47 protein-coding genes and 1 pseudogene (2 of these 48 cut by a window edge) are annotated in these 57,098 nt (G+C 70.1%); 18 read left to right on the top strand and 30 right to left on the bottom strand.

The genetic code is table 11. The features are described from left to right. Positions 1-1,490 (bottom strand): annotated as a pseudogene (locus ACQP09_RS10755) (acyltransferase family protein); its annotated part reaches 715 nt to the left of the window's first position; the annotation flags it as partial. Between the two features lie 20 nt (positions 1,491-1,510). Then, complete coding sequence (locus ACQP09_RS10750; RefSeq protein WP_433397937.1) at positions 1,511-3,262, bottom strand: glycosyltransferase family 2 protein; 1,752 nt, start codon at positions 3,260-3,262, stop codon at positions 1,511-1,513. Between the two features lie 317 nt (positions 3,263-3,579). Between ACQP09_RS10750 and ACQP09_RS10745 the strand changes: the two genes are divergently transcribed. Both ACQP09_RS10745 and ACQP09_RS10740 read left to right on the top strand, forming a co-directional pair. After that, positions 3,580-4,407, top strand: a complete 828-nt coding sequence (locus ACQP09_RS10745) for a phosphatase (RefSeq protein WP_433397935.1) — start codon at positions 3,580-3,582, stop codon at positions 4,405-4,407. Between the two features lie 125 nt (positions 4,408-4,532). Then, positions 4,533-4,967: a YdeI/OmpD-associated family protein gene (locus ACQP09_RS10740; RefSeq protein ID WP_433397933.1), complete on the top strand. Its 435-nt coding sequence runs from the start codon at positions 4,533-4,535 to the stop codon at positions 4,965-4,967. Positions 4,968-4,970: 3 nt separating this feature from the next. On the opposite strand, the gene ACQP09_RS10735 is transcribed toward ACQP09_RS10740, so the two are convergent. The 4 genes from ACQP09_RS10735 to ACQP09_RS10720 all read right to left on the bottom strand — a co-directional run bounded on the left by ACQP09_RS10735 (position 4,971) and on the right by ACQP09_RS10720 (position 8,828). Continuing rightward, entirely contained in the window at positions 4,971-5,951 is a 981-nt protein-coding gene (locus ACQP09_RS10735; RefSeq protein ID WP_433406545.1) for a cation diffusion facilitator family transporter, read from the bottom strand. A gap of 47 nt (positions 5,952-5,998) precedes the next feature. After that, positions 5,999-6,886, bottom strand: a complete 888-nt coding sequence (locus ACQP09_RS10730; RefSeq protein WP_433397931.1) for an acyl-CoA thioesterase — start codon at positions 6,884-6,886, stop codon at positions 5,999-6,001. 46 nt (positions 6,887-6,932) lie between these two features. Then, the gene (locus ACQP09_RS10725; protein ID WP_356836139.1) at positions 6,933-8,090 is read right to left on the bottom strand and encodes an acyl-CoA dehydrogenase family protein; all 1,158 of its coding nucleotides are present in this window, start codon (positions 8,088-8,090) and stop codon (positions 6,933-6,935) included. 144 nt (positions 8,091-8,234) lie between these two features. Next, positions 8,235-8,828, bottom strand: a complete 594-nt coding sequence (locus ACQP09_RS10720; RefSeq protein ID WP_433397928.1) for a MarR family winged helix-turn-helix transcriptional regulator — start codon at positions 8,826-8,828, stop codon at positions 8,235-8,237. A gap of 353 nt (positions 8,829-9,181) precedes the next feature. Here ACQP09_RS10720 and ACQP09_RS10715 point away from each other — a divergent pair, with 353 nt between their 5' ends. After that, entirely contained in the window at positions 9,182-9,535 is a 354-nt protein-coding gene (locus ACQP09_RS10715) for a PRC-barrel domain-containing protein (protein WP_432149059.1), read from the top strand. A gap of 233 nt (positions 9,536-9,768) precedes the next feature. On the opposite strand, the gene ACQP09_RS10710 is transcribed toward ACQP09_RS10715, so the two are convergent. After that, a complete protein-coding gene (locus ACQP09_RS10710; RefSeq protein ID WP_433397926.1) occupies positions 9,769-11,973 on the bottom strand; it encodes an acyltransferase family protein in 2,205 nt (734 codons plus the stop codon). 746 nt (positions 11,974-12,719) lie between these two features. Between ACQP09_RS10710 and ACQP09_RS10705 the strand changes: the two genes are divergently transcribed. Then, the gene (locus tag ACQP09_RS10705; protein WP_433397924.1) at positions 12,720-13,283 is read left to right on the top strand and encodes a hypothetical protein; all 564 of its coding nucleotides are present in this window, start codon (positions 12,720-12,722) and stop codon (positions 13,281-13,283) included. A gap of 44 nt (positions 13,284-13,327) precedes the next feature. Here ACQP09_RS10705 and ACQP09_RS10700 read toward each other — a convergent pair whose 3' ends face one another. Then, positions 13,328-13,723 carry a hypothetical protein gene (locus tag ACQP09_RS10700; protein WP_433397922.1) on the bottom strand — a complete coding sequence of 132 codons (396 nt, stop codon included), beginning with the start codon at positions 13,721-13,723 and terminating at the stop codon, positions 13,328-13,330. 17 nt (positions 13,724-13,740) lie between these two features. Here ACQP09_RS10700 and ACQP09_RS10695 point away from each other — a divergent pair, with 17 nt between their 5' ends. Further along, positions 13,741-14,226 (top strand): SUKH-3 domain-containing protein, encoded by a 486-nt coding sequence (locus ACQP09_RS10695; RefSeq protein WP_433397920.1) that lies wholly within the window; start codon positions 13,741-13,743, stop codon positions 14,224-14,226. A gap of 69 nt (positions 14,227-14,295) precedes the next feature. Here the strand turns inward: ACQP09_RS10695 and ACQP09_RS10690 are convergent, their stop codons facing one another. From ACQP09_RS10690 to ACQP09_RS10630, 13 genes are all read right to left on the bottom strand, one after another. Further along, complete coding sequence (locus ACQP09_RS10690; RefSeq protein WP_433397918.1) at positions 14,296-15,159, bottom strand: immunity 49 family protein; 864 nt, start codon at positions 15,157-15,159, stop codon at positions 14,296-14,298. Further along, positions 15,156-15,716 carry a hypothetical protein gene (locus ACQP09_RS10685; protein ID WP_433397916.1) on the bottom strand — a complete coding sequence of 187 codons (561 nt, stop codon included), beginning with the start codon at positions 15,714-15,716 and terminating at the stop codon, positions 15,156-15,158. Before ACQP09_RS10685 ends, ACQP09_RS10690 begins: the two co-directional genes overlap by 4 nt. A 216-nt stretch (positions 15,717-15,932) precedes the next feature. Further along, a complete protein-coding gene (locus ACQP09_RS10680; RefSeq protein ID WP_433397914.1) occupies positions 15,933-16,787 on the bottom strand; it encodes an immunity 49 family protein in 855 nt (284 codons plus the stop codon). Beyond that, on the bottom strand, positions 16,784-19,879 hold the full coding sequence (locus ACQP09_RS10675; protein WP_433397912.1) for a hypothetical protein: 3,096 nt from the start codon (positions 19,877-19,879) through the stop codon (positions 16,784-16,786). The genes ACQP09_RS10680 and ACQP09_RS10675 overlap by 4 nt, the downstream gene beginning before the upstream one ends. Further along, the gene (locus tag ACQP09_RS10670; RefSeq protein ID WP_433397910.1) at positions 19,876-20,301 is read right to left on the bottom strand and encodes a DUF6507 family protein; all 426 of its coding nucleotides are present in this window, start codon (positions 20,299-20,301) and stop codon (positions 19,876-19,878) included. The genes ACQP09_RS10675 and ACQP09_RS10670 overlap by 4 nt, the downstream gene beginning before the upstream one ends. A 79-nt stretch (positions 20,302-20,380) precedes the next feature. Continuing rightward, the gene (locus ACQP09_RS10665; protein WP_432149066.1) at positions 20,381-20,689 is read right to left on the bottom strand and encodes a pore-forming ESAT-6 family protein; all 309 of its coding nucleotides are present in this window, start codon (positions 20,687-20,689) and stop codon (positions 20,381-20,383) included. A gap of 60 nt (positions 20,690-20,749) precedes the next feature. Then, positions 20,750-21,082: a hypothetical protein gene (locus ACQP09_RS10660; protein ID WP_432149067.1), complete on the bottom strand. Its 333-nt coding sequence runs from the start codon at positions 21,080-21,082 to the stop codon at positions 20,750-20,752. A 131-nt stretch (positions 21,083-21,213) separates the two neighbouring features. After that, positions 21,214-22,656, bottom strand: coding sequence for a DUF6177 family protein (locus tag ACQP09_RS10655; RefSeq protein WP_433397907.1), 1,443 nt, complete (start codon positions 22,654-22,656; stop codon positions 21,214-21,216). Positions 22,657-22,735: 79 nt separating this feature from the next. Beyond that, entirely contained in the window at positions 22,736-26,722 is a 3,987-nt protein-coding gene (eccCa, locus tag ACQP09_RS10650) for a type VII secretion protein EccCa (RefSeq protein ID WP_433397905.1), read from the bottom strand. Between the two features lie 76 nt (positions 26,723-26,798). Continuing rightward, positions 26,799-27,962, bottom strand: a complete 1,164-nt coding sequence (locus ACQP09_RS10645; RefSeq protein WP_433397903.1) for a MinD/ParA family ATP-binding protein — start codon at positions 27,960-27,962, stop codon at positions 26,799-26,801. A 54-nt stretch (positions 27,963-28,016) separates the two neighbouring features. Beyond that, entirely contained in the window at positions 28,017-29,360 is a 1,344-nt protein-coding gene (gene eccD / locus ACQP09_RS10640; RefSeq protein ID WP_433406544.1) for a type VII secretion integral membrane protein EccD, read from the bottom strand. A gap of 123 nt (positions 29,361-29,483) precedes the next feature. Further along, a complete protein-coding gene (locus tag ACQP09_RS10635) occupies positions 29,484-29,753 on the bottom strand; it encodes a hypothetical protein (RefSeq protein WP_356751321.1) in 270 nt (89 codons plus the stop codon). Positions 29,754-29,834: 81 nt separating this feature from the next. After that, positions 29,835-31,370 (bottom strand): PucR family transcriptional regulator, encoded by a 1,536-nt coding sequence (locus ACQP09_RS10630; RefSeq protein WP_433397901.1) that lies wholly within the window; start codon positions 31,368-31,370, stop codon positions 29,835-29,837. Positions 31,371-31,520: 150 nt separating this feature from the next. Here ACQP09_RS10630 and ACQP09_RS10625 point away from each other — a divergent pair, with 150 nt between their 5' ends. The 3 genes from ACQP09_RS10625 (at position 31,521) to ACQP09_RS10615 (ending at position 35,857) form a co-directional block, all read left to right on the top strand. After that, positions 31,521-33,017, top strand: coding sequence for a sodium:solute symporter (locus tag ACQP09_RS10625; protein ID WP_433397899.1), 1,497 nt, complete (start codon positions 31,521-31,523; stop codon positions 33,015-33,017). A gap of 171 nt (positions 33,018-33,188) precedes the next feature. After that, positions 33,189-34,178, top strand: coding sequence for an agmatinase (gene speB, locus ACQP09_RS10620; RefSeq protein WP_433397897.1), 990 nt, complete (start codon positions 33,189-33,191; stop codon positions 34,176-34,178). Then, a complete protein-coding gene (locus ACQP09_RS10615) occupies positions 34,175-35,857 on the top strand; it encodes a thiamine pyrophosphate-binding protein (RefSeq protein ID WP_433397895.1) in 1,683 nt (560 codons plus the stop codon). The genes speB and ACQP09_RS10615 overlap by 4 nt, the downstream gene beginning before the upstream one ends. A 33-nt stretch (positions 35,858-35,890) precedes the next feature. On the opposite strand, the gene ACQP09_RS10610 is transcribed toward ACQP09_RS10615, so the two are convergent. After that, on the bottom strand, positions 35,891-36,340 hold the full coding sequence (locus tag ACQP09_RS10610) for a helix-turn-helix domain-containing protein (protein ID WP_433397893.1): 450 nt from the start codon (positions 36,338-36,340) through the stop codon (positions 35,891-35,893). Further along, complete coding sequence (locus ACQP09_RS10605; RefSeq protein ID WP_433397891.1) at positions 36,340-36,729, bottom strand: type II toxin-antitoxin system RelE/ParE family toxin; 390 nt, start codon at positions 36,727-36,729, stop codon at positions 36,340-36,342. Before ACQP09_RS10605 ends, ACQP09_RS10610 begins: the two co-directional genes overlap by 1 nt. Before the next feature lie 208 nt (positions 36,730-36,937). Here ACQP09_RS10605 and ACQP09_RS10600 point away from each other — a divergent pair, with 208 nt between their 5' ends. From ACQP09_RS10600 to ACQP09_RS10590, 3 genes are all read left to right on the top strand, one after another. Continuing rightward, positions 36,938-40,690: an ABC transporter ATP-binding protein gene (locus ACQP09_RS10600; protein WP_433397889.1), complete on the top strand. Its 3,753-nt coding sequence runs from the start codon at positions 36,938-36,940 to the stop codon at positions 40,688-40,690. 279 nt (positions 40,691-40,969) lie between these two features. Then, entirely contained in the window at positions 40,970-41,338 is a 369-nt protein-coding gene (locus tag ACQP09_RS10595; protein WP_433406543.1) for a hypothetical protein, read from the top strand. Positions 41,339-41,451: 113 nt separating this feature from the next. Then, entirely contained in the window at positions 41,452-42,939 is a 1,488-nt protein-coding gene (locus tag ACQP09_RS10590) for a S28 family serine protease (RefSeq protein WP_433397887.1), read from the top strand. Positions 42,940-42,998: 59 nt separating this feature from the next. On the opposite strand, the gene ACQP09_RS10585 is transcribed toward ACQP09_RS10590, so the two are convergent. The 7 genes from ACQP09_RS10585 to ACQP09_RS10555 form a co-directional block, all read right to left on the bottom strand. Further along, entirely contained in the window at positions 42,999-44,831 is a 1,833-nt protein-coding gene (locus ACQP09_RS10585; protein ID WP_433397885.1) for a glycoside hydrolase family 3 protein, read from the bottom strand. 1,023 nt (positions 44,832-45,854) lie between these two features. Then, positions 45,855-46,250: a hypothetical protein gene (locus tag ACQP09_RS10580; RefSeq protein WP_433397883.1), complete on the bottom strand. Its 396-nt coding sequence runs from the start codon at positions 46,248-46,250 to the stop codon at positions 45,855-45,857. 896 nt (positions 46,251-47,146) lie between these two features. Continuing rightward, complete coding sequence (locus tag ACQP09_RS10575) at positions 47,147-47,545, bottom strand: hypothetical protein (protein WP_433397881.1); 399 nt, start codon at positions 47,543-47,545, stop codon at positions 47,147-47,149. Between the two features lie 574 nt (positions 47,546-48,119). Beyond that, positions 48,120-48,407, bottom strand: a complete 288-nt coding sequence (locus ACQP09_RS10570; RefSeq protein WP_433397879.1) for a hypothetical protein — start codon at positions 48,405-48,407, stop codon at positions 48,120-48,122. Further along, a complete protein-coding gene (locus tag ACQP09_RS10565; RefSeq protein WP_433397877.1) occupies positions 48,400-48,744 on the bottom strand; it encodes a hypothetical protein in 345 nt (114 codons plus the stop codon). Before ACQP09_RS10565 ends, ACQP09_RS10570 begins: the two co-directional genes overlap by 8 nt. 157 nt (positions 48,745-48,901) lie before the next feature. Then, complete coding sequence (locus tag ACQP09_RS10560) at positions 48,902-50,149, bottom strand: helix-turn-helix domain-containing protein (RefSeq protein ID WP_433397875.1); 1,248 nt, start codon at positions 50,147-50,149, stop codon at positions 48,902-48,904. A 572-nt stretch (positions 50,150-50,721) separates the two neighbouring features. Then, entirely contained in the window at positions 50,722-51,612 is an 891-nt protein-coding gene (locus ACQP09_RS10555) for a GntR family transcriptional regulator (protein WP_433397873.1), read from the bottom strand. Positions 51,613-51,778: 166 nt separating this feature from the next. Here ACQP09_RS10555 and ACQP09_RS10550 point away from each other — a divergent pair, with 166 nt between their 5' ends. From ACQP09_RS10550 to ACQP09_RS10520, 7 genes are all read left to right on the top strand, one after another. Then, entirely contained in the window at positions 51,779-52,132 is a 354-nt protein-coding gene (locus tag ACQP09_RS10550) for a hypothetical protein (protein ID WP_358225413.1), read from the top strand. Beyond that, positions 52,129-52,317, top strand: a complete 189-nt coding sequence (locus ACQP09_RS10545; RefSeq protein ID WP_328560393.1) for a hypothetical protein — start codon at positions 52,129-52,131, stop codon at positions 52,315-52,317. The genes ACQP09_RS10550 and ACQP09_RS10545 overlap by 4 nt, the downstream gene beginning before the upstream one ends. A 1-nt stretch (position 52,318) precedes the next feature. Continuing rightward, the gene (locus ACQP09_RS10540; RefSeq protein WP_433397870.1) at positions 52,319-53,710 is read left to right on the top strand and encodes an FtsK/SpoIIIE domain-containing protein; all 1,392 of its coding nucleotides are present in this window, start codon (positions 52,319-52,321) and stop codon (positions 53,708-53,710) included. A gap of 35 nt (positions 53,711-53,745) precedes the next feature. Then, complete coding sequence (locus ACQP09_RS10535; RefSeq protein ID WP_433397865.1) at positions 53,746-54,495, top strand: DUF2637 domain-containing protein; 750 nt, start codon at positions 53,746-53,748, stop codon at positions 54,493-54,495. A 151-nt stretch (positions 54,496-54,646) separates the two neighbouring features. Continuing rightward, positions 54,647-56,092 (top strand): replication initiator, encoded by a 1,446-nt coding sequence (locus ACQP09_RS10530; protein WP_433397863.1) that lies wholly within the window; start codon positions 54,647-54,649, stop codon positions 56,090-56,092. Then, positions 56,092-56,322: a helix-turn-helix domain-containing protein gene (locus ACQP09_RS10525; RefSeq protein ID WP_433397861.1), complete on the top strand. Its 231-nt coding sequence runs from the start codon at positions 56,092-56,094 to the stop codon at positions 56,320-56,322. The genes ACQP09_RS10530 and ACQP09_RS10525 overlap by 1 nt, the downstream gene beginning before the upstream one ends. Then, on the top strand, positions 56,322-57,098 hold the 5' portion of the coding sequence (locus ACQP09_RS10520; protein WP_433397859.1) for a tyrosine-type recombinase/integrase. The gene runs 498 nt beyond the window's last position; 777 of the gene's 1,275 nt are visible here — the first part of the coding sequence; the start codon lies at positions 56,322-56,324; its stop codon lies off the right edge, out of view. Before ACQP09_RS10525 ends, ACQP09_RS10520 begins: the two co-directional genes overlap by 1 nt.

Genomic DNA, 57,098 nt, shown 5'->3' with positions numbered 1-57,098 from the left:
CCCTGGTCCGGTGGGAAGTCCTTGCGCGCCTGGGCCGGATTCGGCACCACCGGACCGTCCCCTGCAGAAGCCCCGGAAGTCCTGGAGTCCCCGGAGTCCCAGGAGGTCCTGGAGCCCCCGGAGGTCCCGGAAGCTCCGAGCAGCGACGGTCCGGAAGCCGCGCCCGGCGGCAGGCCCTTGACGTCGACCGGCGTGGTCGGGCCCATCAGGTGCAGCGTCGCCGTGCCCACCACCAGAGCGAGCGCGACCGGCAGCACGATGGCGGAGACGCCCACCGCCAAGCCCCGGCGCGGGAGTTCGGAGACCGTACGGCTGCGGCGCAGCGGCCGCTCCACCCACCGCATCGTGGCGAGCGCGGGTAGCACGGCCGCCAGCGTCCACGCGGTCCTCGCCGGCCAGTCGAGCGCACCGAGCCGGGCCTCCGCGAGGACGAGCACCGGCCAGTGCCACAGGTACAGGGTGTACGAGAGCCGCCCGATGGCCCGTGGCGCCCGCCCGGCCAGCAACCGGCCGACCCCGTAAGGGCCTTGTACGTTTCGCTCGCCGCGCCCCGGTATCGCCGCGAGGATCACGGCGGCGGTGGCCAGCGTCGGGACGAGCGCCGCGAGACCGGGGTACGGCGTCGACGCGTCGTACGCCACCACGCACCAGCCGATCGCCACCGCCCCGCCCCAGCCGCACAGCAGCCGCAACGGGCGCGGGCCGCGCAGCAGATGCCACGGCAGCAGTGCGAGCAGCGCGCCCACCCCGAACTGCCAGACGCGCGAAGGCGTTCCGAGGTACGCGAGCGAGACCGCGTGCTCCGTCCAGTGCAGCGACAGCGCGAACGAGCCGAGGACCAGCGCCCCGGTGGCGAGCGCCACGACGGACCGCACGGCCCGTCCCCGTCGTACCGCACGGGCGGCGAACAGCACCACCGCCGCGAGGAGCGGAGCCCAGAACAGGTAGAACTGCTCCTCCACGGCGAGCGACCAGAAGTGCAGCAGCGGGCTCTGGTCCTGTCCGGCGGCGAGGTAGTCCGTCCGCTGCGAGACGAACCGCCAGTTGGCGACGGAGAGCGCCGAGGCGAGGACGTCGTACTCCAGGTCGGTGCGGCGCAGCGGTACGGTCAGCCAGGCCCCGGCCACCGCGACCGCAGCGAGCACCACGGCGGCCGACGGCAGCAGGCGGCGGGCCCGGCGGGAGAAGAAGTCGCCGAGCCGGATGCGGCCGGTGGTGACGGCCTCGCGGACCAGGAGCCCGGTGATCAGGTAGCCGGAGATGACGAAGAAGACGTCCACGCCGATGAACCCACCTGCCAGGCCCGGGATTTCGGCGTGGAAGGCGAGGACCGCGAGGACGGCGACGGCCCGCAGCCCCTCGATGTCGGGCCGGAACGTGGACCGGTGCGGGCTCGGCCCGGACTCGTCACCGGAGCGCCGGGCGGGTGGCACGGTTGACGGGGGAGCGGAGCGCTTCCGGCGCGGGCCGGGCGCGAGGAGGAAGTCCATGTCAGCAAAGGTCTTTCGGCTCAGCTCGACCAGGGGAGCATCGGGTTGACCCACCCCGAGGCGAGCAGACCGGTGAGCAGGAGGACGGCGGTGGCGGCGAGCGTCTCGGGCCAGCGGCGCGGCAGCACACCGGCGGGAGGCGGCAGCGCGCCGGCGGCAGGCGGCAGCACACCGGCGGGAGAGCGGAGGCGGGCCAGGAAGGGTTTCGCCCCCGCACGACCCGGCCTCGGGACCTCCGCGCCCCGCGCCTCCGGCCGCAGCTCGCCCATCAGGTCACGTATCAACGGCACATTGATCTGGAGCTGCACCAACAGGTAAAGGCATAGGCCCCAGTTGGGCTCCCACCCGTTACGGGCCACGGCCAGCGCGATCCCGGCGGCGGCCGCACCGTTGGACAGCACCAGCCAGACCAGCGAGACGCCCACCACCCGCCGGGCCATCCCACCCGAACTCCCTGATGGACGCGTCCCGGTGGGCACCCAGGCGGCACTGCGTCCCCGCAGCGTGTGCCAGAACGCGGTTGCGGCGGCCACGCTGGTGAGGACGTTGGCCCGGATCACCTCCACCCGCCAGCGGGTCCGGCTGATCCGGGGCAGCAGCACATGCCAGAGCCAGAGCGGGGCGAGCAGCGGCAGCACGTGCCAGGGCCGGATGTGGTCCGGATACCAGAACATCATCACCAGCGGCGGCAGCGGCGCGGCGAAGGTGTTCACGGCCGTGGCGAGGTACCCGACGACCTCTTCGTAGAAGCAGAGCCGCATCCGCCACGGCGCGCGCATCCGCTTCAGGACGGGCGTCCCGAGCAGGTGCAGGTTGCCCATCGCCCACCGGTACTGCTGGTTGACGAAGGAGGTGACCTCGTCGGGCGAGGTGCCCTTGGCGACCAGGACGGGGACGTACTGGGTGCGGAACCCCTGCTCGTGCAGTGCGAGCCCGGTGTACAGGTCCTCGCTGTGGTCGAGCCGCGCGAAGCCGCCCGCCAGGTCGATCGCGCGGCGCCGGTAGACGGCGTTGGAGCCGCAGCAGATGGCGGCGTCGCTGGCGTCCCGGGAGGGCTGGATCCAGCGGAAGAACCACTCCTGCGCCGCACCGGCGGCACGCTGGATCCACCGCATCGACTCATCCGTGTCGAAGCACTGCGGACTCTGCACGATGCCGACGGCGGGATCGGCGAGGTACGGCACGAGGTGGCGCAGGAAGTCCGGCCGGGGCGCGAAGTCGGCGTCCAGGATCGCGATGAACTCCGAACTGCTCAGCTTCAGCGCGTGGTTGAGGTTGCCCGCCTTCTTCAGGTGCCCCCGGTCGGGCCGGACGACGTACGCGTAGCCGTAACGGGCGGCCAGCTCGGCGACCTCGGGCCGGTCGCCGTCGTCCAGGACCCAGACGGTCAGCGCGCCGGGCCAGTCGACGGCGGAAACGGCACGGTAGGCGTTGTCGAGGACCGGGAGCGGTTCGCCGCAGGTCGGCAAGTACAGGTCCACGGAGGGTAGTTCGGCGGGCTGCCAGGCGCGGACGAGGACCTCGTGCGAGGGCCGGGTCAGCCGGCGCTGACGCAGGCTGTTGACCGAGGAGAGTGCCAAGGCTACGACGTTGAGGCCGAGGATCGCGAGGAACGCCCAGAGCGCCGGGGTGCGTAAGGCGAAGGCGAACATCGTGGCCGCCGTGAAGACGAAGGCGAGCGAACTGCTCACCAGGACCCAGCGGCGCTGCGGCCCGAAGTACCAGTACAGCTCGTCGTCGGACGGTGGTTGCGGAAGGTGATGCACGGTCATAAAGCCCCCCACGGCTGTGTATGTACCCGTTTCCGTACCTGTTTCAGCACTCGCTTCAGGTGGCCCCACCCTAGCGCCAAAGGTATAGACCACTTACGCGAGACCGTGTCGACGGAGGGATTCGGACAGGGGATTGGCGCACTTCGATTGGTCCAGACCTCTTGGTGCTGCCATTCGAGCCGCCGCGCCCGTCCGGGGGAGGAAGGCGCAGGTCACGCGAGGGTGAACAGTCCCGGAAGACTTACGGGGCCGGGGAGGATCCGTCCGGCGTACGGGACACCAGGCACGCCCCGCACCCCGGGCGGCACAATGGGTGCATGCCGATACCCAGCCGCGCCGCTCTCGTCGATCACCTCGTCCGTTCGCGTATCGCGGGGGACGTCGCCACGCCTCGCGACAACAACCTCTCCCACTACCGCAAGCTCGCCAACGGTGACCGCCACTACTGGCTGGGCCTGGAGCTCGGCGACCGCTGGACCGACGAGCAGGACGTCCTCGCGGTGATGGCCGAGCGCTGCGGAGTGAACGACGACCCCGCGCACCGGATCGGCCAGGACACCATCGACCCCGAGCTGACGGTGGACGCCCTGGAGCGCATGGCGGCCCGCCTGCGCAAGGCGGCGGACGGCCGCGAGCGGGTCCTCTTCGCCACCGGCCACCCCGGCGGCCTGCTGGACGTGCACCGGCAGACGGCGGACGCGCTGCGCCGGGCCGGCTGCGAGATCGTCCGCATCCCGTCGGGCCTGATGGCGGACGAGGGCATGGTCTTCCAGTTCGCCGACGTCGCGATGCTGGAGCGTGGCGCCACGCTCTGGCACACCCACTCCCCGGCCCCGATGGCGGCCATCCTGGACGCCATGGCGCACCTGGGCCGCCCGCTGCCCGACCTCGTCGTCGCGGACCACGGCTGGGCGGGATGCGCGGGGCAGCGCGGGCTGGACGCGATCGGTTACGCGGACTGCAACGACCCGGCCCTCTTCCTCGGCGAGTCGGAGGGCACCCTCCAGGTCACCGTCCCGCTGGACGACCACGTCACCGACCCGCGCTTCTACGACCCGATGACCGACTACCTGCTGCACGCGGCGGGCCTCCTGGAGGACGAGCCCGAGCCCGGGGCCGAGCCCGCACGGGAGCCGGCGGCGTAGAGAACCGCAGGATCCGATGAGTTTCCGGCCCGGCGGGCGTCTTCCCTGACAGACAGCTGGCAGGCAGCTGGCAGGCAGCGGTCGCCTCTGCGGGAGGCGGCCGGCGTACACGAAGGGCCGGAGCCATGAAGTTCAGCACGACGATGTTCCTGAGCGGCAACAACACGGGGATCGAGGTGCCGGAGGACGTGGTCGAGGCGCTCGGCGCCGGAAAGCGCCCGCCGGTGAACGTGACCGTGAACGGTTACGCGTACCGCTCGACCATCGCCCCCATGGGCGGCCGCTACCTCATCCCGTTCAGCTCCGACAGGCGTAAGGAGACCGGGATCGCGGGCGGCGACGCCATCGAGGTGGAGCTGACGCTCGACACCGCGCCGCGCACGGTCCAGCCGCCCGAGGACCTAGCGGCGGCGCTCGCCGCGGCTCCCGGCGCGGCCGAGGCGTTCGCGGCCCTCTCGCCCAGCCGCCAGAAGGCGCACGTCACGTCGGTCGAGGGTGCGAAGACGGACGCCACGCGGGAGCGGCGGATCGCGAAGGCGGTGGCGGAGCTGACGCCGTAGGCATCAGGGGCCGGCGCGCCGCTCCCGTTGCCCGCGTCCCGGCGTCGGGTCCAGATACACCCGCCGCACCGACGGAAACCGCTCCCGCAGCTGGGCCTCCGCCTCCTCGCAGGCCCACTCGACCTCCTCGGCCGTCGCCATGTCCCGGAAGTCGACCTTCGCGGCGATCATGATCTCGGACGGCCCCTGGATGAGCGTGGTCAGCTCCAGTACGTCGACGATGTGCGGTACGGATGTCAGCTCCTCCCGCACCCCGGCCCGCATCGCCGGAGGCAGCGGCCGCCCGATGAGCAGCTGCGCGTTGGACCGGCCGAGCACCCAGGCCACGTACACGAGGAGCAGGCCGATCAGGCAGGACGCGATCCCGTCCCAGACCCCGGATCCGGTCAGCTGCCCGCCGAGCAGCCCGCCCGCCGCCAGCAGCAGCCCGATCAGGGCCGCCGAGTCCTCCATGACGACGGCCTTCACGGCGGTGTCGGGCGTGTGGCGCAGGTAGTACGTGTCCGGCACCCGCAGCCGTGACGCCTCGCGCCGCACCTGTTTGACTCCGGTGCGCAGCGAGTAGCCCTCCAGCAGGAAGGCGACGCCGAGGACGACGTACGAGACGAGCGGGTTGCCCAGCTCCTCGCCCGCGATCAGGGTGTGCACGCCGTCGTAGATCGAGAAGACCGCACCGCCGACGAAGGTGGCGATGGAGGCGAGCATGGCCCAGATGTACCGCTCGGGGCCGTAACCGAGCGGATGGTCCTCGTCGGCCGGCTTCTCGCTCCGCTTGAGCGCGGTGAGGAGCATGACCTCGGTGACGGTGTCCGCGATCGAGTGGGCGGCCTCGGAGAGCATCGCGCTGGACCCGCTGATCAGCCCGGCGACGGCTTTCGCGACGGCGATGCCGAGGTTGGCGAGGGCAGCCACGATGACCGTGAAGGTGGACTCCCCGCCGTCGCCGTCACCGTCGCCGCCGCTCTTGGCTTTCGCGTCACTCATGGAGCTCATGGAGGGGAGTATGTCCGAAACGGCCCCTCAGGCGGGGCTCATCCCGCCGCCGGTCCACGCGGAACCCGGACGACACCCTCCTGGATGACGGTGATCGCGAGGCGCCCATCGGCGGTGTAGATCCGGGCCTGGCCCAGGCCCCGCCCGCCGGAGGCCGACGGTGACTCCTGGTCGTACAGCAGCCACTCGTCCGCCCGGAACGGCCGGTGGAACCACATCGCGTGGTCCAGGCTGGCCCCGACCACGTCCCCGACCGCCCAGCCGCCGCGCCCGTGGGCCAGGAGCACCGAGTCCAGCAGGGTCATGTCGGAGACGTACGTGGCCATGCAGACGTGCAGCAGCGGGTCGTCCGCGAGCTTGCCGTTGGTCCGGAACCAGACCTGCGAGCGCGGCTCCCGCGCCTCGCCCACCGTGCCGAACGGCGGCGCGTCCACATACCGCAGGTCGACGGCGGCCCGCGCCTCGATCAGCCGGTCCACCATCCCGGGATCGCTGAAGCGGTCCGCGTACCGGGGCAGCATCTCGGCGGCCGTGGGCAGGGTCTCCGGATCGGGGGAGGAGGGCATGTCGGCCTGGTGCTCCAGCCCGTCCTCGTACGTCTGGAAGGACGCGGAGAGGTGGAAGATCGGCTGCCCGTGCTGCACTGCGACGACCCGGCGGGTGGTGAAGGACCGGCCGTCGCGGATGCGGTCGACGCTGTAGACGATGGGCGCGCCCGGGTCGCCGGCGCGCAGGAAGTACGCGTGCAGGGAGTGGGCGGCCCGGTCGGCCGGGACGGTCCGGCCGGCGGCGACCAGCGCCTGCGCCGCGACCTGGCCGCCGAACACCCGGGGCACGACCGCGCTGCGGCTCGTGCCCCGGAAGATGTCCCGCTCGATCTGCTCCAGGTCGAGCAGATCGAGCAGGGAATCGAGTGCTGCGCTCATGGAGAGAACGTAGTCCTTACAGCTCTTGCAGAGGGTTGGAGTCCGCCTACAGGCCCATGGACTTGGCGATGATCGACTTCATGACCTCGCTGGTGCCGCCGTAGATGCGGTTGACGCGGTTGTCCGCGTACAGGCGGGCGATCGGGTACTCGTTCATGAAGCCGTAGCCGCCGTGCAGCTGGAGGCAGCGGTCGATCACGCGGTGCGCGACCTCGGTGCAGAACAGCTTGGCGGAGGCGGCCTCGGCTGCCGTGAGCTCACCGGCGTCCAGGGCTTCCAGCGCGCGGTCGGCGACGGCCTGGGCCGCGTCCACCTCGGCCTGGCAGGCGGCCAGCTCGAACTTCGTGTTCTGGAACGAGGCGACGGTCTTGCCGAAGACCGTGCGCTCCTGCACGTACTCCTTGGCGAACCGGACGGCGGCCGCGGCCTGCGCGTACGCACCGAAGGCGATGCCCCAGCGCTCGGAGGCCAGGTTGGTGCCGAGGTAGCCGAAGCCCTTGTTCTCCTCGCCGAGGAGGTCCTCGGCCGGGACCTTGACGTCGACGAACGCCAGCTCGGCGGTGTCGGAGGTCTTGAGGCCGAGCTTGTCGAGCTTGCGGCCGACCGAGTAGCCCGCGGACTTGGTGTCGACGGCGAAGAGGGAGATGCCGAAGCGGCGGTCGTCCTCGCGCGGGGCGGCGGTACGGGCGCAGACGATCACGCGGTCGGCGTGGACGCCACCGGTGATGAAGGTCTTGGCGCCGTTGAGGACGTAGTGCGTGCCGTCCTCGGAGAGCTTGGCGGTGGTCTTCATGCCCGCGACGTCGGAGCCGGTGCCCGGCTCGGTCATCGCCAGCGCCCACATCTCCTCACCGGTCGCGAACTTCGGCAGCCAGCGCTTCTTCTGCTCGTCGGTGGCGAGCATCTTGACGTACGGGAGGCCGAGCAGCGTGTGCACGCCGGAGCCGCCGAAGGAGACACCGGCACGGGCGGTCTCCTCGTAGATGACGGCCTCGTACTTGTGCGAGTCGATGCCCGCGCCGCCGTACTCCTCGTCCACCTCGATGCCGAAGATGCCCAGCTCACCCAGCTTGAGGTAGAACTCGCGCGGCACCTGGCCCGCGGCGAACCACTCGTCGTACACCGGCACGACCTCGGCGGCGATGAAGGCGCGGATGGTCTCCCGGAACGCCTCGTGGTCCTCGTTGAATACCGTACGGCGCACGGGGTGCCTCCTTGATCGGCTGAAGTGTTCGTCGGTGGACGCGCCTGCGCTCGCCGGGCATGGCTAAGCGCTTGCTCATTCCCCTTCGAAGTTACCGGTCGGTCACGGAGCTGTCCAGGGTGATGCTGAGCACGCGTCCGGCGCTCATCCCGTACGTCGTTGCGCCCGGTCGTCGGGTGGCTGTTCCGCGCCCGCGCTCGGGTGCCGCTCCGCGCCTGGGCTCGGGTGCCGCTCCGCGCCTGCCGGGCCTGGAGGCGGCTGAGCCACGTTGTCCGGCAGTTCCGTCCGTACGGCGGTGAGCGCGGCGCGGATGGCCTCCACGCCCTCCATCAGCCGGGCCCACGAGGACGGTGACGCCCGGGCCAGGACGGCCGCCAGCCGTTCCTCGCGCCGGGCCCGCAGCCGGTCCAGGTGCGCCCGGCCCTGAACGGTCAGCCGCAGCTCGACCTCGCGCCGACTGGACGTGCTCAAGGACCGCCGTACGAAACCGAGGGCCTCCAGCCGGTCGCACAGCCGGCTCACCGACGACGGCGCGGCCTCCAGCTCCGTGCCGAGCTGCCGCAGATTGATGCCCTCACGGCGTTCGAGCACGTACATGGCCCGCAGCTGCGGCGCGGAGATGGGCGAGGAACCGTCCGGAGCCCGCGCCCAGTAGACCTCCAGTAGCTCGATGACCCCACGCATCGCGCGCGCCACATCGCGCAGCCTGTGATCAGGGCCGTACCGCTCTACGCCCATGCTGGAACACCCTTGGTCGTGCTGCGGGCCCGTTCGCGCATACGGGCCGGTCCTTCATAGCGTTGACGCCCCAGCCGATCCGAAACCCATGATTCCTTCCCGGGGCTCGCGGGGGCGGGGTGGGGGTCGGCGCGGCGGCCGATGCGGGGACATCGCGGGGGCCGGCGCGGCGGCATCGAATTCCCGCGAAATGGATCGAAAAACGCACGAGTTCGCAGACATGGCGCCGGAGGTGCGGGGCACGAGGCTGGCAGCGGTTGCTCAGGAAGTGAGCAGGGCGGAATGCAGACCCTTTTACGAGGTGAGCGGCCCGCCGCACCCATATTCATTCACGTGCGATCGAAGGAGTTTTCATGAGCGAGAACCTGTGGGGCTACCAGCCGAGCGCCGGCCACACCGCCGGTACGGACCTGATCGGTTACAAGGTCGAGGCGACCGACGGCAGCATCGGCAAGGTCGACAAGCACTCCGACGACGTCACGTCCTCGTACCTGGTGGTCGACACCGGCGTATGGATCTTCGGCAAGCACGTCCTGCTCCCGGCGGGCACGGTGAGCCGGATCGACACGGACGACAAGAAGGTCTACATCGACCTCACGAAGGACCAGATCAAGGACGCCCCGGAGTTCGACAAGGACAAGCACGTCGGCGACGCGGACTTCCACCGGACGACCGGTGAGTACTACGGCCGCCACCGTCGCGTCTGACCTGAAGGCCGGACACGCAGCAGGCGGGGCGGGGCGGGACGCGGAACATCGCGTCCCGCCCCGCCCGCGTGTGCGGCTACGGGGTTCCGTTCACCTGCGTACGTTCGCCCTCATTCCCACCGGATCGCGCCCGGCCGCTGCCGCGACTGCCGAACCGCAGACGGGCACACGCAGGCCGCCGCCTGACGACCGGCTCGGCCGCGTGTGCGCTCCTGTCGGGTGAGGCGCGGGTGTCAGTTCCCCGGGCGCTTGCTCAGGTCCTCGCCGTACAGGCGCAGCAGTTCGTCCTCCACCACCGGGGTGAGGGCCTCGATGTAGCCGTCCGCGAGGTGGCCGTAGTCCCGGTAGACCAGGGTGTTCCCGACCACGACCGGGCAGGTGCCCGACGGGGCGCAGACCCACTTGTACGGGTCGATGAGCGCGACGTCCTCGGCGGCGGCGGCGGCCCGGATCGCCTTGGTGACCTCGGGCTTCGGGTCGGCCTCCGAACCGGGGCGCGCGCAGGACGCCAGGTCGTCGGGGTTCACCGCCACGCAGTCCACCGCGTTGTTCTTCGGCCAGGGGTTGTCCAGCAGGGTGAGCACCTGGGTGCGCCCGCGCTGAAGCATCCGGTACGTCTCGGCCTGGCCCTTGCCCCATTCCTTGCCCAGGTCGCCCTCGCCGTACAGCTTGGCGGAGTTGGAGCTCGACGTGATGACGAGTTCGGGCTCCAGCTTCTGGATCTTCTTGATGGTCTCCGACCGCCAGTCGTCGCAGGTGGAGTACGGGCCGTTCTGCCACTCGATGGTGACCTGGGAGACCTTGCAGGCGTTCTTGGTGAAGGAGTAGAGCCGCCAGTTGTGCTTGCGGGCGATCGCGTCGAGCGCCGGGAACCACTGCGCGACATGCGAGTCGCCGAAGAGGACCACACTGCGGTCGGCGTCCTTGTCACCGTACAGACAGGGCTGGGTCTGTTTGGTGCCGGTCATGGTGAGAGCGCAGTTGTCGGTGTAGACCGCGGACCGCTCGTCCGCGGTCTCGCGCAGGCTCGGTTCGAGGTTGGACGGGAGCTTCTCCACCGGCTGTGCCAGCAACTCGGTGAGGGCGGCACCGGGGTAGGGGGCGGTGGCGATCGTCTTGGCGGTGTTCTGCCGCGCGGCGCCCTGGTCCAGGACCGGCGGGTACTGGAGGGTGAGCACCGCGACCAGGGCCGTGACGGCCGACAGGCCCAGCCCCAGCGTGAGCCCTCGGACGGCGTGGGCCTTGAACGCGCGGTGGAAGCGCATCGGGTCCTCGACCAGGTGCAGCGTTCCCCAGGCGAGCAGGATGCCGCTCAGCGCGGCGATCAGCCGCAGCGGACCGTCGTGCGCACCGAAACCGGCGGCGGCCGGCACGATGACGATCAGCGGCCAGTGCCACAGGTACCAGGCGTAGGAGAGCCCGCCGATCCAGACGGCGGGGCGCAGCGAGAGGACGGCGCCCGCGCCGAAGCGGCCGGCCGCCGCACCTCCGGCGAGGACGGCCGCGGCGCCGGCGACCGGGATCACGGCGTGGTGGCCGGGGAAGGGCGTGCCCTCGTCGAAGGAGACGGCGGCGTAGGCGATGGCGGCCAGGCCGGCCCAGCTCAGGACCGCGGCGACCGGGCGCGGGATGTCGTTCAGGCGGTGCGCCGCCAGAGCCAGCAGGGCGCCTACCGCCAGCTCCCAGATCCGGCCCTGCGAACCGAAGTAGGCCCAGGAGGGAGCGGTCTCGGTGAGGTGGAGGTTCAGCGCGAAGGAGGCGCCGGCCAGGATGACCAGCGGGATCGCGAGCAGGGCCCGTCGCCGGAACAGCTTGAGGGCGACGATCATCACGATCGGCCAGACCAGATAGAACTGCTCCTCGACCGCCAGCGACCAGAAGTGCTGGAACGGGGAGGGCGGCACATCCGTGTTGAAGTAGTCGGTCCCGGCCTCGGCGAGCCGGAAGTTGACGACGTACCAGGCGGACGCGATGGCGTCCTTGGCGTAGTCCGCGAAGCGCAGCGGCCCCAGGAAGAGCCAGGAGCCCGCCAGCGTCGCCAGCACGACCAGGGTGGAGGCGGGCAGCAGGCGCAGCGCCCGGCGGGAGTAGAAGCGGCCCAGGGAGATCTTGCCGTCGCGGCTCCACTCCCGGAGCAGCAGCGAGGTGATCAGGAAGCCGGAAATGACGAAGAACACGTCCACGCCGACGTATCCGCCGGCCACGGAGGTCACCCCCGAGTGCCCCAGCACCACGAGGGTGACGGCCACCGCCCGCAGACCCTGGATGTCGAGCCGGAGACCCGCGCCTCCCGCCGGCCCGGCGGCTCCCTTCCCGTGATCGCCGGGCGACCCGTCGTGGGGGCCGGCCTGGGGCGGGACGCCGGGGACGTCGGCGGACGTGGGCCGCGAGGCATGCGTGAGGCGGCGGACGGGCACCGTACGGATCTCCTTGTTCATGAGGCATCACCGGATGGCGCCGATGATCGCCTCCGGGGCCGGTCGACCGAAGCGGGCTTCGGCCCGGCCTGCGATCCATGACGATTGTCAGTACATCGCGATATCGCCAGAGTGGACCATGTCGGAACACTCACTGACAAGCTCATGTCCCTTGAAAGCCGCATAAGCGGCGTCTTGGGCAGCGGCCCGCTGTCGTGGCGCTCCGGCCTTTCGGTGACGCGGCGATTCCGTTACCTCGCTTTGCAGGGAGGCCGGGGCTCGTGTCGCGTAAGCGTGCGGACTCGGAGAGGTTGCCGGTATGTCCGTATGACGATCCCATGCCTGGGACTTCGCTGTGTTCTTTCCCATGGTCATTGTCGTGATCTTTACGGAGCGCCCGGGGCAGGGTGGGGCTGTGCTCGGGTGCGCCGGGCTCGACGGCACGGCGGTGAGGCGGGCGGATCCGAGCCCGGCGGCGCGAGGCGTCGCCGCCGTCGGCGTCCTGGAGCGGCGGACGATGACGGGGCACGGGCGCTGCACGCGTTCTACGGAGGCCCGGTCCGGCAGGCCCACCGCGAGGTGGCCCACGCGACGATGGTGGACTCGGACGACGTCCTGCTCTGGTTCACCCCGGGGGCCGGAGGACCTGGCCCGGCACCTGAAACGGGCTCCGCCGCACCTACGGCCGGCGCCGGTGGCCCAGAGAACCTGAACGGGCGGGTCGGGGCCGGCTGTTCGGAGGCCGGCCCCACCTAGCATCATCTGGCATGACGACTCTGATCGTGACCGTCGCTCTGGCACTCGTCGGCTACCTGGCGACGTACCTCAACGGTGTACGACTGGCACAGCGGCAAGCTCGTCTGGCGCGCGTCAACCTGCAGTTGAGCGACTTCTACGGTCCGCTGTTCGCGCTGATGGAGGCCAACAGCAGGACCTATGACACCTTCTCCGAGCGCCATGCCCGACCCGACGGCCGCGATCCCTTCGATCACGACATACCACCCACGGAACGGGAACTCGCCGAGTGGCGCACGTGGGCCGGCACGGTCTTCCTCCCCAACATCCAGGCGATGCGGGACGTGGTGGTCACCAAGGCGGATCTCCTCATCGAACAGGAGATGCCCCCGGCCCTGCTCCAACTCTGCGCCCACGTCTCCGGTTACGAGATCACGGCTGCGCGATGGGCACAGGGGCGCTACGAGGAGCACCTGTCGGTCATACCTTTCCCGGGGCGGGAGTTGATGGATTACACCCGCGATCGATTCACACGGCTGAAGAGGGAACAGGCGATTCTGCTCGGCCACAAAGCGACAGAGAGTCGTCGGTCCTGACTGTTCGGTCGTCTGCGATGAAGGAGCGGTCACTGAGTTGTGCGTCAGTGACCGTCCGAGGCGTACGCAACGCGTAACACCAGGCCGGCTCCACCATCGCCCGTCAGACCCAGCCGCCCTCGGAAGACGATCCGACCGCCTTCCTCCTCATCCACCCCGGGTGAAAATGAAGTGGCCGGTCGAGTGTTGCCGCCCCAGGCCACGTCCTCCTCAACGGTCCACTCCACAAAATGCTTGCGGCCCACTCCCGCCGGATCGCCGCACCAGAACGCCGCGGCGGCACCCGCCTCCGAGCGTACCCGAACCATTGCGCGCCCGTCGGCGACCTGCCCCACTGCCTCCACGTGAACCAACACTTCGCAATCATCCACGGCAGCACTGCCTTGCCGAACACCCCTGCCGGGGCAGAACGCTCTTTTACACTGATCCTTGTCGATCATGCTCAAGGACCTCCCGGATGAGGATGACAATGCCGATACTTTCCACGCCCGATGAAGTGGACACGTGGCTTACCGAAGCTGGATGGTACGCAGGGCGCGACGTTCGGGACGAGTCCACCGGTGCTGTCGCTGCCGTTGTCGAACGCTATCGTGCCTACGGCATCGACATCGAGCCTTCAGCCGCAGCGCTGGCCTTCATTCGCGAGCACGCGTTCCTTCGGGCCGTCATCGATACGGCACCTGAGAACTTTGCCGTGTTCACTCCGCACCTCGTATTCGCTGGGGATGCCGAAGAGGTGGCGCAACTGGCAATGGAGCTCAGAACCGAACTCTTCCCTGTCGGATATGACACCTACGACGGATCTACGCTGCTCATGGATGAGTCCGGTCGGTTCTTCTTCTCGCATCACACGGGCGCTTACTACCTGGGGAGTGAGAAATATGAGGCGATCATGAGTCTCATGGGAGGTGGCATGGCTGATGCGGAGGACTACTTCGTCTGACCTCATCCCAGGGTTGCCGCCTTGCTGCTCGTGCCAGGGGACACAGCGGTCAACGGCTTATGGGTGGGGTCAGGTGGGGAACTCTCCCAGCCAGGTCCGTTGGAGGAGGTGCTTGGGGAGGTAGTCGGATTCGATGGCAAGGGGGTATTCGGCGTCGTACGCGAGGCAGGCGATGGCTAGGGGGCCCAGGGCGATGCTGCCGTCGATGTCTTTGGCCCGGTCCTCGTTGAGTGTCCAGTACCTCTTGTGGAGTTTCAGTGCGTCCGCGAGGGCGGGGGCGAACCCGTCCCGGTTGTTGCGGACGTAGTGGTAGAAGAGGTTGATCGGCGGGTAGAGCACGGCCTGGAGGAGGTCTGGTGGTGCGATGCGTGCCACCGTGGGGTCGGACGCTTCGACCGTGGCGATGAGCTTGTCCGCGAGGTCCGGTCGCCGTAGCCACCAGCTCTGGAGGGTGTCCACCCAGCGGTAGATGTACTCGTCGTAGGAGCCCTCCGGTGAGCGCAGCCGCTCCAGCGGGATTTCGCTGAGCTGCGTCATACGGTCCTGATCACGGCAGATGACGGCCAGCCAGAAGGCGGAGAGCCAAGTACCGGCGTCGGCGGTGGACATCGGTCCGGTCGCCGGGATGGTCCGCGGCTTTCGGTTGATCCGGCATTGGACCGACCCGTCCTGCTTACCTGTCACCGCGAATAGCGCCGAGCCGAGCTGGAGGCCGTTGACCGTGGATTCCCACGTCTCTATGGCCGACGCTCGCGGGTCTGCCACGCACCTGGCATGCAAAGACAGACGGGCGGAGCTGAAGGCCGAGTCGATGAGCACTGCGGTCGTCTCAAGGCCATCGATTTCCTCGATCAGGTCTTCGTCAAGACCTTCCGCGAGGCGTTCGGCATCGGGGCCTGCCGACAGATTGTGGCGGGCGATAGTCGTGGTCACGGAAGAGTCCCCTCGATGAATGCGGCTGCCTCAATCTCGGTGATGCGCACGTGGTCGATTTCGTTGTGCCCGAGGTCGTACAGCCTGAGGTACTCGGTCGGTTCCCAGCGCAGGTTGCGGGTGAACGACTCGTCGTGCGTCCGGCCGTCGTCGACGCGCCGCCGGACGATTCCCCGTGGGCTGTGCCGGGGGTAGCCGTCGCTGATCTTCGCGAAGTACGTCATCTCGCCCTCGGCGTCGAGAGCGTCGAGGGTGATCGGGGCGAGCGTGATGAAGGGAGCGCTGGAGGCGTTGCTCTCCACGTCCCCCAGAGGGATCATCGCGCCGTCGAGGTCGAGGTACTCCCCGAAGTGGTAGCCGCCGCCGCGCTCGTACATGAGCAGCAGCGGTTCGTACGGGTCCGGCAGGTCTGCCCGCAGGCCACGGTGGGCGGCCAGCAGCGCCGACCACCGTACGGCTCCGCGGCAGGTGGTGCGGAGGGAGGCTGGGGCGAGGCTCTTGAGCAGTTGCTCCAGTTCGACGGCGACATCGGGTGGAGTCGTGATGGCGGCGTCCACGCGCTCGGCGATGTCGAAGAACGGCCAGGGCTCCTCGGCCCAGTAGGCCTGGGCCCACAGAGCCCCCGGCGTAGGTACTCCCGCATGAGGAGAGAGCGTGAATGGGCGTGGCGGAAGGCAGCGCCGTTGTCATCCCAGTCGATCGCTCGCAGAAGGTCCGACACGTCACGTGAATGCTGGCCACTCACTTGCTCACCGTCCTTCGACTCGACGCCATTACGTGTCGAATTCGCCCACCCAGGAGCGGTCCAGGAGGCGAATGGGCAGGTAGTCAGACTCGACTTCGATCGGGAAGCCGGCATCGTAGGCAAGGCACGCGATGGCAAGCGGACCGAGAGCGAGGAAGCCAGCGATGTCCCCGGCGCGCTCCGGTGCGCTCCAGTACGCCTTGTGCAATTCCAGAGCTTCCACGAGCGCTTCGTTGAAGCCATCGTGGTCTTTGCGGAAAAACTTGTAGAACAGGTTGATCGGCGGGTACAGCACATTCTGAAGAAGGTCGCGTGGCGCGATGGTGGCGATGTCGGGGTGAGACTGCTCGATCGCAGCCGTGAGTTTCTCCGGCAGCCCTGGTCGCTCCTGCCAGTATGTTTGCAAAGCATCTACCCAGTGGAATACATATTCATCACCTTCGGCGCCGGATGCTCGAAGGAGATCGAGTGGGACCTGGCACATCTGGACCATCCGTTGCTCATCCCGGCAGACGAGGACAAGCCACAATGAGGTGAGCCAGTTACCCGCATTCGCGTAGAATTGAGGGCCCGTAGCGTTGATGGTCCGCATCTCGTGATCGATGCGTGTTTCGATCTGGCCTTCGGTGGTGCTGGCGGCGGCGAAGGCCGCCGTGCCAACCTGCATGGCCGAGACGGTGGCGTCCCACGTAGCGAAACGATTACCTCTTGGGTTGAGGGCTTGGTGTACCTGCATCTGCAGGACTGCTTCGTTCCATGCCATGCCGAAAATCGCAGGAGAGGCATCAAGGTTCTGGATGCTTCTTTCAAGCTCTTCGCTAAGGCGCTCGGTTGCCTGCTCCTCGATCTGAGGGACCGCGTGCCGACCTACCGTCACCGTCATGAGTCACTCCTGTTGGGTAGTTCAAAGGGGAAATCTCCCTCCTTGAATGTTCCTATGTTGAATTTTCGACTCTTGAAACCGCCGTAATTCGGCCCCTCGGACACACCCTTGACGATTATGTACTCAATTTTGTCCGCAATGAGAGCCTTCTTCAGGTCAGTATACAGAAGGAGCTCGGCGGAATCTCCGCTTTCCGCCCTCTTCCACATTTCATTCATGATGTCGAGCAAGTATTCGCGAGAACCTTGCCTGGCCTTGTATCCGCTGGGAAGCGTTCTCTCGTTGACACCCGTCTTGACATCGCTTTTTGCCTCTATGATGACAAAGCTGTTGCCGTCCTTGAGGCGCCACACCTGGTCAAATTGGTTATTGCCATTCCTTGGGCCGGCCGTGGGTTCCCATTTTGCCCCCTCGTAGTACTTGGGGATGAGGTGATGGCGGGCGACGGATTCGCCATACGCCTCCGTGGCCTTTGTCATGGTGTCGTGGAACGGTGCGTGTTTTGACCTCAGGACATCGTAGATTGCCTTGCTCTCGGGCGTTCTACTGGCTTCCCACGCTTTTTTCGCCTTGGTGAGCGGATCGTGGTGCACGTTGTCGGCCGCCACCGACTTGTGTCGGTAGGCGGCGGCGTCGTCCATGGTCGACCTCACCGGTGTCCCGGTGAGGTCGTCGGCGGTTCCTGCGCGGTGCCAGTCCGGGTGATACTTTGCTGGAAATGCTGGCGGAGCGTTGTCTTTCGGCATCCACACACGTGGATTGGCCGGATCCTTGATCAACTGTGGCGGAGGGAAGCCACTCTCATCAGGGGCGTCCACATCGCTACGGTGCCCGCGCTTCTCATAGTATTCTTTGAAGTAACCCTCCTCATAGTTCGCTCGGTAGACCTGAATTTCTTTGATCTGATCTGCGGTGAGAGAGCCGGGGGGACCATACGGATTGTCTCCCTGCCTCATGAAGCTCGGAGGCTCGGCAGCGCGGCTCGGGCCAAGTGTGTGTGCGCCCCCAGGTGTCACGCCATCGCCAGCGCGGCTTGCTTCATCTGCCGTGCTGACCGCATCATCAACCGCCGACCCAGGTGCGTCAGGCCCGCCGGCTTCGGGAGAGTTCGTGCCGCCTGAGCCGTTGTCTATCGTGGATCCGCCTGGCAGATCGCGGCCGCCCCCGGCCGCGGACGAGGAGTCAGCCGTGCTGGACGAGTGCCCTCCGCCGCTTGTGTTCTCTCCGGCCTGTCCTCTTCCGGCGCTGCTAGGGCTGCTGGTGTCCAGGCTGTTGGTCGGCAGGTTGTCCGGGGCCGAGCCGCCCGGGAGGTTGTTCGCGGTGCCGCCTGGGACGTTGTTCGCGGTGCCGCCCGGTGTCCTGTCGGGGCCCGTTGCGTTGTCGCCCGTACGGAGTGCGTCGTCGCCGAGTCGGCCCGTGTCGCCGAAGTCCGAGCCCAGGCGGATGCTGTCGCCGCCGGTGCGGGCGCCCGCGCCGACCAGGGCCGATTCCTCGGCGGGGGTGCGGGGGAGTGGGGTGTCTGTGTCCGTCCTGATGGGGGCGCCGTCCGTCGGGTTGTTTCCGGGGGCGGCGGAGTGGTGTTGCTGGAGGGTGCCGTCCTCCTTGAGGAGGTTTCCTTCGGCGTCGATGTGGACGGTGTTGCCGTCCATGTCGGTCAGCCTGACCGTGTTCCCGGGCAGAGCGGTGGTGCCTTCGGGGAGTTTGAGGGCGCCCTCCGGTATCGGCAGGGAGCCCGCGGGCGGGGCCATGCCGTCGGGGAGGCGGACCACGCCGTCGCCGAGGTCGACCGCTCCGGCGGGGATGTCCGTGCCGTCGGGGAGTTTGACCGCGCCCTTCGGGATCTCGAACGCGCCGTCCGGGATGGCCGCGCCTTCGGGCAGGTGCAGGGTGCCGTCGGCCAGCTTGAACCCGCCGTCCGGGAGCGTGATCGCGCCCGGGGGGAGGGTGGGGATCTCGATGGTGCCCATGCCCTTGAGGCCGGCCATCACGTCGCTGATCTTCGTCAGGCCCGCGCCCGCGCCCTTGAAGAGGTACGTCATCGGGTCGATGGCCCGGCCCGCCTTGCCCGCGAAGGACAGGGCCTTCGCGGCGAGTGCCGCCTTGCCGCCGCCGGCGACAGCGCCGCCCGCGCCGCCGGTGAAGACGGTGGTCACCACGTTGAAGGTGACCGCGCCCGCCGCGCGTGAGGGGTTCTCGCTCCACTGGTCCCAGGCCAGCAGCGCCTTCCCGGTCTCCTTCATCGCGGTGCGTGAGTCCCGCAGCCAGGAGGGAAGTTTGTCCTCGGGTGCCAGCCAGAACGCGGCTGCCAGCGGGGTGGCGGAGATGACGATGCCCGTGGCCAGCTTGGCCAGGCCGGTCCAGGCCTGCTTCATGGACTCCCAGCCGTCGGTGCCGACCAGGGTGCCCAGGCCCTTGATCGTGCCCCAGACGCCGTCGACGACGACGCCCTTGCCGAAGTCCCAGAGGTGTTCGTGGACGTGGTACCAGGGCGTCGACTCCTTCACCGGGTCGCCCCACGGCAGGCCCTTGGCGTGCTTCAGGGCCTCGGCGTCGTAGCCGTACATGCCCTTGCCGCCGGAACCGTCGTCCACCTTGAGCTGCTCGCCGCCCGGCACCAAGGTGATGATCTTGTTGTGGCAGGCGCGTTCCACCGCCTGGAACGCGGCCCAGGTCTCGGCGATCTCGGCACGGCGGTTGTTGTTCTCCTCGACCAGGTCGCCGTCCTCGCGCCACTTGTCGTCCGCGTTCACCTTGACGAGGAAGGCGCCCGCGTCCCGCTTGAGCCGCTTCAGCTTCTCCACCAGCGGGTGGGCGTCGTCGGAGTAGGTGCTCAGCGCGCCGGTGATGGTGGCCAGGTCCGCCTTGAGCGAGGTCCCGCGGTCGGCCACCGGCTTCGTCGTCGCGAACAGCTGGTCGGCCTCGGGCGCCTTGTAGAAGGCCTGCAGGCCGCCGAAGCTGCTGTGGATGTCGGCCGCGGCCGAGGCGATCTTCGCCCCGTCCTTGGTCAGCGCGGTCACCTTGGTGTCGAGCAGCGCGAGGTTCCCGGTGAAGACCGGTATGCCCTCCAGGTTGACCGGTCGGTCCTCGCTCACTTGCCGGCCCCCATGTCCTTGAGCAGGTCCAGACGGACCGACTTCGCCGCGTCCTGCGCCTGCTTGGCGGTGTCCAGATCGCCCTCGACGTACTCGTTGGTCGCCGTCGCCGCCCCGAGCACCGCCGCCTGGATCCGCTCCGCCATCGACTTCAACTGGGTCTGCCGCGCCTGCGCGTACTGTCCCAGAGCGGCCGCCACCGGGCCCATCGCCGCCTGCGACAACGGCGCCTGCCCCGGCGCCACCGGTCCTTGCAGCGGCGTACTGGCCGCCGTGCCCGGCACCGCCGTCCCCGCCGCCTGCGCCGCCTCCGACAGGTCCGTCATGAACGCGCTGAGCGCCTTCTCCAGATCACCGGCATGCGTGCCGACGACCTTCAACTGACCCTGCACACCCTGCGGCTTGATATCCCACGCCGACACCGACGCCCCACCCCCGTACTTCCTGGCTCCCTGGAACAGACCCCGGACCACCCGTCACCGGCTCACACCGGTCCCCGGGTCAGCCGATGCCGTCGACCGCCGCCTTCGCGCGCGCCAGCGTCTGCGAGGCGGTCCCGTCGTTCTTCTCCAGCGTCGTCCGCAGCAACTGGATGATGTTCCTGACCTCCTGCGAGGTCGCGTTCCACCGCAGCTCCTTGCCGTGGTACTCATCCGCCACACCGTCGGCCGCGAAATCGTTCATCGCCGCCTTCACCTGCGTGTCCCGCGCCGTGATCACCTGTTCCAACTGCGCGATCACCAGCTGGATATTGCCCTGGACCTCCGTAGAGGCACCCGTGTCGTACGAACGCCGGTCCGTGCTACCCATCAACCATCACTCCCCGTGGTGAAACCGTGGTGAAATCCGAAATCCTGCGGTCCGGCAGGCTCAACGGCCGCCGAAACGCGCCGCGTCGAAATTGGCCGAAGCCATCTGCGCCTTCGCGTTCTCGCCCTGCTCCTGGTCACCCGAACCGAACGCCGCGTCCATCCCGGACTGGCCGCCCAGGATCCCCGACAGCGAAGCGTTCAGCGCCGCGGTGATCTCGTCCGAGCGGCTCTTGAAGTCGTCGAACGCGACCTTCCCCGCTCCGTTGAACTTGCCCTCCAGCGGCTCGGCCGCCGCGATGAGCTGCCGGATCAGCGTCCCCAGGTCCGTACTCGCGCCCTGTGAATGCGAGATCAGCGTGGAAAGGACCGAGGCCCCCATGTCGAACTTCATCGTCTTCCCCCAACACCTCGAACGAACGTATGAGTGTTCGGATTCATGTCTATCAATCCTTACGTCACGACTGCAATCTGCAATCGGCCAGAGTGGCGTTGTGACCAATCCATGACATCGGATACCTCGTCCTACGCGCCCTTGAGGTGGCGTATCAGCCGCTCGTACTCCTGCCAGCCGGACAGGTCCGAAGGGTCACCGGGCAGCGGGTAGTACAGCGCGGGCCGGGTCCTCGGGCCGAGTGTCACCGGCTGTTCGGCCAGCGGTGTGCGACGGGCCCGGTCCCCGGGCATCGTGCGGACCTCCTCGGCGCCCAGCACGAAGGCCAGCGGGACCCCGGGGCCCTCGAAGCGCGGCGGCACGGCCACATCGCGTCGTGCTTTGCGAAGTTGTACGAGCATCGACTGCAGGTGGTGGCGGGTGGCGAGCGCCTCGGCGGCGGCGGGCAGGGCGTCCAGGGGCAGTTCCTCGCCGGAGCCGGAGCCGGAGCTGGAGCCGCCGCCGTAGCCGAACGCGAGCGTGACGTGCTCCTCCACCCCCGCCTCCGTACGCGTGATCCGTACGGTGGCGATGGCCGGCCGGTCCCGGTGGCCGACCACGACGAACCAGGTCGGCTCCGGCGCCCGCTCGTGCGCCACGTCGGTCAGCCGGCGCGGCGACCACGGGAGGGTCGCCGGTTCCGATGTGCCCCAGCCGGCCGGCGGCTCGCCCGTCAGCTCCCGCCACACGGTCTCCAGCCCGCCGCCCAGCACCAGCCGTTCGTCCGCCGGGTGCACCATGCGGAAGGTCAGGGCGAGTTGGCGTTCGCCGGTGTCCCGGACCTCCTGGAAGGTCGCCGCCACCGGGGTGCGCGGATCGTCCTCCGTCGCGTCGGGCGAGGCGACCGGCGCGAACATGCCGTCCTGCCAGCGCAGTACGGCACCGGTCAGACCGTCGTAGTACCCGTCCCGCTCGTCCTGCACGATCCAGCGCGACGGCCAGCCGCCCAGGGCGTCCCGTACAGCGGGGGAGAGCGTGGTGCCCGCCGGGCTGACGACCTGGAGGCCGAGGCCCGCCTCGGCCGCCGCCCGGAAGGCGTCGGAGAGCCACGCCGTCATCGCCACCACCGGGCGGTCCTGGATGACGACCGCGACCCGCTCGGTGAGGACGTCGATCGCGGGCTGCGCGGCGGCGGGCTCCGGGGCGACGCTCACACCGTCGGTCTTCACCACCGCGAGCGAGCCGGCCGCGTCCGGGGGCCAGGCGGAGCCGCCCACCAGCGAGGCGAGCCGGGTCGCGAACGTGCCCGCGAGCGCTTCCGCCTCCGCGACACCCGTGGTGGCGCGCGCCTCCGTCCACCAGTACGGGACCGGAGGCGCCGTCGTCCCGAGCAGCCGCTCGGCCTCGCCCTCGACGGAGACCAGCAGCGGCGCCTCCACGGAGACGAGCGGCCGGCCCTCGGGGTCGCAGAGCTGGATCACCGCGCCCTCCCCGCGCGTGCCCACCAGCTTGTCCGGGCCGCCGGAGAGCAGGCCCGCCAGTACGGCCCACGGGTCGGGCATCTTGGAGGTGAGGGCGATGACGTCCTTGGTCATGGGGTGGTCGTCCGGTCCTTCGTCGTTCGGCGGCGGGAGGCGGTCACGGAGGCGGTCATGGGCCCGGCGGCGGTGTACGTCATCTCGGCGCGTACACCGTCTGGATCAGGCGGTTCGGCTGGCCCCGGCGGATGAACACGCCACGGCCCGGCGCCTGTTGGGAGGCGTACACGCCGGGGAACAGCTGGCCCTCGCTGCGGTCGCCCGCCATCAGCAGCGCCGACGCCCCGGACTCCCGCAGCCCCTGCACCAGCGGCTCGTACATGCCGCGCGACGCACCGGCGACCCGGCGCGTCAGGACGAAGTGGAGGCCGATGTCCACCGCCGAGGGGATGTACGGGAGGAACGCGGCCAGCGGGGACTGTCCGGCGGTCGTCAGGACGTCGTAGTCGTCGACGAGCACGACGATCCGCGGACCCTTGCCCCAGTTGCCCGGCTCCAGGTCCTCCAGGCGGGCGTTCTCGTCGGGCAGCCGCTTCTCCAGTTCGGTGGCGATGCCCATCGAAAGGCCCATGCACAGCTTGGGGTTGTAGGCGTAGCCGCCGTTGAACTCCTCCGGGACCACGCCGCGCAGCGAGCGCCGCGGGTCCATCACCGCGAACACCAACTCGTCCTCGCCGTAACGGTCGATGAGGCCGTGCGCCACCGTCCGCAGCAGGTTCGTCTTGCCGCACTCGCTGTCCCCGAGCACCAGCAGGTGCTGGTCGTGCCGGAACAGGTCCAGGAGCACGGGCGCGAGCGCCGACTGGTCGAGCCCGATCGGTACGCGGGTGGGCTCGGCCGCCGGTCCCGGCAGCGAGTGCGGCTCCAGGATGTGCGGCAACACCCTTACCGGCTGGGCCACTTCGCCGCTCCAGGTGGCCCGTACCGAGCGGGCCGTACGCTCCAGGACCGCGCCGAGATCCGTCACGTCGGCCGTTCCGTCCGTGCGGGGGAGGGCCACCTGCGCGAAGAGCTTGCCGTCGGTGAGGACGCGGCCGGGCTCGTCCGGCGACAGGGTCTCGGCGAGCTTGCGGTCGATGCTGGACTCGCTGGGGTCGTTCAGCCGCAGCTCGACGCGGGTGCCGAAGTTCGACTGGGTGGCGATCCGTACGTCGTTCCAGCGCAGCATGCCCGCGACGACGTGGATGCCGTAACCGCCACCGCGTTTGAGGATGTCGGCGATCGCGTCGTCCAGCTCGTCGAAGTCGTCGCGGAGCGCGCCGAATCCGTCGATGACGAGCAGGATCTCGGCCGACGCCAGCTCGGGCAGGCGGTCGGCCGCGTGCAGGGTGCGCAGCTGCTCGACCGAGTCGATGCCGTGCTCCCGGAAGAGGTCCTCGCGCAGCGCGAGCATGGTGCGGACCTCCTCGACGGTGCGTGCGGCCCGCTCCCGGTCGGCGCGGCCCGCGATGCCGCCGACGTGCGGCAGCCCCGAGAGCGCCTGGAGGCCGCCGCCGACGAGGTCGAGGCCGTAGACGCCGACCTCGCGCGGTGTGTGGGTCAGCGCGAGGGAGAGGACCAGGGTGCGCAGGAACGTCGTCTTGCCGGACTGGGGGCCGCCGATCACGGCCACGTGGCCGCCCGCCACCGTGAGGTCCAGGAACCACTGGCCCTGCCACTGCTTGGCCGGGTCGTCCAGCAGGCCGACCGGGACGCGCAGCGGCCTGCCCGACGGCCCGGCTCCGGCGAGCCGCATCCCGTGCGGACCGATGTCCAGCGGACCGGCGACCGTGTCCAGCGCGGTGGCCGTCGGCAGCGGGGGCAGCCAGATGCTCCGTACGGGCGGCGCGGCGCCGGTCAACTGGTCCACCATGACGCCGAGTTCCGTCGGGCCCGTCTCGCGGCGCCGCGAGGCCGGTTCGGCGCTCTGCTGTACCTCGTCCGGTCCGGCCAGGGTGTTGAACGCCTCGTACGGGAGCGCGAGCGGACCGGTCTCCTCGGCCTCGGTGCTGCGGACCGGACCGCGGTAACCCCCCGACACGTAACCGGCCTTGAAGCGGGCGTAATGGCTCGTGTCGACCTTCAGATAGCCGAAGCCGGGCAGCGGAGGCAGGTGGAACGCGTCCGTGGTGTCCAGGACCGTACGGGACTCGTCGGCGGAGAAGGTCCGCAGCCCGAGCCGGTACGAGAGGTAGGTGTCAAGCCCCTTGAGCTTGCCGCCCTCGATGCGCTGGCTGGAGAGCAGCAGGTGGACGCCGATGGACCGGCCGATCCGGCCGACGGAGAGGAACAGGTCGATGAAGTCCGGCTTGGCGGTGAGCAGTTCACCGAACTCGTCGATCACCACGAACAGGTGCGGCAGCGGGTCCAGGTCCGGCCGCTTCTCGGCGCGCAGGGCCGCGTAGTCCCCGATGTCGGCGACGTTCCCCGCGTCCTTGAGCGCCTGCTGGCGCCGCTTGACCTCACCGGCCAGCGAGGAGTGGACGCGCTCGACGAGCCCCGCCTGGTTCTCCAGGTTGGTGATGACCCCTGCCACGTGCGGCAGGTCGGCGAACGGGGCGAAGGTCGCCCCGCCCTTGTAGTCGACCAGCACCAGCGCCAGCTCCTCCGGCGGATGCGTGGCCACCAGAGCGAGGACGAGCGTCCGCAGCAGCTCCGACTTCCCCGAGCCGGTCGCGCCGACGCACAGGCCGTGCGGGCCCATCCCCAGCTCCGAGGACTCCTTGAGGTCCAGGAGCACCGGCTCGTGGGAGTCGCTGATGCCGATCGGGACGCGGAGGAAGGCACGTTCGCCGCGCGGCGCCCACAGCCGGTCCAGGTCGAGCCGGGCCACGTCGTCGATGCCGAGCATCGCCGCGAACTCCACCGGCCCGGAGAGCGGCGCGTCGGCCAGGGACTCGGCGGACAGGCGCAGCGGCGCGAGCATCCGGGCCAGGCCCTCCGCGAACGGGATCCCGGCCTCGTCCACCGTGCCGTGCGCCTCCAGGGGTTCCGGGGCCCTGAGGTCCTCGATGGCCACGTCGGTGCCGTCGACGGTGATCCGTACGCTGACCTGCCCCGGCTCCTGCACCCGCCGCTCCAGCAGGTGCAGCACGGTGACGCCCATCTCGCTCAGGCCGACGGCGTCGTCCGGGCGCGGCAGGTCGACGGCGTCCTCACCGTGCCCGTCGGTGACGACGAGCAGCCGGGAGTTCATGGACAGCGCGTCCCGTCCGGCCAGGCCGCGGCGGACCTCGGCCGCGTAGGAGGCCCGGCGGCGCAGCTCCGGGCCGAGCTGCCGGGCGAGCTGAGGTGCGGAGGGGGCGATGCGGCGGGCGGCGACCGGGCCGTCGAACTGCTCGGTGTCGAGCAGATGCGGCAGCCACTTGGCCCACTCCCAGTCGGCCATCCGGTCACCGGGCGCCGCCAGGGCGATGGCCACGTCGTCGGGGGCGTGCAGCGCGGCGGCCTGGACGAGCAGCGCGCGGGCCACCCGCAGGCAGTCCTCACGGGGTCCGATCACGCTGACGTTGCCGATCCGGTCCAGCGGGACGGTGAGCGGCAGTTCGGTGCCGTTGCGGAACCGTTTCACCAGCGCCGAGGCCTCGTTGAGCATGAACAGGTCCGGGGGCGTGAGCACCGACGACCCCGGCTCGGCTATCTGCAGATCCCGTACGGGCATCTCACCGGTGCCGACCCGCACCCGCAGGAAGTCGTCGTCGACCCGCCGCCGCTCCCAGAGGCGCGCCGGGTCGCGCACGATGTCGTACAGGGCGTACGGCGGCGGGTTCAGCACGTCCGCCCGCTCACGCCGCTCTCGCTCCTCGGCCGACAGCTCTTCGCGCAGTTCCTCCACATAGGCGAGATAGGCCTCGCGCTGCGTGCGGCGGGTGCGCTGGGCCTTGCCGCGCTGCGAGAAGAGCAGGGCGACGGACCCGATGACGGTGACCACGAGGATGATCGCGCCCAGCGCGGCGAACTGGCTGTTGCGGACGACGGTCATCATCACGACGGACGACATGACCCCGGCGACCGGCAGCAGCGACATCGCGATGTTGCCCGCCTTGCCCTCGGGGAGGTTCGGCGGGGCCTCGATGGTGCGGGGCGCGGGCACGGCCGGCGGGCGGGTGGTCCGGGCGGGGCGGTGGATCAGTCGGGTGGTCATCGGCCTCGTCCGGCGTTCGCGGTCGGCTCGTCGTTCATCACGTGGTTCACGACGCGGTTCCTGCACGGCATCGGGGTCACCGGCGCTTCTGGGAGAGCTGGAAGACCTCGGCGGCGAGCCGGGCGGCGGCCAGGCGCGTCGGTCGGGCGAGCAGTTCGGTCCGCAGGACGCCACCGGCGGCCAAGTGCCGGTCGTAGGGCAGGACATGGACGCCCGCGCCGGTGGACCTGAGCTTCTCGGCGGTCGCCGCGACGTCGATCCCGGGCCGGGCGACCATGGTGGAGAGCACGACGACGGTGCCGTCGATCATGTGGCGGGGGAGCCCCTGCATCCACTGCAGCACGGCGTACGTGCTCGTGACGCCGTCCAGGGTCGCCGGAGCGGCCAGCACCCGGGCCTGGGAGGCGGAGAGCGCGACCCGGGCGACCTCGGCGGGCAGCGTCTCGCAGTCCACGACGCTCACCCCGAAGTAGCGGCGCAGCGCCACCATGACCCGCTCGTACGCCGACGTGTCCAGCATCGCCCCGATCTGCCCCTGGCTCCCCGGCAACAGCCAGGCGTTCTCCGGGAGCTGGACCAGGTAGCCGGTCACGTCGAGCAGCGACATCTGCGGCTCCACGATGTCCGCCAGATCGGCCGTGGTCCAGCGCAGCGTCTCGGCGCCCAGCCGCAGCGGCAGGGAACCGAGCGCCGGATCGGCCTCGACCAGGAGGACCGGGTCCTGGCGGTAGTGCGCGTACGCCGTGCCGAGCAGGGCCGCCACGGTCGTCTTGCCCGCGCCGCCCCGGATGGAGGTGACGGCGATCTGCCGCCCGGTCGTGACCGGTTGCTGGAGCGCCTCGGCTGTACGGGTGAGCTCGGCGACCTCGCGTGCCGCCGAGGAGGAAACGATCCGGCGCACCGCCCGGGTGATCCGTACGCCGACCGGTTCACCCCGCTGCGGGCGGCGTGCCGTACCGCTCAGCACGTTGTCCACGACGGCTCGCGAATCGGGAGCCGAGGGGCGGCGGGGGCGAGGCGGTGCGGGGACCTGCTGGGGCGCGGGGGTCGGTGCGGGTGCGGGCGGCTGCGTCGGCGCGGGTATGCGTTCCGTTCCGGAGGCCTGCGGCGCGCTGGGCTCCTGCGCCGCGGTGGGCTCCTGCGCCGCGGTGGGTGGAGCCGGTGGTACGGACGACGGCGGTCCGGAGGCGCCCCTCAGGTCGCGCAGCACATCGCTCTGCCAGTTGTCCCCGTTCGGCATGTCTGCCCTTCTCCTCCGCCGCGATGCCCCGACCGGAGCGCCCGCGCATCCCTGTCAGAACTTGTTGAGCAGCTGCCCGTACATGCCGAACACGCCGACGGCGAGCGGGAACAGCCCCACCATGCCGATGGACTCGACCAGGTCGGCGGTGCGCCGCAGCCGCACCCGTACATGCTCGGGAGGCTCCACCGACAGGGCCAGCAGCGGCAGCAGCGCCGCCACGCCGAGGACGAGCACGGGTCCCGCGCCGCCGGAGGCCTGCTCCATCCACAGCATCACGAGACGCACGACGAGGACCGCCGCGGCGGCGAACAGGGCCACCACCTCGGCCACCAGAGGGAACGCGCGGGCCCGCGACAGAAGGACGGCGGCGACCACCGAGGGCAGGAGCACCGTCCACACGGTCGGCCGCGCGGCCAGGGTGAGCAGCCAGCCCGCCGCGGCCGCCGAGACGGCGGTGACCACGGTCGCGAGGGCGAGCCCGCGATGGGTGGCGGCCAGTGCGTTGGAGACGTCGTGGCGGCTGACCGACACCCCGCCCGACCGCCGGTCGTCGAGCCCGGTGAGCCCGGACGCCATCAGCGCGAGCCGGGGCAGCATGCCGAGCAGCACCACGGAGAACACCGCCATCACGGCGCCCAGCCGGGCCGGATCCGACTCCACCGCGGCGACGGCCTCCCACACCGCGGCCACGGCGGCCGTGGCCCCCGCCCCGATGAGGCCGCCGCGGCCCAGCGGCGAGAAGAAGCCGAGCAGCAGCAGGGCCAGGGCCACCGCCGCCGCCACCGCGGCCAGCCGGGCCGGACCCGACCAGCCGTAGGCGTCGGCGGCGGTCCAGGCCGTGAGAACGCCGAGCCCGCCCGAGACGAACAGCAGCGCGGTCGCCAGGCCGCGGTTGCCCGCGCCGATCCGGGCGCAGAGCGCGCCGCCCACCAGAAGGACGGCGGTGACCACGGCCAGCGCTCCGGCCAGCGCGTCGAGCGGGAACTCGCGCCGGGCCAGCAGGGCCGCGATCACCGCGAACGCCACGGTCGAGGCTCCCGCGGCGACCCGGCGCGCGGCCGGACGCCAGCGCCAGGCCTGCAGATCGAGGGTGTCGGCCACCTGGTCGGTGACGTCGTGGACGACCGGGGCGGGCGGAGCGGCGTGGATCCTGACCAGCCGGAGCACGGCGCCGTCGCTGATGCCGGCCGAGGCCAGGGTGCTGTCGTGCGGCAGGGCCGAGCCGTCGGAGGTGATCAACTGCCGCGTCAACGGCCGCGATGCGGCCCGGTCGTCCAGCAACTGCAGGATGTCAGGCAGCAGTTGGCCGATGGGAGTGTCCGACGGCAGCACGATGTCGGCCCTGCGCCGCTCGCCGACCAGAGTCACCCGGCTCAGTTCGGAGCGGGACGTCATTGCTGTGCTCACCACTTACGGAAACCTATCATCGTGATTTTCCGAAATTTCGGGCCAATTACCTGATAAGGCACTGTGAGCTCTTTCCCATCTCTGAGAGGGAATGCGGAGCGGTGCTCACCACTAATGCAGCGACTGCCCGTACTGCTGCGCCTGTCGTTGCTGCTGTTTCTGCTGCTCGGCCTTCTGCTTGTCCAGCGTGTGCTGGAGGAAGGACCACCCCACACACCCCGCACACAGCACGGCCGTGATCGCGATTCCCGCGAATACCTTGCCGAGCCGCTCGTCCGCCGTCCGCCGAGCGCGTTCCACGCCGAACAGCAGGGCGTCCCGCATCCTGCGTCGGCGCACCCCCACCGACTCCAGCAGCTGGCTGTCGTAATCCCGTGCCATGCGATCCCCCTTTGCCACTGCAACATAAGGCATGGGTGAGCGGTCCGTACACCTGAGGGGGACGTCCCTCGCGTCCGGCGGCTATTCCTGCCGCAGCGCGAACCACAACTCCGCTCGTACGTCCATGTCGTTCAGGTCCACGTCCAGCAACTCCGCGCACCGCCCGATGCGTTGGCGGACGGTGTTGCGGTGGACGGAGAGGGCCACCGCCGTGCGGTCCCAGCTGCCGTGGAGGGAGAGCCAGCAGCGCAGGGTGTCGGCCAGGGAAGGGGTGAGCGGGGCGAGGAGGGCGCGGGCGTGGGCGGCTGCCTGGTCCGGGGGGATCAGGGCGGCCAGGCCGGTGGTCGGGGTGTCCGCCGTGAGCGGCGTGCGGGTGGCCTCCGCGTGGGCCAGGGCGCGGGCGGCCCGGAGGTCGGCGGAGGCGAGGGCCGAGAGCGGGGTGGGGGCCGAGACACCGAGGGCCCAGCCGGGGTGCGGGGGCACGGTGGGGGGTTGCGGGGGCTCCCCAGGCTCCCCGTGCTCCCCGGGCTCCTCAGCGTCGTCCCCTTGCGGAGGCGCCTCCCCGGCGGCCGGCGGGAGCAGCACCCGTACCGTGTCGTCGTCGTTCCGGCCCGCGTCCACCAGCGCCGAGCCCAGCGACGCCCCCAGCGCACCCGACGTCAGCGCGTCCGGCGTGGTGCCGTCCGTGCGGCGGGCGTGGACCACCGTCCAGGGGCCCGTGGGCGCCAGGAGTGGGGCCACCTCCTCCGGCGAGGCGCCGAGCAGCAGCCGTACCAGGGCCGCCGAGCGGTCCGCCGCGTCCGCGCCCTGGTGCGGGGCGGCGAGGAGGGAGAGCAGGACCACCGCGATGCCGGCCACCGTGTGGTCGCCGGACTCCCGCTGCCGGGTCGCCAGGGCCAGGACGAGGCCCTCGCCGCCGCCGAGCGCGTACGCCGACAGGTGGGTGGAGCCGTGGGTGTCCGTGGCCGAGGTGGGGGAGCCGGGGCGTTCGCGGGCGACCACGCGGGCCAGGCGCGTCAGTGCTGCCGCCGCCTCCGGAGGTGGCCGGCGGCCCGACGCGTGGACCTCCTCGCCCCGCGCCGTCAGCAGCACCGCCCGGCCGCCGAGCTGCGCGGCGAGCTGGTGGAGGACCGCCGGTACGGGGTCGGGCCGGGCCGCCGCCGTCGCCAGGGCCTGCTGGGCCCGGGTCACCCGGCGCAGCTCCCGGTGACGGGCCTCTGCCATCAGCCGCCACACCGCCCGCGCGATCGTCGTGAACGGGGTCTCCGGCCCCACCTCCAGCAGCGGCAGCCCGTACCGGTCGCATGCCTGGACGAGGGCTTCCGGGACCGCCTCGTACACCGGCCGGACCCCGAAACCCAGCGCCGCCGCCCCCGCCTCCACCAGCCGCGCCACATAGCGGTCCGGGTCCGTCAGCAGCACCCCGGCGCTCAGCAGCAGCTCACCGCCGAGGAGGTACGGATACGGGTCGGCCATCTCCGACGTGTGCACCCAGAGCAGCTCGGCCTCGGCCGGGCCCGCGATCCGGCGCAGGCCCAGGTCCTTGCTCGCCAGGAGTTCGGTGAGCGGGACGGGAGCGCCCGGGGGCTGCGGTCCTGTTGCAGGCGTCGTCGACATGGAGGGTTCGTCCGTTCTCGGCGGTGAGAGTGGAGGAAACGTACACTTCAACGCCGCCTTTCGGCCACCTACCGTCTTCCTCGCACCTGAACCACCCGCACTACCCGCACCACCCGCACTGCATCTGTTGCGCGAGACGGAGGGAAGCCCATGGCTGTCGACTACGCCGTGATCGTCGTCTACCTGGTCGGCATGCTCGCCATGGGCTGGTGGGGCATGCGCCGCGCCAAGTCCAAGAGTGAGTTCCTGGTCGCCGGACGTCGCCTCGGGCCCGCCATGTACTCCGGCACCATGGCCGCCATCGTCCTCGGCGGCGCGTCCACCATCGGCGGCGTCGGGCTCGGCTACAAATACGGGCTCTCGGGGGCCTGGATGGTTCTCACCATCGGCCTCGGGCTGCTCGCGCTCTCCGTCTTCTTCTCCGCGCGCATCGCCCGGCTGAAGGTCTACACCGTCTCCGAGATGCTCGACCTGCGCTACGGCGGACGGGCCGGGATCATCTCCGGCGTCGTCATGTGGGCGTACACCCTGATGCTCGCGGTCACCTCGACCATCGCGTACGCCACCATCTTCGACGTCCTCTTCGACGTGAACCGGACCGTCGCCATCGTCCTCGGCGGCACCATCGTCGTCGCGTACTCGACGCTCGGCGGCATGTGGTCGATCACGCTGACGGACATGGTCCAGTTCGTCGTCAAGACCATCGGGGTGCTGCTGCTCCTGCTGCCGATCGCCGTCGTCAAGGCGGGCGGCTTCAGCGAGATGAAGGCGCAGCTGCCGACCGAGTACTTCGACCCGCTCGGCATCGGCGGCGAGACGATCTTCACGTACGTCCTGATCTACACCTTCGGCATGCTCATCGGGCAGGACATCTGGCAGCGCGTGTTCACCGCGCGCAGCGACCGCACGGCGCGGTGGGGCGGGACGGTGGCGGGGACGTACTGCCTCGTGTACGCCATCGCCGGAGCCGTCATCGGCACCGCGGCCAAGGTGATGTACCCGGACCTGGCGAGCGCCGACTCCGCCTTCGCGACGATCGTCAAGGACGAGCTGCCGATGGGGGTGCGGGGGCTGGTGCTGGCCGCGGCGCTGGCTGCCGTGATGTCGACCTCGTCCGGTGCGCTGATCGCCTGCGCGACCGTCGCCAACAACGACATCTGGTCGCGGTTGCGGGGAGCGGTCGGCCGGGACGGAGGCGGTGAGGAGCCGCATGACGAGGTCAAGGGGAACCGGGCGTTCATCCTGATCATGGGGATCGCGGTCATTCTGATCGCCATCGCGCTGAACGACGTCGTCGAGGCGCTGACCGTCGCGTACAACCTGCTCGTGGGCGGGCTCCTCGTACCGATCCTCGGCGGGCTGCTGTGGCGGCGCGGCACGGCGGCGGGGGCGCTGGCGGCGGTGTGCGTGGGGGGTGTGGCGGTGATCGGGCTGATGGCGGTGTACGGGATCCTCGCCAACCAGCCGATCTACTACGGGCTGTTGTCGTCGCTGGCCGTGTACGTGGTCGTGTCGCTGGCCACGCCGCCTACGGACGCGGCCGTGCTCTCCGCTTGGCGCGAGCGATTGGCGGGGCGCGCATCCAGCCCGTCCAAAGCCTCCACCAGCCCGTCCGGCGCCTCCACCACCAGCCCGTCCGGCGTTTGAGGACGGAACCCTGCTGCCGGATCGGCCGAGCCCAAAGACGCCCTCAATCGCCGGGCGGGCTGGGGGTGGCCGGACTTGGGTGGCCGATCTGAAGGACGCCCTCAATCGCCGGGCGGGCCGGCAAGCCCGCACACTTGACCCCGTACGAAACCGAAGGAAAGGCACACCCCCATGAGCAGCACCGATTCGCCGCGCGGCCCCGTCGACTCCTCCCGCGTCCCGCGGTACGCCGGGCCCGCGACGTTCGCCCGGCTGCCCCGGCTCGACGAGGTCGGGCGGGCCGATGTCGCCGTCGTCGGCGTGCCCTTCGACAGCGGGGTCTCCTACCGGCCCGGCGCCCGCTTCGGCGGCAACGCCATCCGTGAGGCGTCCCGGCTGCTGCGCCCGTACAACCCGGCCCAGGACGCCTCCCCGTTCGCCCTCGCGCAGGTCGCGGACGCCGGAGACATCGCGGCGAACCCGTTCAACATCAACGAGGCCGTGGAGACCGTCGAGGCCGCCGCCGACGACCTGCTGAACACGGGCGCCCGCCTCATGACCCTCGGCGGCGACCACACCATCGCCCTGCCCCTCCTGCGCTCCGTCGCCAAGAAGCACGGGCCCGTCGCGCTGCTCCACTTCGACGCGCACCTGGACACCTGGGACACCTACTTCGGCGCCGAGTACACCCACGGCACCCCCTTCCGCCGCGCCGTCGAGGAAGGCATCCTCGACACCTCCGCCCTCTCCCACGTCGGCACCCGCGGCCCGCTCTACGGCAAGCAGGACCTGACCGACGACGAGAAGATGGGCTTCGGCATCGTCACCTCCGCCGACGTCATGCGGCGCGGCGTCGACGAGATCGCCGACCAGCTGCGCCAGCGCATCGGGGACCGGCCGCTCTACATCTCCATCGACATCGACGTCCTGGACCCGGCGCACGCCCCCGGCACCGGCACCCCGGAGGCCGGCGGCCTCACCTCGCGCGAGCTGCTGGAGATCCTGCGCGGGCTCTCCTCCTGCCACCTGGTCTCCGCCGACCTGGTCGAGGTGGCGCCCGCGTACGACCACGCCGAGATCACCTCCGTGGCCGCCTCCCACACCGCGTACGAGCTGACGACGATCATGTCCCGCCAGATCGCCGCGCAGAGGGACGCCAAGGACACCGAGGACGCCAAGTGAGCCACGACCACGACGACCGGCCGCAGCTCACCGCCGCGCAGGCCGCCGCCGTCCTGACCCCGCCGCCCGGCCGCAACGGCGGTGACCTCGTCGTCGAGTCGCTCCAGGGGCTCGGCGCGACCACCGTCTTCGGCCTGCCCGGTCAGCACGCGCTCGGCATGTTCGACGCGCTGCGCCGCTCCTCCCTCCGGTACGTCGGACTCCGCGTCGAGAACAACGCCGGGTTCGCCGCCGACGCGTACGGCCGGATCACCGGCGAGGTCGCGCCGCTCCTCCTCTCCACCGGGCCCGGCGCGCTCACCTCGCTCGCCGCGCTCCAGGAGGCGGCCGCCGCCTCCGCGCCCGTCCTCGCGATCTCCAGCCAGATCCCCACGGCGGGCCTCGGCGGCGGCCGCCACGGCTACCTCCACGAGCTGCGCGACCAGCAGGCCTCCGTACGCGACATCGTGAAGTCCGTCCACACCGTGCGCGCGGCCTCGCAGATCCCGTCCGCGATCGCCGCCGCCTGGGAGTCCGCGCTGACCGCCCCGCACGGGCCGGTCTGGGTGGAGATCCCGCAGGACGTGCTGCTCGCCGAGACCACGCTCCCGGTCGTCAGCGCCATGGACGCCACCCCGCGCGAGCTCTACCCGCGCCCCGAGCTGACGATCGCCGCCGCCCACCTCCTGTCGAACGCCGAGCGGCCGGTGATCATCGCGGGCGGCGGAGTCGTACGCTCCGACGCCTCCGGCAAGCTGCGCGCACTGGCCGAGAAGCTCGACGCGCCCGTCGTCACCACCTTCGGCGGCAAGGGCGCCTTCCCCTGGGAGCACCCGCTCTCGCTCCGCTCCTGGCTGGAGGACCGGCACACCACCGACTTCCTGGAGGACGCGGACGTCCTGCTCGTCGTCGGCTCCGGCCTCGGCGAGCTCTCCTCGAACTACCACACCTTCCGGCCGCGCGGCCGGGTCATCCAGATCGAGGCGGACGCCGGGAAGCTGGAGTCCAACCACCCCGCGCTCGGCATCCACTCCGACGCCCGCGAGGCGCTGGCCGACCTGCTGGAGACGGTCGAGCGGCGCGAGGACACGGGTGCCGCCGAACGCGTACGTACGGTGCTGGAGAAGGTACGGGTCCGGATCGACGCCCAGGAGCTCACCCTGGAGCAGCAGGTCCTGGCCGCCGTCCGCGAGGCGCTGCCCGACGCGTCGCCGAGCTTCTGGGACATGACGATCCTGGCGTACTGGGCGTGGTCCGCGTTCGACGCGCGGCGGCCGAACACCATGCACTCGGCCCAGGGCGCGGGCGGCCTCGGCTACGGCTTCCCGGCGGCCATCGGCGCCGCCGCCGCCGACCCGACGACCCCGGTGCTCGCCGTCTCCGGCGACGGCGGAGCGATGTACTCCATCGCGGAGCTGGCCACCGCGCGCCAGTACGACCTGCCGCTCACGTGGCTGATCGTCGACGACGGCGGCTACGGCATCCTGCGCGAGTACATGACGGGCGCCTTCGGCGAGACCACCGGCACCGAGCTGTCCCGCCCGGACTTCGTCGCCCTCGCCGAGTCCTTCGGCGTACCGGCCGTCCGTACGACCCCGGAGACGCTCGCCGCGGACCTGTCCAAGGCGCTGACGACCCCGGGCCCGTCGGTCGTCGTGCTCCCGGCCCTGCTGCGGATGTTCGAACCGACGCATCTGTAGACGCCGACGCACCTGTAGGCCGATCCGGGTCCTTCAGCCCGTGGCCGCCGTCCTCTCCGCGCCCGCGTCCGTCTCCGCCTCCGCTTCGGTACCGGAGGCGGACGCGTGTTCCGTGGAGGACGGCTCCGTGCCGGCCTTCTCCGGTGCGGTTCCGTCCAGGTCGGTGAATGTCACGCGGATGCTGCTCCCGAACAGCTCCATCCGGAACACCGCCTCCATGGCACGGGCCAGCCGTGCCAGCAGCGGCACGGTCGGGACCGTGCCGCCGAGCTCCAGCTTCGAGACCTGCGGCTGCGTCATACCGGCGCGCCGGGCCAGCTCGGTCTGCGAGAGGCCGAGGGCGACCCGCCGGTCGTACACGGCCTGTCCGAGATCGAACGCGAGAGAGATCTCCTCGCGGCGCCGCTCCACCTCGGGATCCTCGGCGATCCCCTGGGCGACCTTCTCGTCGCGGGCGAGCTTCCAGCGTGCGTGGCTGACCATTACCGCTTCTCCTTCTCCTCGTCGGCTGTGCGTGTGTACACATCGTGAGCCGGTGGGTGCTCGGTCTGGCAGAGCACCTTGGCGCGCTTGGCGCGGGCGATCTCGGCCGTCTCCCGCCGCTGGGTCTTGCGGAAGACGGTAAGCAGAACGATCCGGCGATCCGGCGCGAGCCAATAGGGAATCCGGGTCGCACCTCCCCGTCGGCCAAGGCTGAACCGCAGCTCGCGGACGCCGTCGCCGAGATGCCGGGAGTACGGCTCCCCGAGCGTCGTGGGGTGCTCCCGCAGCAGCTCGGCGACGTGCTCGACCACCAGGAAGTCGTTGTACGGCAGGTTCATCAGCCATAGCCGGACCTCGGGTTCGATCTCGATCACATAGGGCGTATCCATATATCGAAACGTATAGATGCTCCAGTGTATGCCGCTCTCCTTCGCTGCGCAGTCACTCCAAAGGGTGATCTCCTCTCGGCGGTTGTCGTGGTCCCGCAGCACCCCCCGAAAGCGCCCTCCCTTGTTGCGGAGGGATGAAATCCGCCTCTCGCCGTGTTGGTGCCTTCCGGAAGATCAGGTCCGACAGCTCGGAAGCAGGAGGCAACGCGTGACGGGCGCAGAGCAACAGGGGTGGGGCCGACGGCTGACCGGGTACGCGTGGCGGTACCGGCGCAACGTCGTGCTCGCGCTCGGCTCCTCGCTCGCCGGGATGGCCGTCATGGCCCTCGTCCCGCTGATCACCAAGGTGATCATCGACGACGTCGTCACCGACCACACCCGGTCGCTCGCGCTCTGGACCGGCCTCCTCATCGGCGCCGCCGTCCTCGTCTACATCGCCACCTACATCCGCCGCTACTACGGCGGCCGGCTCGCCCTGGACGTCCAGCACGACCTCCGTACGGACATGTACACGACGATCACGAAGCTCGACGGGAAGCGGCAGGACGAGCTCTCCACCGGGCAGGTCGTCGGCCGGGCCACCAGCGACCTCCAGCTCATCCAGGGGCTGCTGTTCATGCTCCCGATGACCATCGGGAACGTCCTGCTCTTCCTCATGTCCCTGGTGATCATGGCGTGGCTCTCCCTGCCGCTCACCCTCGTCGCCCTCGCCGTCGCCCCCGCGCTCTGGGCCATCGCCCGCCGCTCCCGTAAACGCCTCTTCCCGGCCACCTGGTACGCCCAGGGCCAGGCCGCCGCCGTCGCCGGAGTCGTCGACGGGGCCGTCTCCGGGGTCCGGGTCGTCAAGGGGTTCGGGCAGGAGGACCAGGAGACCGGCAAGCTCCGCGAGGTCGGCCGGCGGCTCTTCGCCGGGCGGCTGCGCACCATCCGGCTGAACTCCCGCTACACCCCGGCCCTCCAGGCCGTACCCGCGCTCGGCCAGGTCGCCATGCTCGCCCTCGGCGGCTGGCTGGCGACCCGCGGCGAGATCACCCTCGGCACGTTCGTCGCCTTCTCCACCTACCTCGCCCAGCTCGTCGGCCCGGTCCGGATGCTCGCCATGGTCCTCACCGTCGGCCAGCAGGCCCGCGCCGGCGTGGAGCGCGTCCTGGAGCTGATCGACACCGAGCCCTCCATGACGGACGGTACGAAGGAGCTGCCCGCCGACGCCCCGGCCGGGATCGAGTTCGACGACGTACGGTTCGGGTACGACGAGGAGCGGCCGGTCCTCGACGGGTTCTCGCTCACCGTCGAACCCGGCGAGACCCTCGCGATCGTCGGCGCCTCCGGCAGCGGCAAGTCCACCGTCTCGCTCCTGCTGCCCCGCTTCTACGACGTCTCGCACGGCGCCGTCCTCATCGGCGGCCACGACGTCCGCGAACTGACCCAGGCGTCCCTGCGCGCCGCCATCGGGCTCGTCCCCGAGGACAGCTTCCTCTTCTCCGACACCGTCCGCGCCAACATCGCCTACGGCTTCCCCGACGCCACCCAGGACCAGATCGAACAGGCCGCCCGCGCCGCCCAGGCCCACGGCTTCATCTCCGAGCTGCCCGACGGCTACGACACCACCGTCGGCGAGCACGGCCTGACCCTCTCCGGCGGCCAGCGCCAGCGCGTCGCCCTCGCCCGCGCCATCCTCACCGACCCCCGGCTCCTCCTCCTGGACGACGCCACCTCCGCCGTCGACGCCCGCGTAGAGCACGAGATCCACGAGGCGCTGAAACAGGTCATGGAGGGCCGCACCACCCTCCTCATCGCCCACCGCCGCTCCACCCTCCAGCTCGCCGACCGCATCGCCGTCCTGGACGGCGGGAAGCTCGCCGCGCTCGGCACCCACGACGAGCTGGAGCGCACCTCCTCCCTCTACCGCCGCCTCCTCACCGACCCCGACGAGCTCGGCGGTACGTCACCGGGCCACCGGCCGCCGCGCGGCGAGGCCGACCCCGACGACGACCGCGCCCTCCAGCAGGAGCTGGACGCCGAGTTCGACGTCGAGCGCGGCATCACGCCCGAGCTGTGGATCCGCAAGGAGGAGGACCGGGACGCCACGGTCGTCGGCATGCCGGCCAGCCCCGAGCTGCTCGCCCAGGTCGAGGCCCTGCCGCCCGCCACGGACACCCCGCAGGTCGACGAGGCGAACGCCGTACGTCCCGAGGAGTCCTACGGGCTGCGCCGACTGCTGCGCGGTTTCGGCGGGGCTCTGCTCCTCGCCCTCTCGCTCGTCGCCGTCGACGCCGGGATGGGCCTGCTGCTGCCGGTCCTCATCCGGTACGGCATCGACGAGGGCGTCAGCCAGGTGTCGATGGGTGCGGTGTGGGCGGCCTCCGCGGTCGGCCTGGCCGTCGTGCTCGTCCAGTGGGCGGCCCAGACCGGCGAGATCCGGATGACCGGCCGGACCGGCGAGCGGGTCCTCTACTCGCTCCGCCTCAAGATCTTCGCCCAGCTCCAGCGCCTCGGCCTCGACTACTACGAGCGCGAGCTGACCGGCCGGATCATGACCCGGATGACCACGGACGTGGACGCGCTCTCCACGTTCCTCCAGACCGGCCTGGTCACCGCGTTCGTCTCCGTCGTCACCTTCTTCGGCATCATGGTCGCGCTGCTCGTCCTGGACATCCAGCTCGCCCTGGTCGTCTTCGCGACGCTGCCCGTGCTGATCATCGGCACGTTCTTCTTCCGCCGCAGCAGCGTCAAGGCGTACGAACTGGCCCGTGAGCGCATCAGCGGCGTCAACGCCGACCTCCAGGAGTCCGTCTCGGGCCTCCGTATCGTCCAGGCCTTCGGCCGCGAGCACGACGGCGCCGCCCGCTACGCCGAGCGCAGCGACAACTACCGCCAGGCCCGGGTACGCGGCCAGTGGCTGATCTCCATCTACTTCCCGTTCGTCCAGCTCCTCGCCTCAGTCGCCGCGGCCGCCGTGATCATCGTCGGCGCGGGCCGGGTCGACAACGGCACGCTGACCGTCGGCGCGCTGGTCGCCTACCTCCTCTACATCGAGCTGTTCTTCGCCCCTGTCCAGCAGCTCTCCCAGGTCTTCGACGGCTACCAGCAGGCCACCGTCTCCCTCGGCCGCATCCAGGAGCTGCTGCGCGAGCCCACCTCCACCGCCGAGCCGGACGAACCGCTGGACGTGCTCTCCCTGCGCGGCGAGATCGCGTTCGAGGACGTCTCCTTCGCGTACGACAAGAAGGACGAGGCGGAGGAGGCGCTCACCGGCGTCGACCTGCGCATCCCGGCCGGCCAGACCGTCGCGTTCGTCGGCGAGACCGGTGCCGGCAAGTCGACCCTGGTCAAGCTGGTCGCCCGGTTCTACGACCCCACCAGCGGCCGCGTCACCGCCGACGGCACCGATCTGCGCAGGCTCGACATGACCGCCTACCGCCACCGCCTCGGCGTCGTCCCGCAGGAGGCGTACCTCTTCGCCGGTACGGTCCGTGACGCCATCGCTTACGGACTGCCCGACGCCACCGACGCCCGGGTGGAGGCCGCCGCCCGCGCGGTCGGCGCGCACGACATGATCGCCACCCTGGAGGACGGCTACCTCCACGAGGTCGCCGAACGCGGCCGTAACCTCTCCGCCGGACAGCGCCAGCTCATCGCGCTCGCCCGCGCCGAGCTCGTCGACCCGGACATCCTGCTCCTGGACGAGGCGACCGCCGCCCTGGACCTGGCCAGCGAGGCGCTGGTCAACCAGGCCACCGACCGGCTCACCGGCCGCCGCACCACGCTGGTGGTGGCGCACCGCCTGACCACCGCCGCCCGCGCCGACCGGGTCGTGGTGATGGACCAGGGGCGCGTCGCCGAGGACGGTACGCACGAGGAGCTGCTGGCCCTGGACGGGCGGTACGCGCGGCTGTGGCGCACGTTCATAGGGGAGGACATCGGCGAGGGCATAGGGGAGGACGAGCCGGCGGGCGTCTGAGGCGGGGAGGACGAGCCGGCGGGCGCCTGGGAGACGGGGAGGACGAGCCGGCGGGCGTCTGAGGCGGGGAGGACGAGCCGGCGGGCGCCTGGGAGACGGGGAGGACGAGCCGGCGGGCGTCTGAGAGGCCCCCGCGCCCGCCCCCCCATGCAACCTCCCGGCCGTCTGCTGCGTCGTAGCCAGGGACGCACAGGTGCGTACGGATGTCAGGTGGGGGCGAAGGTGTTCGACAGGGCGGCGGGATCCAGGGCACCGCAGGGGCGGGCCCGACCCGAGGGGATGGTGGCGCGGCTCCTCGTCGTGCCGCTGCTGGCCGGTCTCGTCCTCCTCATCGGCGCCCCGCCCACGGCGGCCGAGGCCGCACCCGGCTGCTCCGGCCGCCCCGCGAAGACCATCGCGTTCGCGACCGGCGAGCTGCGCGTCTACAAGAGCCGCGCTCACGCGTGTGCCGTCACCGTCGCCAAGAATCCGGGCAAGCGGCGGGCGATGAGCGTCACGCTCCAGCCGCGCGGCGGACGCGTGGTCAAGGACAGCGGCTCGTTCACGCAGATGGCCGGTCCGGTGACGGTGAACGCCCTCAACCGCTGCGTCCGGGCCACCGGAGCGGTCGCCGGGAAGTCGGCCGCCACCGGCTGGATCCTGTGCTGAGCGCACCGTAGGGAAAACGTGTGAGGAAGCAGGACACACCCAACCGGGTCTGGCGCCCGGCACGTTGACCTCGCTAGGTTCACGGCGACTGTTGTGAATCAAGGGGAGGGTGTATGCGCAAGGCGCTCACTGGGGTTCTGTCGCTCGCGGTGCTCATCGGCACGGTCAGCGTGGCGGGAGCCTCGGCCGGTGCGGCCACCGCCGCGGAACCGGACACGCAGAGGAGTGGCACCGCCGCCGTACGCGGTGGTGAAGCGAGCGACGAGGACATCAAGGACCGCATCCTGGCGATCCCGGGGATGAGCCTGATCGAGGAGAAGCCGTACTTCGGCTACCGCTACTTCGTCCTCAACTACACCCAGCCGGTCGACCACCGGCGCCCGTCCAAGGGAACGTTCCAGCAGCGGATCACCGTGCTGCACAAGGACATCGCCCGCCCGACGGTCTTCTCCACCAGCGGCTACCACGTCTCCACCAACCCCGGCCGCAGCGAGCCGACGCAGATCATCGACGGCAACCAGGTCTCGCTGGAGTACCGCTTCTTCACGCCGTCCCGCCCGGCGCCCGCCGACTGGTCCAAGCTCGACATCTGGCAGGCGGCCACCGACCAGCACCGGGTGTTCACCGCGCTGAAGAAGATCTACCCGAAGAAGTGGCTGGCCACCGGCGGCTCCAAGGGCGGGATGACCGCCACGTACTTCGAGCGGTTCTACCCGAAGGACATGGACGCCGTCGTCGCGTACGTCGCGCCCAACGACGTCGTCGACCGCGAGGACTCCGCCTACGACGGGTTCTTCCGGAACGTCGGTACCAAGGAGTGCCGCGACAAGCTGCAGGCCGTACAGCGTGAGGGGCTGATCCGCCGGGCCCCGCTCCTGAAGAAGTTCAAGGAGCACGCCGCCGCCAACGGCCTCACCTACACCACGCTCGGCTCCTTCGACCGCGCCTACGAGGCCGCCGTCATGGACTACATCTGGGCGTTCTGGCAGTACAGCACGCTCGCCGACTGCACCGAGATCCTGCCCGACGCCAAGAACGCCACCGACGAGCAGATCTGGGACGCCATCGACGCGATCTCCGGGTTCGGCTTCTACTCGGACCAGGAGCTGGAGACGTACACCCCGTACTACTACCAGGCGGGCACCCAGCTCGGATCCCCGGACATCAAGCAGCCCTGGCTCGGCAACCTGAGCCGCTACGGCTACCAGCCCCCGCGCAACTTCGTGCCGCGCTCCATCCCCATGAAGTTCGACCGGGGCGCGATGCGGGACGTGGACAGCTGGGTCCGGAACAACGCCCGCCAGATGCTGTACGTGTACGGCGAGAACGACCCCTGGCGTGCGGAGCCCTTCCACCTCGGGCGCGGCGCCAAGGACAGTTACGTCCACACCGTGCCGGGCGCCAACCACGGTGCCCGGATCTCCGGACTCCCCGACACCGAGCGGGCGAAGGCCACCGCGGCGATCCAGCGCTGGGCGGGCGTCGCTCCGGCGGCCGTCCAGGCGGACCCGGCGAAGGCGAAGCCGCTGGCGAAGTTCGACACCAGGCTGGACCAGCTGAACGGTGAGATCGAGCGCGACGAGGCGGTGCTCCGCCCGTAGCGGCTCGTGCCGCCGGCTCCTCTCCGTACCGTACGGAGAGGAGCCGGCGGACGCGCGCTCTAGTACGACAGCCCGTGGCCCACCGGGTACAGCACCCGCGCCGGGTCGTCCGCCCGCTGGACCGGGACCGGGAGCCGGCCCTCCGGACGGGCGCGGCCCGCCATCACCCGGGCGGCGGCGCGGAGTTCGACGTCCGTCCAGGAGTAGGACGCCAGGATCGCGGCGACCCCGCGGCCGGTGAGGTGCGCGGCGTCGTACGGGTTGCGGATCGCGACGGCGACGACCGGCACGCCGGTCGCCACAAGGGCCTGGACGAGGGCGAGTTGGGCACTGTTCGCCGTGACGTTGTACGTGGCCACGACCACCGCGTCCCTGCCCTGTGCGGCGGCGACGGCCTCGGCGGTCTTCGCCTGGCTCGGAGCCGTACCGGTGGACAACACCATTGCCGAGAAGCCCAGTTCGGTGAAGGCGCCCGCCAGCGTGGTGGTCGGCGGGCCCGTCGTACCGGATGGCGAGGCCGGGTCCGCACCGACCACCAGCAGCCGGCGGTGGGTGCGGCGGGAGAGCGGGAGCAGGGCGCCGGGGTCGGCGAGCAGGGTCGTGGTGCGCTCGGCGATCCGGTCGGCGTCGGCGAAGTGCTTGCGGATGCCGACCGTGCGGTCGACGCCCCGGCGGCTGACGAACGGGTCGCGGAACAGGCCTAGTTTGCTCTTCAGCCGCAGGATCCGCAGGACGGACTCCTCGATCCTCGCCGTACTGATCTCGCCGCCCCGGACCGCTTCCAGTACAGCGTTGTACGCGACCGACAGGTTCGGAGGGTTCAGCAGCTGGTCCACGCCGGCCAGCAGCGCGAGGACCGGCACGCGGTCGTCGCCGTACTTCGTGCGCACGCCCTCCATACCCAGCGAGTCCGTCACCACCACCCCGTCGTAGCCCAGCTCCTCGCGGAGGATGCCGGTGAGGATCGGCCGGGAGAGCGTGGCCGGGTCCTCGGACGGGTCGAGCGCCGGGACCACGATGTGCGCGGTCATGACCGAGTCGATACGGGCCCGGATGGCGGCCCGGAACGGCGGCGCGTCCAGCTCCTCCCACTCCTGCCGGGTGTGCTCGATGACGGGCAGCCCGGTGTGGCTGTCGGTGTTGGTGTCGCCGTGCCCGGGGAAGTGTTTGGCGGTGGCCGCGACCCCGGCGCCCTGGTACCCCTTCACCTGCGCCGCGACCAGCTCGGCCACCGCCTGCGGATCGGAGCCGAAGGAGCGGACGCCGATGACCGGGTTGGCCGGATTGACGTTGACGTCGGCGTCGGGCGCGTAGTTCTGGTTGATCCCGAGCGCGGCCAGCTCGGCCCCCGCGATCCACGCCGCCCGCCGCGTGTCGGACCGCGACCCGCCCGCGCCGAGCGCCATCGCGCCCGGCAGCAGGGTGGCGGGCTCACCGACGCGGCAGACGATGCCGTGCTCCTGGTCGGTGGAGATGAGCAGCGGCACACGCGAACGCTCACCGAGTGCGGCCTGCTGGATGCCGTTGGAGAGGTCGGCGATCTGGTGCGGGTCACGGGTGTTGTGCGCCCAGGCGAAGTAGATGATCCCGCCGACGTGGTACGTGGAGACCAGCTCGGCGGCGGTACGCACCCCGATCTCGCGGAGGTTCGCGTCGATGTCGGCCTGGTCGGGGTCGGTGGCGGAGTGCCCGTACACCCGCATCACGAAGAGCTGGCCGACCTTCTCCTCCAGGCTCATCCCGGCGATGATCCGCCGCAGCCGGCGGTCGGTGGAGGCGTCTGTGACATGCGCGGAAGCGGGGCCTGAGGCGGAGAGGACGCCGGTGGCCGCGGCGGCCGTGGCGGCGGCGGTGGCGGTGAGGAGGGTGCGTCGTGAGGTGCGGTGGGGCACGTGAGCTCCTTCCCTGACTGAAAGAAACTTCCAAGATGATACGGATATAGGGAAAGTAACTTTCGGTCAAGGGGGCAGGAGCGGCCCGGCAGCGACACGCGCGCGTTGGGGTGGTCCGATCGTCGGGACTCCCGTCCCTGTCGGGCGCAGCCGATCGAGGCTCCCCTGCACTCGTCAGCCCTGGCGGGGACGGGCCATCACGTGCGTGCCATGCATATGGCTGTGGGGGTTCTGGCCTCTGCCACGGAAAGTCAGCCACGGCGACGGGCACGTCGACCGACCACCCGCCACGTGTGTCTCGCTCAACCCTGCACCGGCATCAGTCCAATTATCTTCATCATCACGGCCCCCAGCCAGGCACCAGGCGTGAGCGTCCGGGACGGCGTGAGCCCGCCGGGCGGCCTCTCGGGTGCCCGGCCAGTCTGCTGCTGAGCGGTCGCACCGGGGCTTCCGATTGGTGGTCCGGCCTATGCTCCCGGGCTCTGCGCGCCGAGTGGTCTGCGGCCGTCGCCAGCGGGACGCCCTTGAACAAGTAAAGGAACTCTGAAAAGGATCGGTAAAGCCGCGGGTCAGAGGTGGTAAGTCGGACTGGCGGTGCGGGCTGAGGCGGTGGATGTGGACATTGAGAGCACTACCGCCCCAGGTGTGAAGCGCCGTCAGGAAGACGTCGGACTCGCTCTCATCGCACCCACATCGGCGTCACCGCCACCGTCTACGCTCACGTCCGACTCCGCCTCCAGCGCGAGGCCATCGACTCCCCTCGGCACCGCGCTCGGCAGCCGGGGAACCACCGAGACGGCCCGCTCCGGCGGCGACGAACCACCACCCCGCGCCACTGGCGTCCGCTGACGTTGCCGTCAACTACTGCCGTCAAACGCCAGATCAGCCCCGCCAAGCACAGCTTGGCGGGGCTGATCTTTACCACTGCATGGTCCTTCTCATGGCGCGGATGGGTCGAATCGGGTAACGAACCCCATGCGGTCCATGAGAATCAACGTTACGGAACCCGACACTTGAGACCCATCAGAAGGAACCGAAGAACCGGTCCCACCAACTCGGCCCCCCAGAACCGTGGAAACGCAAGAGAGTGGGCCCGCCATAGCTTCTTTCAAGAAGTTCTTCCGGAATCGTGATGTACCCCGATTCAGCGAGAACTTGCTCTATCTTCTTAAGGTCATTCGCGTCGAGCTCGCCTTCAGCCTGCGCTTCATCCGTACCCAAGAAGGCGCCAGGTTTATCGGCTGCGGCCATTGCCAATGGTTTGAACTTGCTCAATCCTCGTCCCACGGAAAGTGGCTTCCCCCGGCACTTCGATTCGTCCGTACTACGCGGAGTCCTGGATGTCTCGATCGATTCCACAAGGCGTCGAGAAGCGAGAACCAACCTGCACAGCCAGACGACTGAACGAAGCTGCAGCATCGGCCGCACTGTAGCCAGCTGGCATTTCTGGACATTCGGGATCGTCCAAACGATGTAACAGTTCCATCAGATTCGCATCTCTCTCCATCAATCCTCCAATCATCGAATTCGCTACACCTGGATCGGGTGAAGTTTCCTCAGTGCGGGAAAGTTGTGAGCACCTTCCCGGGTGAGACGTTCGTAACGCACCTGCATTCTCACCCCTCCCACTGACCCGATCACATTCTGAACCGCAGGTTCGCCCTTCCTGGTCTTCGGAGCTCTCTCGGCATGCGCAGCAGATCCCTTGCGCCAGATCCTTTGACTATTTGGACTCGTCACCACGTCAGCAACAGCATCCAAAATTTGGTCATCAGACCACCCCTGCGGAAAAGCGTCCTTACCCGGCGCTCCCGGGTATCTGTGACCATCAAGGATGTGATCTGCCCTCCCGTCACCGATCAGCTCCCGACCAATTCCGCAGCTGCTGTTGTGAACGAGTACCGGCCTTTCCCCCGCCAGCACATAGTGCGTGTGGAGGTGTGTGACGGGTCGTGACGGTGGGTAGCACCAATCTTTCACCACTTCACCCCAGTATAGATATATCGACATTACGCCCCTCTCCCGGCTCTTCCGGGCGAAGGGCAAGGCGTCGCTTCCAAGCGGGATCAGAGCCGCCTGCATGAAACTCAACGACCTCTCGAAGAACGCCGACCCCGAAGAGAGAACCTCCGCGACGCCGCCCCGGGGAAGCGTCCGAGGGTCCGGTCGGCACCCGCCCTCGTCGCACCCGGTAGGTAAGCGCATGTCGGACAACCCGAGCGCCCCCACCGATGGGCATGGGTGGGGGCGCTCGCTATCCGCTCCGACGAACTGCCGAGACATCACTTGCTCGCGCCGGCATTTGCGGGGCAGATTCAGTACGAATCACCTATCGAGAGTTCCGGCGAGTCATCATCCTGACTCCAAGAGCTTTCCAGAGTCGCCTTGGCCGCCTTCGCCACAGCCCGAAGCTCCCGCCACTCAACCGCTTCACCGAGTGCGGCATCCGCCCATATCAGCTCGGACCCCGCATTTACAGAATCCGCGTATTCACCGACCGACTGAAGCAGGCGATATTCCTCATTGCTCAGCGAACGATCACCCACTCTGGCACGAGCCACATGCAGCACATCGTCGAACTGAAGCAAGATTTCGTCTGCTCCCACCTTTGATGCCTGCAAATACGCAGCTTGGCGATCGGCTTCCGCGCCGAGTAGATCCAACACGGTGAGAGCCCATCGCCGAAATGCAGCAAGCTGCTGCTCCCCGGTCATCGGATTACCCCTCCCAAATCCCCTTGAGGGCCTACGGCTCTCCAGTAGGCGCCCTCACCGTGACGGGTAGTGCTGGGATTCCACCTGAGCATCCGCCCTGTGGGATGCCCCCGATCCGTGTATTCGCGTATCACCCATCCACCTCCTGCGTTCTTGCCGCGCCCCAGCCCTTCTTCACGCCATCCCGACTTGCCCGCGAAGAATGGCTTGACCTGATCGGGCGTTACGCCACCTTTGAGGACAGACGGGGTATCGAAGAAGTCATCCACCGAGCGAACACCGGGGAGTCGACCAGCCTTCTCCGCGAGCTGCTTTCGAAGGTTCTCTCCATTGGCAGCGCTCGTAGGGCAATTACTGTTGTGAACCAGTACCGGCGTGGCCCCCGCCAGCACATAGTACGTGTGCTACGCGGCCCCTCTCTATCTGCGTATTCGCAGATCAGCGCCGGTTTCGGGTTCCGCTGGTGTCCGTGGTTGTGCGGGGGAATCCGTGGGTGTTGCCGTCGCTACTGCCGTCAGGAGCGCGGGGCGCACGGTGGTGCTGCCGCTGGCGCGGTGGTCGGCGCAGGGGGACTTCACTGCCACGCGCCAGGCTCGGCGCGGAGTATGGCGCGGACGGTCTGCTCGTAGTGCGGGTGGCCGGTTCGGGCGCAGTGTTCGGCGATCCAGCGGGTGAGCTCGTCCGGGGTGTGCAGGGTGCCGGATGTGGCACCGCAGTTGCTTTCCTCGCCGGTGACGCAGACCGCCGTGAAGGCCGGCAGTGCCAGGGGGTCGGGGACGGTGGTCACGTGGTACTCGCGGAAGCGATAGCGCCCCCGTGCGGCGTCGCGGACCGGTGCGTCGGCGTCCGCAGAGTCAGGCACCCTCGTCCACCTCTTCCTCTTCCGGGTCCGGGAGGCGCTGCCCGCGCGAGTCGGCTACTCGGAGCGCGTCCGCCAGGGCCTCGGTCAACCGGCGGGCCAGCCAACGGTATTCGGTGGCCGACAGAGTTGGCACTCCGGGAGCCGTGGCTTCTCGGGCGTGCTCCAGCAGCTCCTGGCCCATGCTGAGCTGTACCGTCTCGATGCTGTCGGCGAGGGTGGAGAGGTAACCCCGGCCGTCGGTGCTGAGGTAGCAGGGCTTCCCCTCCGGGCTGGTCCACGGCAGTAAGCGGGGGCCTCCCCCACCCGACGCGGCGTCGTACAGGTCTCTGCGACGCATGCGGTCGGCATCGCTCCTGGGCTGGCTCACTGGGCACCCCCGGCCTGGGTCACTGATGGTGGACACACCGACCGTAGGCACTGACGAATCGTCACCCCAGTTGAGGAACATGGCAGTTCGCGACTCTTGGTTCGCGAACTGCCACGCTGCGTGGCAGCTACCCGGCGACGCCCAGGTAGTCGGCCATTTCGCGCATCTCCGTCGTGAGGGTGCGCTTGCGCTTGCCCAGAATCTCCTGCATGGTCTCGGCGGCCCCATTCTGGTGCCGCAGCCACTGCGGGGCGGCTTCCCTGGCGCGGGTCAACTCGTCCATGGCGGCGGACAGGTCGCCGGTCCGGGTGTGGGCGCGCGCCACATCGAGGGTGAAGCGGTTCCCGTCGTTGGTGCTGGGCCTGCCCAAGCGCTTCCATGCCTTGGGCGACAACTCTTCCTGCTCGCCCGCCTTACGCACTACCGCGCGGGCGTCGCCGATGACCAGCGAGTCTTCGAGTGCCTTGACAGCGACGGTGACCGGCCCGAAGACGGACCAGTGCCGGGAGACGTTGCGATGTGCCGTCCCGACCGCGGTTGCCGCGACCCGGGCGGCTTGACGGTACGCCTTCGCCTCGTCGGGCCGGTTGTTCCTCGCGGCTGCGGCGGCGGCCTCCATCGCCAGGCCGCCCCACACCGCGTAGTGGTCCGGCTCGGCCCCGGTGATCTTCGGCTCCACCGCGTCCATACTCTGGGCGGCGACCTGTTCCGCCTCGTCCAAGCGGCCCTGCCGCACCAGCAGCCAGCACATGCAGCCGACACCGGAGCCCGCCGCAAGCAGGTCTCCGGCCTGACGGGCATCCATGATGGCGCCACGTACAGCGGCGTACGCGATGTCGTACTGCCGTACCTGGGTGAGGTAGGTGCCGGCCAGACGCAGCGCCTCGGCGCGGGCCAGCAAGGCCTGCCGGTGCTCGTCCCCGCTGTCGTAGTAGGCGACGGCCTGTGCGGCATCACGCAGCAGGCCCGGCAGTTGGGCCGCGACGCTCTTGTAGCTGTCGGAGAAGTACAGCACCCGTGCGTCTTGCAGCGTCCGCCGGAAGGTGCGCAGGCTCGGTTCCTCGGCCACGGCTTCGGCGTCCTGGTCCACGAGCCCGACGGCTGGAGTGAGGGCGGCGCGGATCTGGATCAGGTTGACGCGATTCGGCTCCTCGGCCCGCCCGACGGGCTCCGGGGCATCGGACGCCATCAACGCGGCGGTGGTCACCCCAAGCGCTCGGGCGAGCGTGTGCAGGGTCTCCATGCGGAGAGTGCCGCCCTGCTCGGCCTTGCGAACCGTGCCCGGCGATACGCCTGCGGCATGGGCCAGTTCCTCCTGGCTCATCCCCGCGCGACGCCGGTACTTGCGGACGTTGTCGGCCAGCTCCGTAATCATCAACTCACCACCTCCCACTCCACGGTACGCCCGGCCGGCACATCACCCGGGGACGATCCGGCAGACACCCACCCACAAGGGCTACCCCACCACCTGGCGCGCCGGAACTCCGGCAGAATCGGGGCCTGAGCGGGAGGGGTCCCTCGTCGGTCGGGCAGCTTCGCCGTGCCAGGGTTCCCCGGGGGCCGCCAAGGCTCACACCGTGACGCGTGCGCTCGGCCTTGGCGGCCCCCGGGGGTTCCTGGTACGCCTCCGGTGACCGGGCGGCGAGGGACCCTTCCCGCGACCCACGACCCCACACCACGACGAAGCCGCACCTTGACTCGGCCCCCTGCCCCTCGGAGGAAGGGCCGGGGTCTGGGGCGGAGCCCCAGGTGGCTTGCTGTGCTGGCTGTTGCGCGCCCGGACCGGCGGGGCCGTCGCCAGCGGGGCGGAGACAGGAGCGGGCGGCGGCCCCGCAGGGCCGGAGCGCGCGGGCCGCGCCAGCGGACCGCCTTGAACCAGTAAAGAAACTCTGAACAGCTCACCCACCCGGTACTGCGTGTCCTGCTACTCCGCCGGGTGCGGCCGATTCAGCGTCGGCGTCTGCCTTCGTTCAGCCGGTCGTGCAGATGCTGGGCCTTGGCGGCAGTCTCCTCGGGCGTGTAGTTGCCGCTGAGGCGCTTGCGTTGCTCCATGACGGCGCGCATCGCGTCGCGGTGGGCGGTGGCGGCTTCGAACTCGGTGCTGGCCTTGGTGAACCTTTCCTCGGCAGCGACGAGTTCGGCGGCTACCTCTTCATCGGACTTGCCGCTGAGCCGTACTGCTTCCTCGTCCGCCTGGCGCTGGGCGATGCTCTCGTCGAGCATCTCGTTGTAGCGGTTGAGGAGCTGATCGCGCGGGCTGAGTTCGCGGACGAAGACGCCTCGGCCCTGCACGGAGTAGATCAGCCCCTCTTCCTTGAGGACCCGCAGGGCGTTCTGCGCGGTGGAGTTGGCGATGCCGAACTGTTCTTGCATTTCGCGGGCGGACGGCAGCTTGGCACCGGGTGTGAGCTGGCCGTCCTGGATCTGCTTGCGGAGCGTGTCCGCAGTCCGCACATATGGGGGGCGGGGATCGTCAGCGGGGCTGGTGGCGGTCTGCCATCCGCGCTGACGATCCCCGAGGCCTGTGTACGCGGGATCGGACTCGCCGGGATCAGCCCCGTCGTTTGCCACTGGGGTCTCCGGCTCCCCTTCGGACGGCGTCTCCTGCGTGCGGACGTAGCTGCCCCTGCCGAGGACGGAGTAGATCAGCCCCTCGCGCTTGAGGAGCCGCAAGGCGTTTTGAACCGTGGAGCTGGCGATGCCGAAGCGTCGTTGCAGCTCGCGCGCGGCCGGAAGGCGCTCGCCTGGGCGCAACTCGCCGTCGTGGATGGCAGCGCGCAGGACGTCGGCGGCCTGGACGTACGGCGGCCGGGGGTCCTCTCCCAGGGGCAGCTTCATGGCACGAGGGTAGCGGCGTCAGCACTCATGGCACACCCGGGTGTCCTCGGCGTTCCAGACGTATCGGCGTAGCGATTCGAATCGAGCGTTGCGTGTGTAGCGGGCGTACCGCTATGGTTATGGCGAGTCGATCAAGCGGCTCCACCGAAACAAGGGGTGTGATGGCATGGCCATGACCCGTATCCGTGTTGCCCTGCTGCCGTCGGCGGTCTGCATCGCGGGCACCGAGCCGGTTCTGAAGATCAAGGACCAGCAGACCGGGGAGGTCGCTACCGACCGGGAGACCGGGGCGTCGCTGTACACGGTGACCGTGATGCTCATGGAGGACGGCCGGGCCGAGGTCCTGAAGATCACCGTCCCGGAGACGGGCCTTGCCGCCGGGCTCAAGCCGGGCGCGATGGTCCGGCCGGTGGACCTGTTCGCGACCCCGTGGGCGCGGATCTTCAACGGTCAGCTCTCCGACGGCGTCGCCTACCGCGCTGCCCGGCTGGAGCTGGTGACGGTGGAGGCGGCCCAGTGATCCGCTTCGAAAACGCCGCGCCAGAGCGGGAGTTGCACCCGCTCCGGCCCCTGCCGGGGAGCGAGGGTAAGGCCACGTTCTCCGCCTCGTCGGCGGTGCTCGATCTGCTCGGCCTGAGCCCGGAGCAAGCGGGCCGCCTGGACCTGGCCCACGTGCTCCGCCTGATACGCGAAGAGGGGGCATGACATGGATGCCGTGACAAAGTACGCGCCGGACGCGCTGCTGGTCGTGGTCGTGCTGATGGGTGTGTGGCTGCTGGTGACGGTGGTGCGCTACATGCGGGCCGACCGGGGCACGCGGGTCAGCATGCGGCAGGCCGTGCGGGTGCGCTGGGGCTGGGTACGGCTCGCGCGGATGGCCGGGCTGACGGTCACCGACAAGACCCCGGGGCTCCTCGCCCAGATCACCGCATCCAAGGACGGCCCCACCCCTGCGCCCCGGGTGCTGACGCCCCGGATCAAGGTCAAGCCCGACCCGTTCGGCGTGATCGTCCAGGCGCGCACGCTGCCGAAGGTCGGGTTGGAGGAGTACCAGAAGTCGGCGCGGTTCCTGGCGGACGCCTGGCGGTGCACGCGGGTTTCCGTCCTGCCGGACGGCCCCGGCAGGGTAGTGATCCGGGGCGTGCGCTCCGACCCCCTGACCACGCCGACCACGCACCGGCCCACCGGCCTCCCGCCCGTGGACCTGACGCGCTGGGAATTGGGCATCGACGAGTACGCCGCGAAGGTGTGCGTGTCCCTGGCCAACGTGCCCGGAGTGACGGTGGCCGGCGTCCCGGGTTCGGGCAAGACCTCGGGGGTCAACAAGTTCGTCTGCGACTTCGCTCCGTCTCCGTCCGTGCAGATCGTGACGGCGGACGGAAAGGTGTCGCGGGCCTCGGAGGGCGACTACGCCGACCTGGTGAAGCGGATGTTCGCGTTCTGCGGAGACGATCTCGATGAAGCGAACGCGTTGTTCAAGCGCCTGGTGGAGCTGCGCAAGCGGCGCTCGGCGACCATCCGTGACGTGCTGGGCGTGAAGAACATGTGGCACGTCGGGCCCTCGCCGCAGTGGCCGCTCACGGTCCTGATCATCGATGAGGCACACACGTACTTCCGCGAGTACAAGGGCAGTGACGCCACCACCAAACGGCTGGCCGCGCTGACGGCGGAGAACGCCCGACTGGTGGAGGACCTGGTCAAGAAGGGCCGCAGCGTCGGCATCCTGGTGATCCTGATCAGCCAGAAGACCACCGGCGACGCCATCCCCACGTTCATCCGTGACGTGTGCCCCATCGGGCTGTCCTTCGCCCAGAAGACCGTGGAAGCCGCGGTGGCCGCACTCGGTGACGACATCCGCAACTGGCCCGATGCCAGCCCGGTCACCTTGCAGGACCCCGCCTACGTCGGCGTCGCGGTGATGGCGATGCAGGGCCGCCCCGGCTACACCCGCATCCGCACCCCCTACGTCTCCGACGCCGACGCCGCCCGCGTCGCCGAAGCCACCTCGCACCTGACCGCCGACCCCGACCTCTGCCTGGACGCCCTCCTCGCCTCGACCGGCCGGACCACGGCACCCCTCCCGTCGCTCACCAAGTAGCCCCGAAAGCCCACACCGGAAAGGAGGTTGAGGACATGGCGGAGGAACGGTTCACCCGGCGCACCGTGACCGTGGTCATGGCAGTCATCGCGGCCCTGGCCTTCGTCTTCTCCTTCGGCAACGTCTGGGCGCTCGCCCTGCGGCTCGGTGTCCCCCATCCGATCGCGCCGCTGATCGCCCCCATGGTGGACCTGTCTGTCGTCGGGCTCCTGGTTGCGCTGCGGTTCCTGGCCCTGCGCGGCGTGCCCAAGGCCGAGTTGCGGGCCGGCACCCGGCTGCTGCACCTGTGCGGCCTGCTCACCCTCGCGCTGAACACCGCCGAACCGCTGCTGGCCGGACGCTACGGACGGGCCTGCCTGGACACCGTCGCCCCGATCCTGCTGCTCGGCTGGGGCCACGTCGGCCCTGCCTTCCTTGCCCAGTTCCAGACCCTCACCCGTCCGACCCCGCGCCTGGAGGACACTCCCGCTTCTGCCTTCGACCCGGTGCCCGACGAAGCACCCGCCCCCGAATCAGCACCCCCGCCCTTCATCCCGGTCGTCGTTGCCGCCCCGGCCGAGGAACCGCAGCCCGTCCCGGCTCCGGCCACTGCTCTGCCCGTCACCGTCGCGAAGACGGCTCGACCCGCCTCCGTCCCGGCCCTGCCGGCTGCCCTGCTGGACGCGGCCCGGCGCATCGCGGACACCCATCGCGCCGATCACGAAGCGCCGATCACAGCGGCCCAGTTGGGGACTCGCATGGGCGTCGCCCTGCCGGTGGCCACCGCCGCACTCGCTCAGCTCTGAGCCCCGGCCCCCACCGGCCGCATCCCCCTCGCCGAACCCCACGCCCGTCCATGGGCCCTGGTTCGTCATGCCCTGAGCAGCACCAACATGCCTCCTCGCCTGGCTGGTTGCTGCTCGGGGCCACCCACCCGACAGAAGGGACACGCCCCGAATGGTCACCCTGGACCTGCGCCACGTGGCAAGCCCCGCCGTACGGGACCTGATCCACCTCGTCAACCACCCCGACTTCAACCGCGCACAGCAGCAGATCGAACACCTCGGCGGCTGCACCGAACCCATCCGCCTGACCGGCCACACCACCACCGTCGACACCACGACCGGTGAAGTCCTGCGCTCCTACACCTCCTCCGAGGAGCCCACGGGCAGCCTGCTCACCACCTGTGGCAACCGCCGCGCTTCTCGCTGTCCGGCCTGCTCCCGCCTCTACGCCGCCGACACCTACCACCTCATCCGCGCCGGCCTCTCCGGCGGTAAGACCGTCCCCGACACCGTCCGCACCCACCCCCGCGCCTTCGTCACCCTCACCCCGCCGTCGTTCGGACCCGTCCACAACCGCCTCGCCACCCCCGGCGGCGACATCCGGCCCTGCCGCTGCCGCAAGCTCCACGACCCCACGGACGCCCTGCTGGGCACGCCGCTGAACCCCGCGACGTACGACTACGAAGGCGCGGTCCTGTTCAACGCCCACGCCTCCGCCCTGTGGGCGCGCTTCACCACCTACCTGCGCCGCGAGATCGCCGCCGCGCTCGGCATGACCCAGAAGGATGCCCACGCGGTCCTGCGGGTCTCCTTCGCCAAGGTCGCCGAGTACCAGCAGCGCGGCCTGGTCCACTTCCACGCCGTCATCCGACTCGACGGCCCGGACGGCAGCAGCCAGCCCCCTCCGCCGTACGCCACCGTCGCCGTACTGACCAAGGCTGCCCGCGCCGCCGCCAAGCGGGTCCGCGTCACGGTGAAGTCGGATGCGGTCGGGGAACGCGAACTCGGCTGGGGCGAACAGTTCGACGTGCGCGAGATCGCCTCCTTCGGCACCGACGCCGAACTCACCGACCAGGCCGTGGCCGCCTACGTGGCCAAGTACGCCACCAAGTCCGCCGACGCCTCCGGCACCCTCGACCACACCCTCCTCTGCCGCCCCTGCCAGGGACGCGGCGCCACCCTCCTGCCCCACGGAACGCCGCTCCCGTGCACCGGCTGCGGCGGCACCGGACAGGCCCGTCCCCTGCCCCGGCTCGCCGTCGCCCGCCACGTCCGACAGATGATCCGCACCTGCTGGGAGCTGGGAGCGCTGCCCGAGTTCGCCCACCTCAAGCTCCGGAAGTGGGCGCACATGCTCGGCTTCCGGGGCCACTTCTCCACCAAGTCCCGCAGCTACTCCACCACCCTCGGCGCCCTGCGCGACGCCCGCCGCACCTGGCGCACCGAACAGGCCCGCGCCCACGCCGACCTGCCCGACGTCGACTCGACGACCACGCTCGTCGTCAGCCACTGGGATTACCTCGGCTCGGGCTACAGCCCCGGCGGCGCACTCCTCGCCGCCCACGTCTGGCACCGCAAGGAACTGGAACGGCAGTTCGCGGCCGAAGGGGGCTGCTGATGGCCTCGCCCCCGCTCACCGTCCTCCATGCGGAAGCGGCCCCGGCTCCGGCGCTGGATCTGCTCACGGTGCCCCAGGTGATGACCCGCCTCCAGCTCGGCCGCTCCGCCGTCTACGACCTGCTCCGCACCGGACAGCTCGCCTCGATCACCCTCGGCCGCGCCCGCCGCATCCCCAACCACGCCCTCACCGACTTCATCCGCACCCGCCTCGAACAGGAAGCCGCCTGATGACCACACCCCGCCCCGCCTCCTCCCGCCGCTCCCGTGCCCGTGCGAATGGCGACGGGACCGTCTACCAGCGCAAGGACGGACGCTGGGAAGCCGCCGGATACGTCCTCGCCCCCGGCAACACCCGCCGCCGCGTCCGCGTCTACGGCACCACCCGCAAAGACGCGATGACCAAGCTCACCGAGAAGATCGCCGCCAGCAACCGCGGCCTCCCCGTCGCAGCGGCCGACAGCACCGTGAGCGCCTATCTTGCGTACTGGCTGGACGGCGTCGCCGTTCACCACCTGCGGGAGAACACCCACACCCGCTACGCGGCCACCATCCGCCTCCACCTCAACCCCGGCCTCGGCGTCAAGAAGCTCGCCCGGCTCACCACCCGCGACGTCCGCACCTTCCTCGACGGACTCCGCACCACCTGCCAGTGCTGCGCCCAGGAACGAGACGTTGTTCGGCGGTCCTGCTGCGCCATCGGCCAGTGCTGCGAAAAGCGGCTCTCGCCGCTGACCGTGACGTACGTCCACGCTGTGCTCAAGTCCGCCCTGGAACATGCCGTCCGCGAGGACGAACTGCCGCGCAACGTCGCCCGCAACGTCAAGACCACCACGCCCCGGCCCAGACGCTTCCAGCCCCTCACCGCCACCGAAGCTCGGAAGTTCCTCCAGTCAACCAGCAGCTACCGGCTTCACGCCCTGTACGAACTCGCCCTGCGCACCGGACTCCGCAAAGGCGAACTCCTCGGCCTCCACTGGGAAGACCTCGACCTCGACAGCGGCACC

It is taken from the genome of Streptomyces sp. CA-146814 (assembly GCF_050942385.1).
GTDB lineage: Bacteria > Actinomycetota > Actinomycetes > Streptomycetales > Streptomycetaceae > Streptomyces.
This window is presented reverse-complemented; position numbering and strand designations above follow the sequence as displayed.

What these genes read in the sequence shown, in the direction of transcription:
- ACQP09_RS10595 (WP_433406543.1), top strand. Translation starts at nt 40,970, where the DNA reads ATGGTGGCGCGGCTCCTCGTCGTGCCGCTGCTGGCCGGTCTCGTCCTC.
- ACQP09_RS10625 (WP_433397899.1), top strand. Translation starts at nt 31,521, where the DNA reads ATGGCTGTCGACTACGCCGTGATCGTCGTCTACCTGGTCGGCATGCTC.
- ACQP09_RS10550 (WP_358225413.1), top strand. Translation starts at nt 51,779, where the DNA reads ATGGCCATGACCCGTATCCGTGTTGCCCTGCTGCCGTCGGCGGTCTGC.
- ACQP09_RS10535 (WP_433397865.1), top strand. Translation starts at nt 53,746, where the DNA reads ATGGCGGAGGAACGGTTCACCCGGCGCACCGTGACCGTGGTCATGGCA.
- ACQP09_RS10590 (WP_433397887.1), top strand. Translation starts at nt 41,452, where the DNA reads ATGCGCAAGGCGCTCACTGGGGTTCTGTCGCTCGCGGTGCTCATCGGC.
- ACQP09_RS10605 (WP_433397891.1), bottom strand. Translation starts at nt 36,729, where the DNA reads ATGGATACGCCCTATGTGATCGAGATCGAACCCGAGGTCCGGCTATGG.
- ACQP09_RS10580 (WP_433397883.1), bottom strand. Translation starts at nt 46,250, where the DNA reads ATGCTGCAGCTTCGTTCAGTCGTCTGGCTGTGCAGGTTGGTTCTCGCT.
- ACQP09_RS10635 (WP_356751321.1), bottom strand. Translation starts at nt 29,753, where the DNA reads ATGGCACGGGATTACGACAGCCAGCTGCTGGAGTCGGTGGGGGTGCGC.
- ACQP09_RS10680 (WP_433397914.1), bottom strand. Translation starts at nt 16,787, where the DNA reads ATGACGGTGACGGTAGGTCGGCACGCGGTCCCTCAGATCGAGGAGCAG.
- ACQP09_RS10720 (WP_433397928.1), bottom strand. Translation starts at nt 8,828, where the DNA reads ATGGGCGTAGAGCGGTACGGCCCTGATCACAGGCTGCGCGATGTGGCG.
- ACQP09_RS10660 (WP_432149067.1), bottom strand. Translation starts at nt 21,082, where the DNA reads ATGAAGTTCGACATGGGGGCCTCGGTCCTTTCCACGCTGATCTCGCAT.
- ACQP09_RS10695 (WP_433397920.1), top strand. Translation starts at nt 13,741, where the DNA reads ATGAGGATGACAATGCCGATACTTTCCACGCCCGATGAAGTGGACACG.
- ACQP09_RS10745 (WP_433397935.1), top strand. Translation starts at nt 3,580, where the DNA reads ATGCCGATACCCAGCCGCGCCGCTCTCGTCGATCACCTCGTCCGTTCG.
- ACQP09_RS10705 (WP_433397924.1), top strand. Translation starts at nt 12,720, where the DNA reads ATGACGACTCTGATCGTGACCGTCGCTCTGGCACTCGTCGGCTACCTG.
- ACQP09_RS10655 (WP_433397907.1), bottom strand. Translation starts at nt 22,656, where the DNA reads ATGACCAAGGACGTCATCGCCCTCACCTCCAAGATGCCCGACCCGTGG.
- ACQP09_RS10540 (WP_433397870.1), top strand. Translation starts at nt 52,319, where the DNA reads ATGGATGCCGTGACAAAGTACGCGCCGGACGCGCTGCTGGTCGTGGTC.
- eccD (WP_433406544.1), bottom strand. Translation starts at nt 29,360, where the DNA reads ATGACGTCCCGCTCCGAACTGAGCCGGGTGACTCTGGTCGGCGAGCGG.
- ACQP09_RS10715 (WP_432149059.1), top strand. Translation starts at nt 9,182, where the DNA reads ATGAGCGAGAACCTGTGGGGCTACCAGCCGAGCGCCGGCCACACCGCC.
- ACQP09_RS10525 (WP_433397861.1), top strand. Translation starts at nt 56,092, where the DNA reads ATGGCCTCGCCCCCGCTCACCGTCCTCCATGCGGAAGCGGCCCCGGCT.
- ACQP09_RS10750 (WP_433397937.1), bottom strand. Translation starts at nt 3,262, where the DNA reads ATGACCGTGCATCACCTTCCGCAACCACCGTCCGACGACGAGCTGTAC.
- ACQP09_RS10530 (WP_433397863.1), top strand. Translation starts at nt 54,647, where the DNA reads ATGGTCACCCTGGACCTGCGCCACGTGGCAAGCCCCGCCGTACGGGAC.
- ACQP09_RS10645 (WP_433397903.1), bottom strand. Translation starts at nt 27,962, where the DNA reads ATGCCGAACGGGGACAACTGGCAGAGCGATGTGCTGCGCGACCTGAGG.
- ACQP09_RS10735 (WP_433406545.1), bottom strand. Translation starts at nt 5,951, where the DNA reads ATGAGTGACGCGAAAGCCAAGAGCGGCGGCGACGGTGACGGCGACGGC.
- ACQP09_RS10665 (WP_432149066.1), bottom strand. Translation starts at nt 20,689, where the DNA reads ATGGGTAGCACGGACCGGCGTTCGTACGACACGGGTGCCTCTACGGAG.
- ACQP09_RS10710 (WP_433397926.1), bottom strand. Translation starts at nt 11,973, where the DNA reads ATGAACAAGGAGATCCGTACGGTGCCCGTCCGCCGCCTCACGCATGCC.
- ACQP09_RS10565 (WP_433397877.1), bottom strand. Translation starts at nt 48,744, where the DNA reads ATGCGTCGCAGAGACCTGTACGACGCCGCGTCGGGTGGGGGAGGCCCC.
- speB (WP_433397897.1), top strand. Translation starts at nt 33,189, where the DNA reads ATGAGCAGCACCGATTCGCCGCGCGGCCCCGTCGACTCCTCCCGCGTC.
- ACQP09_RS10560 (WP_433397875.1), bottom strand. Translation starts at nt 50,149, where the DNA reads ATGATTACGGAGCTGGCCGACAACGTCCGCAAGTACCGGCGTCGCGCG.
- ACQP09_RS10730 (WP_433397931.1), bottom strand. Translation starts at nt 6,886, where the DNA reads ATGAGCGCAGCACTCGATTCCCTGCTCGATCTGCTCGACCTGGAGCAG.
- ACQP09_RS10575 (WP_433397881.1), bottom strand. Translation starts at nt 47,545, where the DNA reads ATGACCGGGGAGCAGCAGCTTGCTGCATTTCGGCGATGGGCTCTCACC.
- eccCa (WP_433397905.1), bottom strand. Translation starts at nt 26,722, where the DNA reads ATGACCACCCGACTGATCCACCGCCCCGCCCGGACCACCCGCCCGCCG.
- ACQP09_RS10555 (WP_433397873.1), bottom strand. Translation starts at nt 51,612, where the DNA reads ATGAAGCTGCCCCTGGGAGAGGACCCCCGGCCGCCGTACGTCCAGGCC.
- ACQP09_RS10700 (WP_433397922.1), bottom strand. Translation starts at nt 13,723, where the DNA reads ATGATCGACAAGGATCAGTGTAAAAGAGCGTTCTGCCCCGGCAGGGGT.
- ACQP09_RS10610 (WP_433397893.1), bottom strand. Translation starts at nt 36,340, where the DNA reads ATGGTCAGCCACGCACGCTGGAAGCTCGCCCGCGACGAGAAGGTCGCC.
- ACQP09_RS10630 (WP_433397901.1), bottom strand. Translation starts at nt 31,370, where the DNA reads ATGTCGACGACGCCTGCAACAGGACCGCAGCCCCCGGGCGCTCCCGTC.
- ACQP09_RS10740 (WP_433397933.1), top strand. Translation starts at nt 4,533, where the DNA reads ATGAAGTTCAGCACGACGATGTTCCTGAGCGGCAACAACACGGGGATC.